This window comes from Bellilinea sp. (genome assembly GCF_053501535.1).
Genome location: NZ_JBRCOK010000025.1, coordinates 173,015 through 225,710 on the forward strand (window position 1 = coordinate 173,015; position 52,696 = coordinate 225,710).

The following is a 52,696-nucleotide window of genomic DNA, read 5'->3' on the forward strand; positions in this document are numbered from 1 at the left end:
GCCCTGCATTGCCGGGCAGGGACATTAACAGGTTTGAGATTTTGGGAGCTCGTGTTATCATCGGATTTGCTCACACCGCAAGTATATCCCCTTTTAGGAAGGATGGAAAAAGATGAAACATTTTTTGGTGGATATTCAATACACTGCACCAATTGAAACAATTGATGAAATTTTGCCCAGCCACCGGGCTTTCTTGCAGGTCGGTTATGAGCAAGGCTATCTTCTTTGCTCTGGCCCCAAAAACCCACGAGTTGGTGGAATCGTCATTGCCCGCGCTGAATCAGAAGAAGAGTTGCGCAATTTCTTCTCGAAAGATCCTTATCAACAGCAAAATGCGGCTCATTATTCATTTATTGAATTCAATCCGGTGAAATTCCAACCCTTTTTAGAAAAATGGGTAGCCGGTCAGTAGCAAGTTGTTGATTTTATTGGAGATGAGATATTCCCAGGCCCAATTTTTCTGCAATCCATTCGGCAATTTGTGCTGAGCCGTTAAGTCGCTCCCGTTCTATTCTGGCAAGGGATAAGATTGGGGGCAGCCGATCCAGCCAGCTGCCATTGTAAAAATCCTGCTCCTCCACTCTCAATCCATTTAATTCGCGTTCCACAAACGCCGCCAAAGGCGATGTTTCCCGGAAGTGATTACGGGGTATATAGAGGTAGGGAACTCCGCTATGATAAGCCTCCGCTATGGTGCTGTACCCCAGTTTTCCCACAACCACATCACTGGCATTGACCAGATCGGGATGATAATAGGGGTGATGATGCGGCAATAATAGCAGATTACCCCATTGCTCATATCGCTCACTTGCGCCGGGGATGACAAAAACAACCTCCGTGAAATTGTGCAGCGGCTGCAATTGTTTAAGCAAATGGGGAATTCCTCCCATTGTGATCAGAACCAGCGGCTGGTGCGGACTCACACTTAAGGATTGTCGCATTTCATCCCGCGGCGTTCTCGGCAGACGTGAGACCGGCTGGGTAACCAGGTGCGCAGGTTTGTATTCACATACCGGTTCGGTCTGGATATGAATGGACGCCATTTCAAACGCCTCTCGAAGCGGCGGAATGAAATCCGTCAAGCGTGGTTCTAAATCAAGGTAACCTTCATAGATCCAATCCCATGTAAAATTTTCTACCAGAATTGATGGGATGTTTGCCCGTTTTGCCGCAGTGATTCCGAGTGGGGAAATGTCACAAAGAATCAGATCGGTTTTTCGTTCTTTCATCAAATTTGCCAGATACTCAACTTTTTGATTCCCAAAAGGTACAAACCCTTTCAGGCGATCAACCGTGCCGGGCAGGTCTTCAACAAATGGCGAATGCTGTACCACGCCTACATCCGTTTCAAAGGCAATGTAATGATATTCCTCGACTTTTAAAGAGTCCTTGAAAAACCACTCCGGAACAGTGGTGATCACATCAAATTGACAATTGGGGATCGTTCGATGAAGCGATTGGATAACTGCAACTGCTCTGGAAGCATGCCCAAACCCATGAGGTGAAATCACTGCACTAATCTTCATATCCCATCCAATATTTGTGCTTTAATCATCAACAAGAATCATTTTACTATATTATTTCTTTATTTTTATAAGTTTATCTTTTTTGTAAAGTTTACCCCAACATCATTTCAAGGACGAACATCTGCCTATGCGCAACTCAAAACACTGGATTACCTCACTCCTCATTGGTTTAGTCCTTTTGTGGAATTTGCAGGCTGCCCTGGTTTTCATAATATATCCTTATCCTTACATTCCATCCTTTCAATTGGAGGGGAATTCCGGCAGGGTTATGGTTCAAGGGTTGGGAATCTTGTTCTTGATGTGGAACATTCCTTATTTCTTTGCCTGTTGGAACCCCTTCCGCTACCGAATTTCACTCATTGAAGCAAACCTCATGCAATTAATAGGTCTGATTGGTGAAACACTCCTCCGAAATTCGCTTCCCCCAAACGAAGTTGTTCTGCGTGCCACCGCCTCCCGCTTTATTCTTTTTGATGGCGCTGGCTTGCTGCTGCTTTTAATTGCCCTTTGGATAACCCGTCCCCTAAAATCTCATTCTTCATGATGCGGGGGCACCGGCAGGCGAACGCTCAACCTGCGGATCTGGTCTTTCCCAACCGGGAGGATACGTAAAACAGCGATAGTCATGTCATCCTTGGGTTCGCCCAAATCTAAACGAATGGCTTGCCCTAAAATTGAATCGGCAATTCGATCTGCGCTGGGATTTTCTTCATCCATGACCGCTTCCAGTGCAGTGCAAATATCCAACCCCAACCCGGAAGATTTCAGTCCAGCGTTGGCAATCCCGTCGGTGTACATGACCACTGTCGTTCCCGGCGTCAAAGTAATTTCAGAAATTAACGGGCGGATATTTCGGGCGGTGCCAATCGGTTGAGTTTCACCTGCCAGGCATTCAATGTGGTTATCCTGAGCGACAAAAATCGGGGTCGGATTATTCCGTGAGAGGACTATTGTCCCGCTTTGCAAATCGGCGCTCAAAATGTTCAAAAATACCGGGTATTGACCATTGCGTTCGGTGTAAAGCAAGTCAGAAGCCGCACGAGCTGCTGCCCCATCCCGAATGCCATCAGCAATCAGACCAATTACTTTGCGGACAACCATGCCTGAGATCATCTTCGCTTCCCGGCCTGAAGTTTGTCCATCGCACATGACCACCGATAAACCCCCATTGGGGCGCTCGATAATCTCCACCGAATCACCACTTTCTAATGATCCGAATTTGGTCGCTTTGGCCACTGCAATTTGTATTTCCATAGCATTGATTTTACAGGTATTTCAACCGTTCGCAAAGGGTGTTGTTCCTTTTTCTGCCAGCAGGAACCATAATTGATCCCCCTGACAGGGTATCCACACCTGCTCAACCTGAAATCCCTGCTGAAGATACCGTTCGGCCCATACGGATTGCATGATTGAATCCCCGGTCGTTTGACGAGTAATGCCAAAAAGCCATCGCAAGAAACGACTATACAAAGAGTTGCCGCCTTGCCTCATCCCCAGCAGGATCACAACCCTCCCTCCATCCTGAAGCACACGCCAGCATTCCTCTATGGTGCTGATATCCAAAGCGTAGGGGGTTGGAAAAGTAGCCACAATCGTTGAAAATGATTCACTTCTAAAGGGTAGATTTTGCGCTATTCCCCGGCATAAACCCAATTGTTGAATGGTGAAACCTGTTTTTTGCAAACGTTCTCTGGCCCGTTGATTCATGAAGCGGCTTTCATCCACCCCAAATATTTTCTTTTCCTGGCTGAGAAAAAATTCCTGTAAGTAGCCGGGGCCAAATCCCAATTCCAGGATCGGATCTCTAGAAATAAAATGAGCGCTATTCAAAACATAATCCTTCCACTTTCCACCGGAAACCAAAACTGCTACCCAATCATAGGCAAAAGCAAATTGATGATAGAGCAAATGGAAAAACCATACCAAAAGGCGGTTCCAGATTTTATACGCCAATCCAACCAGGCTCATTTTTTTCCTTATTTCCTGATTTTCTTTCGGTTCATTTCAATTTGATTTTCCAAAATTATACCGTTCCTACAAAATTCGACACAGGTTTTATTGATTATTATGAAATTATGTTCTATAATAAGGTTATGGACACAACCATCACCAACCTCCACCTTTTGACAGAACAGACCGAGTTTGAACTGGATGAACCTCCCGGCGCTCCACCTGCCTGCTATTCCCCCAAAACCCGCCCGAGAGAGATTCCAGAGATTTTTTGGGCGAAAAAATCTGGGGGTGGTCGCACACCAATCCTCAAAACCCTGTTGACTTCAGCTTGCGAGAAAAATTGCCTGTATTGCCCGTTTCGTGCTGGCCGCGATCTGCGCCGGGCCACTTTACAACCCATCGAAATGGCAAAAATTTTTTCTCAAATGTCTGCAGCCGGTCTGGTACAGGGATTGTTTCTCAGTTCCGGAATGGTGGGGGGTGGAATTCGAACCCAGGATAAGATTTTAGATACTGCAGAAATTCTAAGAACAAAATATCAACATCAAGGATATTTACATCTGAAATTAATGCCCGGCGCCGAAAAAGATCAGGTATTGCGCGCATTACAATTAGCCACACGGGTGTCGGTCAATCTGGAAGCCCCAAATCCAGAACGGTTGAAGGATCTTGCCCCACGAAAAAAATTCCAGGAAGAGTTGATGCAACTCCTGCAATGGGCGCAGGAACTTCGCCAAAGCGTGCAGCATTCAACCACAAATGACCGTTTTCCTTCCATTGTCACTCAACTGGTCGTCGGTGCAACAGCGGAAACAGATACAGAAATCCTGCAAACCTCTTTTTACTTATACACGCGCTTAAAGCTAAGCCGCATCTATTATTCGCGCTTTTCCCCCATTCCGGATACCCCTTTAGAAAACCTGCCTCCGGAAAATCCCCTGCGTCCGCTTCGTCTCTATCAGGCCTCCTTTTTAATTCGGGATTACGGCTTTTCCACAAGCGACTTTCAATATACCGAATCGGGTAATTTACCACTTGAACAGGATCCAAAAACGATTTGGGCACAAACTCATCTTCTTCACCAGCCTGTTGAGTTAAACAAAGCCGATTTCCTCCACCTGTTGCGAATACCCGGTATTGGGCCAAAAACAGCCCGCCGAATCGTCCAATTTCGCCGCAATTCAAAAATAAAATCTGAAGTGGAATTGCGACAATTGGGCATTCCCGTTGAGCGGGTTTCTCCCTTTATTCTGCTAAATGGAAGAAAAATAACCAACCAGCCCTCTTTCTGGTGAAATTTGTCCTCAAAAGGGTATATTTATCCACCCTTGTTTTTGGTATAATTTTTATCAGATAATCTGAATTCATTTCTTCCAGCATTCGGGGAAGAGACCAAAACCCAAATTGGCACCGAAGGGGCAAGGCATTATTGTAAATTGCCGAATCTCTCAGGTAAAAGGACCCCGAGTGAATTCTCCTCTGAAAAGCACAACGTGCACCCATGGAGCAAATCTCGAAATTCGGGATGAATCTCACAGGTTTATAACAGAGGACATACCTTTGTCTGGTATGTCCTCTGTGTTTTATCAAATCATCATCCAACAGGAGGTCTCCTATGAATGTTCCAACCAATTTGAAGTATGCCAAAACCGATGAATGGGTGAAAGTAGAGGGCAATATTGCCACCATTGGTGTTTCAGATTACGCCCAATCTCAACTTTCCGATATCGTTTATTTTGAATTCAAAGTGGATCCCGGTGATATGGTCAGCAAAGACCAATCGGTTGCCACACTTGAATCGGTCAAGGCAGCCGCGGATGTCAACGCTCCCGTTTCAGGGAAAGTGCTGGAATTGAACCAATCCCTCACCGACCAGTTTGAAGTCATCAACAACGACCCCTATGGCGCTGCATGGATGTTGAAAATTGAAATGTCCAACCCCGCCGAACTGGATACCTTGATGGATGCGGCCGCTTACGAAGCCTACTGTCAGGAACGAGGTCACTAATGTATACCCCACATACCGATTCCGAGCGGGAGGAGATGCTCAAAGCCATCGGCGTACCTTCCATCGAATCGCTCTTTGAAGATGTCCCTGCCGAGTACCGTTTTCCCAGGCTAAACCTCCCTGAACCATTGTCAGAAATGGAAGTTTCTGCCCAATTGCAGGAACTTGCCAGTATCAATGAAACAACCCATGATTTGATTTGCTTTCTCGGTGCCGGCGCATATAACCATTATGTTCCTGCAGCGGTGGATTCGATCCTCCGCCGAGGTGAATTCTACACTGCGTACACGCCCTATCAACCCGAAGTTTCTCAGGGCACTCTGCAGGCAATCTTTGAATACCAAAGTCTGATCGCCAACTTAACCGGCATGGATGCTTCCAACGCTTCACATTATGACGGCGCAACCGCCACGGCAGAGGCCGCTGTACTGGCATTTCATCACTTCCGCGGAAAACGCACCCGATTTGTCGTCTCCCCATCGGTCAACCCACAATACCGTGCGGTTGTACGCACCTACATGAACGGTTATGAAAACATTGAAGTCATCGGGGATGAGGCAGGCAATCCGTTTGTTTCACCCCAAGAATTACTACCGCTGATTGATACCAACACCGCCCTGGTTGTGGTTCAGTACCCCGATTTCTTTGGTCGAGTGCAGGACCTGACCGGTTTTGCCCAAAAGGTACACGAAGCCGGCGCCCTGCTGGCTGTGGTTGTCAATCCATTAGCCCTGGCGTTATTCAAAAGCCCCGGCGAAATGGGAGCAGACATTGCTTGCGGTGAAGGTCAGCCATTAGGCATCCCCCTTTCCTTCGGCGGGCCCTATCTGGGTATTTTTGCAACCAGAAAAGATTACGTCCGCAAGATGGCCGGCAGACTGATCGGTGAAACTACCGACAAAGAAGGCCGCCGCGGTTATGTGCTGACCCTTACTGCCCGTGAACAGCATATCCGCCGGGAAAAGGCCACTTCCAACATCTGTACCAATCAGGGCTTGATGGCGCTGGCAGCCACCCTCTTCATGAGCCTGCTGGGAAAAACCGGATTACGTCAGGTGGCTGAACTGTGTTATCACAAAGCCCATTACACAGCCCAGCAGATCAACCAGATTCCCGGTTTTGAAGTGGACCTCAAAGCGCCCTTCTTCCACGAATTTGTCGTGAAATGCCCCGATTCCGTGGAAGCGATTAACGAATATTTGCTGGATGATGGTATCCTCGGCGGATACGACCTCAGTAAAGACTACCCGGCTTTGAAAAATCATATGCTGCTGGCAGTCACCGAGATGAACACCCGAGAAGAAATCGAAATCCTGTGTGAGGCTTTGAAGGAGTATTCCCATGACTGAGCCCACAATTTACGAACTTTCATCCCCTGGTCGGGTGGGTGTCCGTTACCCGCAGCCCGATGTACCCCTGTCGGAACTGCCGCAAGAACTGGTGCGAGAGGATTTACCCCTGCCAGAACTTTCAGAATTGAATGTCATCCGTCACTTCATGCACCTTTCCCACCTCAACTACAGTATTGACAGCGGTTTCTACCCCTTGGGTTCCTGCACGATGAAGTACAACCCCAAAATCAATGAGGAAATGGCACGGTTGCCGGGCTTTGCTTTCACCCACCCCCTCCAACCTATTGAAACCGTGCAGGGAAATCTGGCGTTGATGTACGAACTGCAGGAATACTTGAAGGAAATTACCGGGTTTGATGCGGTAACTCTTCAACCGGCCGCCGGAGCGCAGGGAGAATTCACTGGCGTGATGATCATTCGCGCTTATCATAAATCGCGGGGAGATTCAAAACGCACCAAAATTTTGGTGCCCGATTCAGCCCACGGCACCAACCCGGCTACCTCCGCCATGAGCGGATATGAAGTTGTCCACATCCCTTCCGATTCCCGTGGAAACGTAGATATCGAAGCACTGCGAGCAGCCTGTGATGAAACCGTTGCCGGCCTCATGTTGACCAATCCCAATACACTTGGATTGTTCGAGGAACAGGTGGTCGAGGTCAATCGCATCGTTCATCAAGCCGGAGGACTGGTCTATGGCGATGGCGCAAATTTGAATGCCCTTTTGGGGATCGCCCGCCCGGCGGATTTGGGGTTTGACATCATGCACATCAACCTGCACAAAACATTTTCAACCCCGCACGGCGGCGGCGGCCCCGGTTCTGGCCCGGTTGCGGTCAAGGCAGCTTTCAAGGAATTTTTACCCGGCCCAATTGTTGAGGTGCTTGAAGAGGGAGATGAAGAAATGCCGCCCATGTTCGGTTTCTATCAACCCACCCAAAGCATCGGCAGGGTCAAAGCCTTCCACGGTCACTTTGGCATGATGGTACGGGCATATACCTACATTTCCATGCACGGAGCGGAAGGGCTGCGAAAAGTCTCAGAATACGCTGTTTTGAACGCCAACTACTTGCAGGCACGCTTGCGCGGCACATATAAAATCCCTTATGATCGCATCTGCAAGCACGAGTTCGTGGTTGAGGGTGTGTGGGATGATGCCCCGGGGGTTCATGCTTTGGATATTGCCAAGCGGCTGATGGATTACAACTTCCATCCCCCAACCAACTATTTCCCCCTCATTGTTCGGGAAGCCTTAATGATTGAACCGACCGAAACCGAGACCAAACAAACACTCGATCGCTTTGCAGATGTCATGCTCAAAATCGCTGAGGAAGCGCATCAACAACCCGAACTCTTGCATGAAGCACCACACTCCACACCGGTTGGCAGGCTGGATGAGGTTAAAGCTGCCAAAGAACTGGTGCTGTGTTGCTGGTTTCCCGAGCAGGTAAAAAACTAAGCAACGCCGTTTGTACAACTCTACCCCCGCTCCCACAACGAGCGGGGGTTTGTTATAATCATTCCATCCAGAGAATCAGGAGGCACACCATGAAACTCAAAGGATTGAAAATTATCTACCTGATTGGCGAAGGGTTTGAGGATCTCGAATTTTATGTTCCTCTCATGCGACTGCGCGAAGAAGGTGCCGAAGTTGTTGTTGCAGGTGCCAAAGCAAATCAAACTTATATTGGGAAGAACGGTTTACAAGGTAAATCCGAAGTGAGTTTTGAGGATCTTGACCCGGCGAACTATGATGCGATTGTGATTCCCGGTGGCTGGGCACCGGATAAACTGCGCCGCTATGATGCGGTTAAAAAGATGACCCGCTGGTTCTATGAGAATAACAAAATCGTGGCAATGATTTGCCACGCCGGCCTGGTTGGAATCAGTGCGGGTATTGTGCGTGGGCACGAAGCAACCGGCAGCGAAGGCATTAAAGATGATTTATTGAACGCCGGAGCAACCTGGCGGGACGAAGCAGCCTTTCGCAGCGGCAATATCGTTTGGGGCCGGGTGGTTGCCGATATTCCGGATTTCTGCCGCGAATTGGTCAATGCACTTGAGGAATATAGCCAGAAGGTCAACAAAAAGGGATGATCGAAGCGCGGGATTTTTCTGCTAGGCGCAATTTTCCCGGCGAAGTGGGAAACGATTTTGATGTCGTCCTGCGCCGTTATGATGCTATCCAAAAAATTCATCCTCTTTTCTTTGGGTTAATTCTATTCGGGTTGGCCTGGCTTCCAACCCGAATGGAGTGGGAATTCACGCTTGCCTTATGGGGCTTTTTCATGCTGGACTGGTTGATGCTGGCGCTCCTACCGGTCTTTCACCGGTCATTCGGCCCGCCTCAGCCCCCCGCATTTTTACTGGCTTTGATGCGATTGCCGTTTGCGCTTTTGCCTTATCCGGTAAATTTTCTCCTGCAGACTATTGGCAGCCTGCTGGTATTTTATGGCTTTTGGATTGAACCCCATCGCCTTACCCTTGCCCACCAGATTTTGCAAACACCCAAATTGAAGAGCGGCAGCCGACTTCGTGTTCTCCATTTGGGAGACCTGCATGTTGAACGCATTACCCGCCGCGAGAAAAAAATGCAAGAATGGATCAAGCAGCTGCGTCCCGATCTCATTTTATTCAGCGGCGACATTCTCAATTTATCCTACAATCGCGACCCTATTGCGCTGGAACATGCGCGCCAGCTCATGGCGGAATGGCAGGCGCCGCTTGGGGTTTATGCCGTCGCCGGCAGTCCGGCAGTGGATTTAGCCGAGATTTTACCGGGGTTTTATAATCAATTGCCCGTTCAATACCTCGCGGAAGAGCAGATTGAACTCAATGTTGACCAACAAAAAATTCACCTGATCGGACTTTCTTGCACACACCGTCCGTTTATTGACGCCCCTCGCCTGGAGAAGTTACTCCCTAAAAACAACCAGAATTTCACCATTCTGCTTTATCACACACCGGATCTGGCTCCCAATGCTGCCAAAACAGCGGTGGATCTACAGCTTTCAGGTCACACCCATGGCGGTCAGGTCAGGCTGCCGTTGATTGGTGCGCTGTTCACCGCCTCGTTATACGGCCGCGCCTTTTCATCCGGGCGCTACCAATTGAACGGCCTGACTCTCTATATTACTCGAGGTATTGGTATGGAGGGCGCAGGAGCGCCGCGTGTGCGCTTCCTTTGCCCTCCTGAAATTACCCTGTGGGAAATTCAAGGCAGCGGCGAGGGCTGATCTACGCCCCCAGTTTAGATTCAACCCAACTGAAAACCTTTTGCAAAGCCTGAGGCAGCAAAGCGGCGTCTTTGCCGCCCGCCTGGGCTAAGTTAGGCCGCCCGCCTCCACCTCCACCGACTACCGAAGCCACAGTTTTAATTAAATCACCGGCATGCCAGCCTTTCTTGACAAGGTCATCACTGATAGCGCCAATGATCAGGGGTTTATCATTTTCCACACTCGCCAAAACAATCACCCCGCTGGTGTATTTTTGACGAAAGCGGTCGCACATCTGCCTTAAGATTTCCGCATCCGCATGGGATAATTGCGCTGCCAGCACCTTGATCCCCTGAATATCCTTTATGGAATTCAGAGACTGCTCAAATTCAGCAGAAACCAGTTGCCGGCGCAATTGTGAAAGTTGATCACGGGCTTCATCAAGCTCCTTCAGCAAAGATTCTGCTTTGTTAGGAACATCTTCCACGGATGCAGATAAAATTTGCGCTGTTTGTTTCAGAGTCCGCATCCGCCGCTGTACCAGCGCATAAGCTTCCCGGCCGGTAACCGCTTCAATGCGGCGCACACCTGCCGCCGCACTGCCTTCACTGGTGATAAGGAAAATTCCAATATCACCGGTGTTTTCCACGTGCGTACCGCCGCACAATTCGTAAGACAGAATCTCTTCCTCATCTCCAATCGTTATGGTACGCACCGTTTCGGCATATTTTTCCCCAAATAAGGCCATAGCGCCTTCAGAGATTGCCTCATTGAGTGATTTAAATCGGATGTTAAGACGCATGTCCTCAAAAATGGCACGATTGACACCAGCCTCAATTTGTTCGATCTGTTCAGGGGTTAACGCCTCTGGATGTGTAAAATCAAACCGGAGGCGATCCGGCGCAACCAGAGAACCGGCCTGACGGGCATGTTTTCCCAGTACTGCCTGTAATTCCGCATGCAACAAATGGGTTGCGGTGTGATTGCGCATGATGTCACGCCGCCGCTGTGCATCTACTGCAGCAATTGCCAGATCACCCACTGCCGGCTTGCCGCGAACAACCTCCCCCACATGGGTGATCACTCCGGCGGCCGGTTTACGGGTGTCCTCAACGCGGATTTCCCAACGGGGTTCAGCCACAGAAACAATCGTTCCGGTGTCCGATACCTGCCCGCCGGCTTCCACATAAAAACACGTTGCAGGTAGAATCACTTCTACAACATCACCGGTCATCACTTCCTGCACGGGCTGCCCATCGCGTACCAGCGCCAGCACCTTACCTTCCACTTCCAGCGAGGAATACGGGTCATAATGCACACCTTCTGTTCCCAGTTCTCCGCTGGATTGCAAGGCTTCAAGAATTCCACGGTAAACATCCACATTTTCACCCCCCAAAGGACCAAACGATTTACCCGCACCCGAAGCCAGGCGGTGTTCTTCCATTGCGCGCGCAAAGCCAGCCTGATCCACCTCCAACCCTTCTTCTAATGCAATATCACGCACCAGTTCCAGCGGTAAACCGTGCGTGGCATACAATTCAAACGCCTTTTCACCATCTAAAACTTTGCCGCCGCTATTCCTGACCGCCTGAAGCAATTCTTCCAAATGCGCCAATCCCTGCTCTACGGTTCGTTTAAAGCGTTTTTCCTCACGGGTCAGTGCATCCAGAATCGCCTCTCGGTTACGCACCAGTTCGGGGTATGCTTTACCGTAATTTTCGATAACCACATCCGCAACCTGAGCAAGGAAGGGTTCGTCCAACCCGATTTTGCTTCCAAAGCGCGAAGCCCGCCGGATGATCATGCGACATACGTAATTTCTTCCGGTATTGCCCGGCACAACTCCGTCTGCAATCAGAAAAGCCGCCGCGCGTGCATGATCGGCAATCACGCGGTAAGGGGTAATATTGGCATCCCGTTCAGCCTCACTGTGACCGGTCAACTCCCGCACCTTTTCCATGAGCGGGAGAAGCAAATCTGTGCGGTAATTTGAGGGCTTATCTTGCAAAATTGAAACGATTCGCTCCAGGCCCATTCCTGTATCCACATGGCGGGCGGGCAACGGCTCCAGACGGGTGGGGCTTAGCCGGTTGTATTGAATAAACACCAGATTCCACAACTCAAGAAACCGTTTGCAGTTGCCGTTCACCCGGCAGACATGACCCTCTTCGTGCTGGCGGTCGCAATATTCCATGCCGCGATCGTAATGGATCTCGCTGCAGGGGCCGCAGGGACCGGTTTCTGCCATTTCCCAAAAGTTATCTTTACGCCCAAAATAAAGGATATGAGATGGGTCTATGCCGGGTTGCTGCGCCCAGAATTGTGCTGCTTCATCATCGGTTGGGATTTCACCTTTTTCATCTTTGAAACAGGTCGCCCACAGACGCTCTTTTTCAAGACCCCAAACTTCCGTCAGCAACTCCCACGCCCATGATATAGCTTCTTTTTTGTAGTAATCTCCAAACGACCAGTTCCCCAGCATCTCAAAAAAGGTGTGATGCGTATCATCCCGCCCAACATCATCAAGGTCATTATGCTTTCCGGCTACACGCATACACTTTTGAGAATTAACAGCGCGGCTGTAAGGCCTTTGATCCGTCCCAAGGAAAACATCCTTAAACTGCACCATCCCTGCGTTGGTAAACAGCAGAGTCTGGTCACCGCCGGGAACCAGCGATGAGGAAGGGACAAAGGTGTGACCTCGTTCAACAAAAAAGTCAATAAACATTTGTCGAATTTCCGCGCCGCTCCAGTATTTTTTCATAGTTTTGGCTCCAACCCAATGAAATAATTTGAAATGAGGAATGGCTTTGATTATACAGGAACACCGACAAGGAATCAACAATTCACCCGCTAGCCAAAAGCAAAGGGATGTATCCGAATGGATACACCCCCTGCCACAAAGATAGGAGCAATGGGAAAAATTAGCGGGAAACACTCATTTTCAGCAATTTTCCATCTCGGTTAAGGGTTACACGTGCATAATGAACGTGGGTGTGTCCGCCAAAGACAATTTTCTTTTGAAAAATAACCACCCGGCGATTGGTCAATGTATTTCCACGTTCAGTCTCCAATTTACCTTTCTCTCCAGTTCCATTCGGGTCGGCAGCAACCTTCTGCAAGCGATAACGCACTTCCGCCAGGTCCAAACCCGGCAAATAGGCTTCGACCGCAGCCTTGGCTTGTTGCACCAGATCTTCCTTGCTGATGTTCATTTCACCATCACCATTGGCATGGTCACTGACCGTTTTCACCGCCCAATGGGTGCGACTGCGAACAAATTTTTTGGCCTCAACCGGCTGGGAATCGGCATACGCCAGCGGATCACCATATAGAACAAATGAAATCAGGGTCTTTTGATCTTCGCCATCCAGAAAGCCCTGCCTTTTATTCATCTCACGCGCCATAGCAATTTTGGCCTGCACCAATGCATCACCGGCAGAATATCCTTCCGCTATTGCTTTCCAGAATAGGTTTGCCAGCAGGTCTGCACCGACCAGCGGAGGGCTAACTGCACCATAAGCAATGCCAGTCGAGCCAACCACTGCCCTCGTGCCAATTGAAAGAAATCGAAGAGCAAGCGAGGTATTTTCTTCTTTGTCCACAATATATCCGCCGTAACAGGCCTCGCTAAAAACGATGCGCGGCGAATGACCATTTTTGGGCAAGTCAGCCAGAGTCAGGGCAACGGGATATTCCGACCCGTTCCAACTTTCACGCGGATCACGCTGTCCATACCATTCAGCAGTTTCGGATAAACCGTGCAGGTTATAGAAGCCCAAATCGGAGCGCACCAGTTTTTCAGCGTCAAAGGTGCGCGTTTCATGCGGTGGAGAAACCAGAACAGCAGTTTCTGAACTGACCGGTTTAAAACTGGCTACCGAAGAACGTTTCCATACGGCTGCAGTGTAACCAAAACGATCCTTATTTGGCAGTGAGGGCTGCCCCCGCCGAAACAAGAAAATCCAGCGCAACAAATCCAGAATGAGCCGGTCCGGTTTGATGGTCTTTTTGTTTTTTTTGTTCTTCAGATGATATTGAACTGCATTGCGCAATTGCTGAAGAAGCAGACCCGCATCACTGCCCTTTTCACCGGGCAGCCGGCCGACCGGCCACTCAGGGATAAAGTAATTCGAATCCAGCGTGCTGTATGGATTATCAGAGAGCACCTCTTCATCCGAGTCGTCCGTCGGGTTTGGCAGACGGTGAAATGGAACGACATCCGGGCCGCCGACAATCAACAAAGCCCCGATCCGCCCGCCCTTTTTTGCCAACGCCTGATCCAAATCTGCCAGCGAAAGCTTCATTTTCCAGGGATCATTTCCGGAAATCGTGGACATCCCCAATTTACCGGTACACTCAAGATCGTCCGGGTAAAAGACAATCGCGCCCCACCCCGCCCGCTGACGAATGGCTTCCGCCAAACGATTCATCTCCTGATTCAGCACCTGTGCTGTCTGTTCACCATATTTTGCACGCAGACCGCTGCGGGAAGAAAAAATTACATAAATTGGGAAGCGTCCATCCGCTTTTACGATCCCCGGAGACTTGAGACTTTTGGCAAGTTTTTCAAATTCCTGTTCGGTTTCCTTCAACCATGCCGGTGTCTTTTTCTGCAGCCGTTCAAAGCGGGGAGAATCAATTTCCTGCCCATGTTCTGGTGATTTGCTTTCAGATTGATTTTCAGGGTTATGGCTATGCGCAGTTTCTTTTTCCTCTTCTAATTCAAATGTTTCTTTTTCTTCTTCCACAGGCTGCTTTTGCCCCACCTCCGGCAGTTCACCGCCCGCAGCGGCCAGGCGATTCCAGCCCAATTTACCGGCAATTCCTGCCGGAATTGGCACGCCGAATGAAATTTCATGTCGAACCGGCCACAACGGCAAATAGGGATGATTTTCACCCCACCAGCGTTTACTCACCTGTCCGGTAGAATCTTCTGCTGCACATTGATGCAGCAATTGCACAGCCTCAGTTTCGCTTCCGGCGATCAATTGCCCTTCTGCTAACCCCAGCCGAAAGACCAAACACTCCGGCCAGCGCTGATGATACAATTCGCAAAACCGCAGCACACCCGCAGAATCGCCGAACAGTCGCAGCAATTTTATATGGTAAATGGCTGCAAGTATCTCATCCTGGTTCAATGCAAGGGCCTGATAAATGTTTACCTCGGCCGTTGACAGGTCATTTTCCTGCAACGCCTTGTGAGCATTCCGTAAAATAATCGCCCAACCCGGCATGGATTGCGAAACATCCAGTCGTTCTCCCAGAATATATACCCGGATGGTGGTCGTTTTAGCCTGCTCATCATTGATCCGGGCATACCAGGCAGCAAGCAGTTTTTGTGCGCGCAAATCCTCCGGATCAAGACGGGCTATTTTCTCCAGTATGGTAATGGCTTGAGCAATTTTATTCTCGTGAAAAAACAATTCACCCAGAAGGGTGTTGACCTCCAGGTCGCCGGGATAAGCCGTTAACCAGGAAAGGATAAGCTGGCGGGCAAAACGCAATTCGCCGCTTTCAAAGGCACTTTCGATTAACAAAAGTGCCGTGCCGCGATTAAGTCTTCCTTTCGCAATAAGTGCTGCATCTCCAAGATCGTTTCGCTCTACAGGCATGATTTTGCCTCCTGTCCGTGATGAACCAGATTGAGTGCAATGATTGCGCCAAGTTGGCGGCGAATGTTGACATCCTCAGGAGCCAGTTCGGCTGCTTTTCGGAGCATGACTTCAGCCCCCGGATAGTCTTTCCCATCGCGCAAGACCAGCGCCGAATAGTAATAAGGACGATAATCTTGTGAATTGATCTGAATAGCCTGTTGATAGATCTCCAGCGCTTTACTGAATTCCCGTCGGCCACTGTACACCTCGGCCAGTTTCAGATAGGTTTCCAAATGGCTGGGCTGCAGCCGAACGGCTTCACTGAGGTGTAAGACTGCTCGATCCAGTTGCCCCTGATCCTTGAATACGTCAGCCAGCAGGCGGTGAATCTCCACATTTTGCGGATTGAGTTTCAATGCCTGCAAGGCGCTTTGTTCCGCCAGTTTAATTTTTCCCGTTTTCATACAGGTTTGAGCAAAGTACCACAAAATTTGCTCATTCTGGGGGTATTCAACAACCAGCTTTTGCAGCAAATCCTGCGCCGCTGATGCTCCCTGTAATTCCCCAATCAGGCGTGCACGCTCAAACTTTAATTCCCACTCTGAAGGGATCTCTTCAATCGCCCGGTTGAGTTCCGTCAGGGCATCTCGCAGTTGACCCTGTCGAATCAGGATTTTCACCGCCAGTAAGCGCGTACCCGCTTCAAATGGAGCGACTTTTTCAGCCTGCCGCGTAAAATACAAGGCTTTATTTTCATCACCCAATCGTAAAGCGATTTCTCCGGCGGTTATCCACGCTTTACCATTGGTTTCATCCAATTCAGTTGCTTTTTCGGCTGCCCTCAAGGCTGCTTTATCATCACCACACCCTTTTAGGCCCATCGCCAAAAGCAGCCACACTTCACTTCGTTCCGCATATGAACCGATTACACTCTGCAGCAACTGAACCGCCTGATCGGCATAACCATGTTCTAAATCATGCTGCACAAGGCGTATTAGCAATTCATAATCATTCGGATTCAACTGGAACGCTTTTTCAAGGTGCTGGCCACAGATTTCTGTTTCTCCACATCGCTCAGCGAGATCGGCAGCCCATATATGCCAATTGATTTCATTGCCCCAAATACCGAGCGCTACCTCAATCGCCTCAAATGCCTGTGCATAATCCTCGTTCTTCTGGGCAATTCTGGCCAAAACGGCTTGATAGACGGGATGGAAAGGCGCCTGTTCCACTGCGCTACGAGCAAAATCTAAGGCTCGCTGGCTGTCTTCCTCTTCCCAAACCAGCGCCGCCAGCACTTGCACCAGGGGATGTTGTCGCCAAATTTCAGCCATTTGCATCGCACCGGTGGGGTTATTACCACGTAAATGTGCCTCTACAAGCCACGCGAAATCCTCGTCTGTTAGGGCAAAAGAGCTCAAATCCCGAATGTGCTGATGATCAGCGTGGAGCAAAGCCTCTGCCCGCGCCATCCAGTGATCCAACGACCGTGCACGGGTCAGCAGGCCGGCCTTTTCGAGTAATTCTTTGGCCTGTTGCTGTACCGCGGCGAATTTGTTTGACTTGAGAGCATGGTTAACCACTCCCAAAACCTGCAACAGCCTTTGCCATTCCAGTCCACGAATCAAACCGCGCGCTAAGCTGAGGTAAGCAATGGGTTCATTTTCATGCTCTTGAAGGTATTTTTCGGCTAGTTGCAACCCCCGCTGCCAATCCAACAAGTCAAAAGCAGTTTCTGCCAGGGTAAGCAGCACACCGGCCAACCACTCCTTCCTTTCGGGGAGATTGGTTTCCGCCTCTACATCACTCCAGACCTGTTGGAATTCACTCATTGCATCCGCAAATTTACCCATTTTGGCTTTCAAACGGCTGCGGACGGCTTTCAAGTGAAGATGTTGTGGTTTATGCGCCAATCCCCTCTGGATAGTCTTCTCCGCTTCCCCAAAATTGCCAGCTTCAATATAGTTTTCCGCCTGAAATGCGTGTAAACTTGCCAGCCATTCTGCTTCTTCCTCGCTGGTAAAGCTGGTGAAGCACCCTGCAGAGTGATTTTGCTCAACCACATCTGTAATTCGACCCAACCGCTCGGGTTGAAGCAACCGGTGGGCCAGACTGGCAACCTGAAATGCCATTTCCAATGAGGTCGGGCAAAGTTGCAGGGCACTCTCGGCATGATAGAGCGCCAGATTTAATTCACCCGATTCAACACATAACGGAACAAAAAAGCGATGAACCGAGTATGCGGTTGGCTGTTCATACCCCCAGATTTGGCTGTCTGCTAATGCTTCATCGGTTAGTGACCCCTCTGGCTGGCTTTCACAAATCCGCAAAGCCTTTTCCAGAGAAGCAATCGCTGCCTGAGGGCGCTGCATCCATTTTTGTATTTCACTTTGCAATATATAAGCCTCGGCGGCGTTGGGATTGATCATGAGAGCCGTTTGTAATGCCTGGTTGGCTGCCTCAACCTCCCCGGCCCGCCAATGCAGCAGAGCCAGATGAAAATGCTGGAAATAATTCGGTGCAACCATCAAACGGATGGCCTTTTCTAAAGCCTCTCTGGTCAGTTCCAAATCCCCGATTTTAAGCGCAATCTCAGCAATGGTTTCCAATTGATCCGGCATAATACTTTCAATGCACAACAACCGCTTCAATTCTTCGCCCGCAGCCGCTTCTTTCCCAATTTTCATCCACAGTTTAGCCAGTTTCAAAGCATAGCCAACTTCCTGTGGATAGAGTTGTGTCAAGGTCTGAGCAGCTTCGATACTCTGCTCGGTTTCGTTCAATCGCTCCATTAAGTCCGCAAACCAAATCAAAGAATCCACATTGTTTGGTTGTAGCTTCCTGACCTGTTGTGCGACTTCATAAGCCGACTCAAGCAGGTTTAGCCGGCAGTACACTTCTGCCAACAGCTGCTTGACCTCCATATTTTCGGGACGAGCCTGACTGGCGTTTTGTAACGCAGCCAGAGCCATTTCATTCTCACCAGAATGAAATGCAATTAATCCAAGACCGGATTGAATTCTCCAATGCCATTCTGGTAAATTGGCCTGTTCACTTTCAATCAACCGTTGAAATCCAGCTAAGGCTTGATCCCACTCCTGTAAAACCAAATGAATTTCGGACTTCAGTAAAAGCGCTTCAAAATGATCGGGGACTTCTTTCAAGACGCGCTGCAGTGCCTTTTGGGCCTTTACCAATAACCCAACAGGCAAGTTTTGATGCGCCAGTTGCCGTTTTAACTCAATTCCATTCAACAGCACTTTTGCATATTCCACAAACCATGCTAAGTTTGCGCCTTCAAATTGCAGAGCCACTTCTAGTACAGAAAGACCTTCCTCCATTTCTCCGTCTCGAAGTAATATTCCGGCATGTTCATAAGCCAGCTGCGGATGAGCCGGCCATTTCAAACGAGCAGTTTCCGCAACTTCCAGCGCCTCTTTATCATGTCCAAGCGAGACCAGGGCTTGAATCAAAGCCAACGCCACCTCATCAGATTCGGGCGCTAAGCGGGCAGACTGTTTCAAATAGGGCAGCGCCTCAGCAGATAATCCGTTCGCCAGACAGGCCTTGCCCAATGCCAGATGCAATTCCGCGGAGTCGGGCACATTCAATAAAGCTGCCCGTAAGGTTTCCAATGCCCGTTGAGGTTCTCCGGTTTGGGTGTACAAATGAGCAAGTTCAAGCCATGGTCTGGCATCTTCCGGCGTGAGCAAGGTGGCTTTACTCAAGCTGGCATGGGCTTCTTCCAGTTTTCCCTGACCAAATTGAGCCAATCCCAGTAAGGTGTAAGCTCTACCCTGTTCATCATCTTTTTCAATGATTCTCTGGCAGGTCTGCACCGCAAGCTCAAAATTCTTTCCTCCAATGGCACAGGTGACCAGGTTCAACTGGTCTTCAATGGACGAATCACCAAAACGATCGAGGATTTCCCGACGGATATTCAGGGCTGATTCCCAATCATTGCGCTCCTCAAGAATTTTTGCATACGTCCGATAGTGTTCCGGGTTCATCTCTTCTAACAAAATGGCTTCCCGAATGAGCTGGATTGCAGTGTCATCCTGACCCAACCGGTGAGCAAGTTGGGCAGTCCATGTTAGCAGGGAAACATCCTTCACCCGCTGTTGAAGATAAATTTGAGCCACTTCAAGCGCTTCCTGATACAAACTCAGGTTTTCCAGAATTTCCAGCAATTCGAAGGGACTGTAGTCGAAAACAAACTGGCCGCCCGGTAATATCTCCTCATTTTGTTGCTGTTTCAACCACTCCCGGATCGCCTCTTTGACCACTCCTCGTTTCCCCTGTTTTTCTCCCAGCGAGGCATCTTTTCCCTTCATGAACACCTGAACAAGGAGGGGTAAATTAGAATCGCTCAACCGCCGTAAAAGAGAAAGCGGAGGTTTGAGCCACACGGCTTCCTCCATCAAAGTTTCTGGCAGGGGCTGAGAACTGAGCAAAGGCTCAATTTCATCCCACAACATCTCGGTTATTTTGGGATCAGGGTTTACAATCGAAATCAATTGGAGAGTTGTTCCACCCAACCAATGCTGCAACAAATTTTTTGAACGACTCAAGAACAATTCCGATTGAGCGGGATGACCGGCAATCTGATGCAGGGTGGCCGTCCATTGCAACTCCAAAGCCTCTCCAGCCAGCTCGACCCACGATTTTTGGTGGAGTGAATCCAAATCAAAACCGGACAAACTGCCCGTTTTCAAACGACCCTCCCGCAAAATCTGATTAGCCAACCACCCAGCCAGTTCAGATTCATCGTATCTCTTCAAAAATACCAGCCATTCAACCTGTAGAGGTAGCGGTATCTCTGCAATCATCATTGCAAACAAACGTTTGGTTTCTTCTTCCCCCAAAGGATTACCCAGCAGAATGTGAGTGATCCATGCTTTGGAAAGGGAAAAATCTTCTTTGCTCAGCAAGGCTTTCAGCAAGTCTTCCTGATCCGGCGTCATCCCAAACAGGCACAACAGCGGTGTCTTCCACAAATCAATCAAAGCATTTTTACTTTTTAGATTGAAGGACTTCATTTCATCCATCAACCCCACCCATGTTTGGGTCTTACGCCTTCGCTCGCGCAAAGCCAGCGCAATCAAACCCGCTTCTCGCAGATCATGAGGTTTTGAGGTATTGCGCAATAGGTTTTCAAAGGTTTCTAACGCCTTTTTTCGGATGGAGGGCTCCACAGAAGGAAAATGATCGCCTTGCAGCGCAGCCAGATCCATGCGGCTGTTCAAAATTCTCAAAGCAAGGTTTGCCGGCTGCCATAACTCTGCAGACCGAAGATTGCTGGCTAACCCACTTATTGTTGAGGGTTGCTGAAGGGCTTCCCAAACCAGAGGGTCTCTTTTTAATGCTGAAAACACAACCGGCACTTCCTCCAGCGGCAAACAGGTTCTCAATAATTCAAGAAGATCTGCTGATGGCATAGGGAGCTCCTTATAATCAATTTCGGAAAAGTTGGGGGTTGGTGAAAGGCTATTGGATTTGGAAGGCAAGCCCAAAGGCTGCCGCAATCATTAACATACCGGCAATGACCAGAAATACTCCAATGCCTGCAGATGTGCGAACCAGCTGGTTGAGTGATTCGACCAGACTGGAAGCGTTACCCACCAGTCCAGCAATTTCTTCAGCAATCCCTTTTTGCGCCAGTCGGGCAGTTTGTTCAGCGATTCGCTTGATTTCTCCGCCCAGAACCCGACTGACCAGCACAATCACGCCGATTAACCACATGATTACACCCAACGCAAGGGCTACCCCGGCTGTGGTCAGCAAGAAATCGTTTTTGGTCATTTCAAAAATCATCATACCCTTCCTCCCATGAATCTCTGCTGGAAGGGTATGATGCAAGAATTGTGCCAGACGCAATTTATCCGTTCAGGCGGGAGATGTCCGCCGGTAAATCCGGCAGGTCAATGGCTCGGCTTTCGCAAAATAGCATGGCGCGTTCAATCGCATGACTCAATTCACGGATATTTCCGGGCCAATCGTAAGCCATGAGCGCCTGCATCGCCCGCGGGGTAATATCATCCACGTTCACCCCCAGTTTTGCTTTGTATTGACGGATGAAAAACCCCACCAGTTCAGGAATATCCATTTTTCTATCGCGAAGGGGGGGCAAATGTAAATCAACCACTTTCAGGCGGTAATACAAATCCTGCCGGAAACTGCCCTCCTGAATCATTTCTTTCAAATTACGATTGGAGGCTGCCAATACCTGAACATCCACCTGAATCAAATTTGTGCCACCCACCCGCCGGAAAGCGTGCTCCTCAATTGCCCGCAGTAATTTAGCCTGAATATCCAGCGGCATAGAAGAAATCTCATCCAAAAATAAAATTCCGCCATCTGCCACTTCCATCAAACCATTTTTACGTCGTTCAGCGCTGGTAAATGCCCCCGCTTCGTAACCAAATAATTCTGACTCAAGCACGGTGGGTTGAATTGCAGCGCAATTAATGGCAATAAACGGTTTATTGGAACGCGGCCCTGTGCTGTGAATAAAACGAGCAAGCACCTCTTTGCCCGAACCAGTCTCTCCGGTAATTAAAACCGAAACCTGAGCCTGGGCAGCTTTCTGTGCCTGACTCAGCAGCGACTCCATGGATGGAGTCTTGCCAACCACAAAAGAAATACTTTGTTTTTGACTCTGGCGCAGGTGAGCCAGTTCCCTTCGCATCTGCACAATTTCACAGGCGCGGACGATGGAGTTTTCCAGCTGGGTTAATTGAATGGGTTTGGTCAGAAAATCATGGGCGCCGTTTTTCATCGCATCCACAGCCATATCAATATCCCCATGGGCTGTGATGATGATGATCGGCGGACGATAGGGCATATTCTGCATCTCGTACAGCAGGCTTGGCCCATAACCATCCGGGAGCGATACATCCAAAAGAACCACATCACCATTTCCCCGTTGCAGGCAGGTGCGGGCATCATTCAGCGTTGGTACCCCGATCACTTCATACCCCAGCGGAGTTAAGTAATCGGAGATATTTTTCCTTGCATTGGCTTCGTCATCAACAACAAGAATGGTTATCGACATGATTATGCTTCCTCGCAGGCAGGTAGAAAAATACGGAATACGGTACCACCGGGGTAGCTATTGAATGTAATGCTTCCTCGATGGGCAGTTACAATGCGTTTTGTAATGGATAATCCCAAGCCTGTACCGCTGGCTTTTGTGGTGACAAAAGGTTCAAAGATTTTTTCGCGAATATCATCCGGAATACCGGGGCCATTATCCGAGATAGCAACTTCAAGATGAGGATGACTGGATACAAGCGTTGAAAGGCTGACCCGCACGCTTAGAATGCCGCCATTATCCCTCATGGCGTCAATCGCATTGCTGATCAGGTTATTGAAAACCTGATCCAATGCCCGCCAGTCGCCCTTAACCGGTGGTAATTTTTCAGCCGGCTGATAGATATGCTTGATGTTCAATCGCTCCATGCGGGGACGCCAGCGATCCAGAATACGCTTGATTAATTGGGGAATGTCCACCAATTCTTGTTTGGGTTCATAAGGTTTTGCGTAGCTCTTCAAGGCTTCCATCTGGTGATGGAGCCGCTCACAATCGCTTTCCATCCGCTTGATCAGGTCCTGAAGGGAATTTTCACTCGCCAATCGGCGCGAAAGAATTTGTAAGCCGGTTGAAATATTGTTAATTGGGTTAAGCACTTCGTGGGCAAAAACGCCCATAAATTCCCCCAAAAATGCCCGTTGTTCTAACTGGCGAGACTGAGCCAGAATTTGCTCATGTTCGCTGATATCCCGCACCAGAATAGCAGCCCCCGTCAATTGACCCTTGTCTTGAATCGGAAGAATTTTCACATCTGCTGCGAAGGTTTGCCCATTTCGGCGATGCAGGGTAATATTTTCCAGCACAGAGGATACTTTGGTCGAGATTACATTCGCAAGTGCCGGTAAAAACCGGTCGGCCGTGATTAGAATGTTTTCTATGCGCTCTCCCTGAACCTCGCTGCGTGTGTAACCAAATAAAAATTCTGCAGCCGGGTTGATTTCGATAATCACCGATTCCGGGTCAACAACCATGACCCCTTCTTGAACTTCTTCATACACTGAAGAGTACAACTGAAGCGCAAATTCTCTCCGCGCTGATTCTCTTCTCAGGTTTTCCTCCAATACTGAACGACTGAACACTTGAGAAATATAAACTGCCAGAACTTCAATAGTTTCCAGTAAAAAGGGCGGGGGCTGAGGTTCCATTCCACCCACTACGATCAGCCCCTCCAAAGCATTTTCTCCTCCAATGGCAACACTGGCAACATAGCCAACACCGGCGATCCTTGCAGAACGATGTAAATGAGTGGTCATCCGCTTTCCCGGGGTCCATAACTGCGGTGTGGGTAATCGAATCAGGTCGGTGGAAGGTAAGGTATCGGGGAAGAGAGTTAATTCTTCGAGGCTGATTAACTTTCTTAACTCGGGAAACTCTGCACTGGCATGATAGATACAAATCAGATTGGTTTCAAACAAATTTCTCAAGATATCCAATAATTTTTGGATTGTAAGGAGCCAATCATCCGATGAATTTTCGACAATCCGGGGGATTTGCTGGAATGTCGTCAGTAATCTCTTTTGCCAGCTACCGCTCAGAAATTGAAGATCGCTCTGCGAGACTATCTTTAGAACCAGATATCCGGTTGGTTGATCCAAAACACTTTTTCGGATTTCCACCGGGATGTTCAACCGATTGCGGGTTTTTAATAAACCCATAGCACTTTCTGCCGTTAAAATCTCTTCCAAATCGGGATTTTCCAAAAGAGACTCTAATTTCTCGTTGATAATCTCTTGCATGGAGTAGGCCGAAAGCACCAGAAACGCACTGTTTGCCAGAAGGATACGGTTACCCTCCGGGTCATATACCAGCGCCGGTTCAGAGATCAATTCCAGTAAATTTTGAATTGCCCCGATAGTTTCAACCTTATTAATCTTGTTACCAAATAACGCCTGAATTGGACGACTGATTACATCTCTCATACCTAAACCTGATTGAGCCTGCGTAAATGGGCAGGGAGGATGCCTTCCATTGCCCGATACTTGGCAACTGTGCGGCGGGCAACTTCATAACCTTGTTGGGCAAGCATACAAGCCAGTTGAGAATCGCTCAATGGATTTTTTTCTTTCGAAATGATTTCTCGTAATGCCGTTCGCACATTTAGACTGCGGTCGAAGAAATTTGCCAGTGGAATGATTTTTTTATTGGGCAGTTGAACGGTTTTATTCGAAACCGCCCGTGAAATCGTAGATTCATGGACACCCAGTTCCTCAGCGAGCGAAGCGCGGGTCAGGGGTTTAATATAACGATCGCCGTAGATGATAAATTCCCGTTGAATACTGACCACCCTTTGCAATAATCGCTGCATGGTAAAGTTCCTCTGCTGCAAGCATTTTACAAACAATGCCGCGCGTTCCAGGTCATTCTTCATTCCCAAACGGGTTTCCTCATTGGCGAGGCGTGCAGCTTGACGAAAGAGAGGATTGACTCTCAAATACCCGCGAATCGGCAAAATAATCTCAACAACCAATGGATTCTCGGGTGAATTGTTCAAATAACTGATGATGATATCCGGGTGGTAGTACACCTCGCCGGCTTTGGGTGAAGGATTTCTGACATCCCCCCAATGTGCCCGCGCAGGAAATGGATTTAAGTTTTCCCCAATGAAACGTACTGTTTCGTGAACCTGATGCTGTGATACATTCAATTTTCGGGCAATTTCGGCATATTGACGATGGGTTAACATTTCCATCGCTTCTGCAATAATTCGGCGGGCTAATTGCGGAGTGGGTTTGCTTTCATCCAAAACATCCAGTTGAACCAATAGGGCTTCCTGCGGATTGGCAGAACCAACACCTACCGGCTCAGCCCGTTGGATGAGTTGCTTGATGCGCATCACCCTGGATAGTGGAACGTGAAAATATTGTGCAATTTCGACCGGTGCGATGGTTAAGAAACCATCCTCATCTAAGTGGGTTAAGAAAAATGCCGCAATGCGGCGTTCCTCTCCTTCCAACTCAACCGCAATCTGACGCAAAATATAAACAGGTAACTCTTCTACAATGGGAGAAACTGGTTCATCGGCAATCAAATCTGCACTTGACCCGCCAGAGGAGTAAAACTCTTCACGTGGCGAAACAAAAACTACCGGCTCATCCGCCTGCATACTCATCGGACGACTGCAAACCGGGCATTCACCCTGCCCGGGCAGCACCCGATGACAGGTTGGACAGCGGCGTTCTTCCACCAGTTCCAACGCCGGGTTGGTCAATTCCTGCTGAATTTGCTGGTAAAGTTCCCCCACCGTCTGGTTCAGGAGGGTCATTGTTTGCGTCAGATGTGCGGTGGTTACCGTTCGGATACTGGGACTCTGGATTTGAAACATGATTTCTCCCTGCTCCATTAGAAGAGTATACTGATCAAGTGCAAATGGTGCAAGTTTTATGCCAGAGCAATTTGCTTCAAGCGTGGTAGAATTTGCTTTTGGAAGCGTAGAATGAAACAGATTACCGTTATTGGTGGTGGATTGGCTGGCAGTGAAGCTGCCTGGCAGGCAGCCGAATTGGGCTGCGAGGTCTTTCTCTATGAAATGAGGCCGGAAATCCCGACGGGGGCACATGTCACCGGTTTTCTGGCAGAACTGGTCTGTTCCAATTCGCTGGGTTCCAATCTGGTTGACCGCGCTTCCGGCTTGCTGAAAGAAGAGATTCGTCAGTTTGGCTCCTTACTGCTCCGATGTGCCGAAGCAACCGCCTTGCCGGCTGGCGGAGCATTGGCGGTTGACCGCGAAGCCTTTGCCCGATTGGTTACCGAGCGCATCACCAGCCATCCGCGTATTCATCTCATCCGTCAGGAAGTAACCACCATTCCAGAAGGTATTGTGATCATTGCCAGCGGCCCTCTTACATCCCCTGCTCTGGCTGATGCCATCCAGAGTCTTAGCGGTGAAAATCGCCTTTATTTTTACGATGCTATTGCCCCTATCATCCACGTCGACTCGATTGATTTTTCGATTGCTTTTAAAGCCTCACGTTATGGGATTGGTGAAGAAGACGAAGGAGATTATATTAATTGCCCTCTAACCCGAGACGAATATTTTGCCTTTCTGGATGCCCTGCGTGCTGCCCAACGGATTCCCCTGCGCGAGTTCGAAAAGGATATCGAAACCGGCGTCCGCGCTGGAATGGACCGCTTCTTTGAAGGCTGTCTGCCTGTTGAAATTCTTGCCCAACGCGGTGATCTGGCGCTGGCTTACGGCCCCATGCGGCCGGTAGGTCTGAAAGACCCGCGCACTGGCAAACGCCCATTTGCTGTTGTACAACTTAGACAGGATAACCTGACAGCCACCCTCTACAATATGGTAGGGTTTCAAACCAACCTCACTTTTCCAGAACAGAAACGGGTTTTCCGCATGATTCCCGGCCTGCAAAACGCCGAATTTGTTCGCTACGGGCAAATGCACCGAAATACTTTCATCGCATCGCCATTATTGCTCCATCCCACCTTGCAAACCCGTCAGCGGGAAACGCTTTTCTTTGCCGGACAAATTACAGGAGTGGAAGGTTACATGGGCAATATCGCTACTGGCCTGCTGGCTGGCATCAACGCGGCCCGACTGGCTGAAGGACAACCGCCCTTCACTCTGCCCCGCACCACCATGCTGGGTGCACTGTGTCATTATGTTACCCACGCATCCATGAAAGATTTTCAGCCAATGAAAGCCAATTTTGGCATACTGCCCGAACTGTCAGAATCAGTCAAAGGTAAGCGTGCCCGCGCCCAGGCGCATGTTGAGCGCTCGCTGCGGGATTTAGGAATCTTTTTTGAAGAATGTGGGGTTAAAACACCAATAAACCCATGAAAAAATCTCCCCTCTTCTCTCTCGGCTTATTGATACTATTGTTAACTTTGGGGTTGTTCATCAGCACCCACTTTGGGGGTAATCCTTCAACGGTTTACCGCTTCAATAAAAACCGCGCCTTCAAAGATGTGGAAGTGCAATTGTCCTTTGGACCGCGTACTCCCGGCAGCACGGCCCATCAACAGACCATCGAATATATTGCTGAACAAACCCAAAATGCCGGCTGGCAGGTAGAATTACACCAAACCCAACGCCTGGGACACCCCATTACAAATGTGATTGCCAGGCGTCCCAATCCTGGTGGGAAACAGATCATCATTGGGGCTCACTTCGATTCGCGTTTCTACAGTGATCAGGATGAGGATTCTTCTCAGCGCTCTCAACCCGTTCCCGGTGCAAACGATGGCGCTTCGGGTGTTGCCGTCCTCCTGGAACTTGCCCGCAGTCTGCCAAGCAATCTTCCGGTGGAAATCTGGCTGGTATTTTTTGATGCTGAGGACCAGGGTAACATTAGCGGCTGGGATTGGATTCTGGGTTCAAGTGCTTTTGTCGAAGAAATTCCTATCAACCCCGCTGCTGTGGTGATTCTGGATATGATCGGAGATGCCGATTTAAACATATATCTCGAAAGGAACTCAAATCCTCAACTCTCCGGTCAAATTTGGGAAACTGCCCGTGAATTGGGCTTTGAAAAGTATTTTATCCCGCAGTATAAATACAGTATTCTCGATGATCACACACCTTTTTTGGAGAGAGGGTTTCCGGCAGTTGATGTCATTGACTTTGATTATCCCTACTGGCATACCCGTCAGGATACCCTTGACAAAGTTTCGGCAGAAAGTTTAGGAATCGTTGGAGAAACGATTCACCGCTGGTTAACCACTTACGAATAACACTTGGATAAAAATCAGAAAATAGCATAAACTTAACCTAATGAGCGAAGTCGAACTTTTGAGAACCATTCAACCCATCTGGGTTAACCGCGTTGTTCAATCCATGGCCCGCGGAGCGGGTTTGCGCGAAGACCTGCGGATACAGGCTGAGTCTTTTTTCACCAAACTTGAGCAGGCTCTTGAAACCGGCGATCCCGCATGGCTGGACCCCATCCTCACCGATTGGTCGCTCTCATTAACCCTCACCGATTTAGAAGTGAGTGCCAGCAGCGTATTGAAATTCACGATCTTGCTCCAGCAAATTACCATCGAAACCTGTCAGGAAGTCCTCGACGATCATCAAGCGCTGTTGATGATCACCACCTTGCTGCCGATTTTTCATTACATCATTGAAAAAAGCGCGCAACTGGAGATGGAAGCCAAAGTCAGTCACCTGACCGCTCAGCTGGAGCAAACCCGTCAGAATCTGGAAAAACTGGACAAGAGCAAATCCGACTTCATTGCGGTTGCCGCGCATGAATTAAAAACTCCTCTTACGCTGATCGAGGGTTATACCGCCATGCTTCGCGAAATGCTTGAGCAGCAAAACGGCATAAACCACTACCTCACCATGGTAGATGGCATTTCCAATGGCGCACGCCGGCTGCGTACAATCATTGATGACATGATTGATGTTTCTTTGATTGATAACCGCTTGCTGAGCTTAAACATCCAACCCGTATGGATCAATCGGCTGCTGCAACTGCTTCAAGCCGAATTACAATCCGCTCTGCAAGAACGCCATCAAACCCTCATCATCCAATCCTTTCCCGGCGTTGATGAATTAACCTTTGCAGATCCCGAAAGACTTTTACAGGTTTTTCGGAATGTGTTGGTTAATGCCATAAAATTTACTCCCGATCACGGCAAAATTACCATCAATGGACGAAAATTACCGGGATTTATTGAAGTATCCATTACCGATGAAGGAATCGGGATTGATGCAGAAGATCAGTTAATCATTTTTGAAAAATTTTCCCGCATTGGCAATGTTGCACTCCATTCCAGCGGAAAAACCAAATTTAAAGGCGGTGGACCCGGCTTGGGATTACATATTGCCAAAGGAATTATTGAAGCGCACGGTGGTGCGATTTGGGTTGAATCCAATGGCTATGATGAAGAAAAATGCCCGGGTTCAACCTTCCACATACTCGTACCACATCACCTTGAACCACCGGATATGAAAACCGCGCGTTTATTTGCCTCTTTATTAACCCCCTCAACCAAGACTGGTGCCTATGAATCAGAATAAGTCCATTTCCCGCCCGGCAGAGCGAATTGCATCGTTCAAGCCCTATTATTTCGCCAGCCTGAGCCAAAAAATCACGGAGCTTAAAGCGCTTGGCATGGACGTGATCCGGATTGATATGGGATCACCCGATCTCCCCCCAGCAGATTTTATTACAGATGCTTTAATCTCAACCGCCCGCCGCCCGGATGCTCACGGCTATACTCCCAACGGAGGCACGCTTGCCTTCCGCAGAGCGATTGCGGCCTACTATGCCAACCGTTTTCAAGTAGATTTGGACCCGCAAAAAGAAACCATAGCTCTCCTTGGGTCAAAAGAAGGGATTTTCAACCTCAGCCAGGTATGTATCAACCCGGGCGAGATTGTACTGGTGCCCAACCCTGGCTATCCGGTCTATCAGTCCAGCACATTGATCGCCGGAGGGCAGATTTATCCCATGCCTCTGCTCCATGAAAACCATTATCTCCCTGATCTGGATGCCATCCCCGAATGGGTGTTGGAACAAGCCCGATTGATGTGGCTGAACTACCCCAACAACCCCACCGGTGCCGTTGCGCCGCTTGCTTTCTTTGAAAAAGCCGTTGAAATCGCTAAAAAGTATCAGATATTAATCGCCCACGATGCGCCCTATGTGGATATCTGCTACGATGGCTATAAAGCGCCCAGTATCTTGCAGGTAGCGGGTGCCAAAGAGGTCGCTATTGAGTTCAATTCGTTATCAAAAACCTACAACATGGCAGGCTGGCGATTAGGCATGGCTGTTGGTAACTCAGAGGTAATCCGCTACTTGCACACCTACAAAAGTCAGGTGGATTCATCTCACTTTGAGGCGATTTTACAGGCCGGCATCCTTGCCCTCACCGGAGATCAGTCCTGGCTGGAGGAACGCAATCAAATCTACCAACACCGGCGGGATATTGCCCTGCATGGCTTACGCGAAGCCGGTTTCCGCGTAGAGACGCCTCCCGCAGCAATCTATATTTGGGCTCACCTTCCTCAAGGTTATACCGATAGCACTGCCTTTTGTTCTCAGTTATTAGAAGAAGTCGGTGTTAGCGTTACACCGGGTGTCGTTTACGGTAAATACGGCGAGGGATACATCCGCATATCTCTGGGTGTTTCCACCGATCGCTTGAAAGAAGCCGTTGAACGGATCAAAAACTGGTTAAGAAAGTAGAAAGAGAAAAAACTACCTGAATGTCAAAAAAAATTGCTGAGCCAACCCAACCGCCGCGTGAACGCGCCATCCTTGTCGGAGTTGATTTGACCGGCGAACCGGGCTTACTTCCATTAGAAGACTCCCTGGCAGAGCTGGCTTTGCTGGCTCAGACCGCCGATGTGGAAATCCTGGGTGAAATTACCCAACGGTTGGAAAAACCGAATCCGGATACTTTTATTGGTTCGGGTAAAGTTGAAGAAATCAAAATGCTGGTGGAGGAAACTCAAGCCGACCTGGTCATCTTCGACATTGAACTTTCTCCCCGCCACCAGCGAGAACTGGAAGAGCGTTTTGGTGATCAGGTGCGAGTTATTGACCGAACAGCGTTGATACTGGATATTTTCGCACGTCACGCTAACACCCGTGAGGGTATCTTACAGGTCGAACTGGCTTATTATGAATACCGTCTGCCGCGCCTGACCAGAGCGTGGACACACCTTGCCCGTCAGGCCGGCGGTGGTGGGGGCCGAACCGGCTCAAGCGGCGGAGTTGGTCTGCGTGGCCCCGGTGAAACCCAGCTGGAAGTTGACCGACGCGAAATCCGCCGACGCATTGCCCGCCTCAAGGAAGAATTGGAAAAAGTACGCGCTCACCGCCAGCGGTATCGCGAGCAGCGCCGCCGCTCCAATATTCCCATTGTAGCCCTGGTGGGCTACACCAATGCCGGCAAGTCCACCCTGCTGAACACGCTCGCCGGGGCGGATGTATATGTTGCCGATCAGTTGTTCGCCACACTCGACCCGACCACCCGGCGTGTGGAATTGCCTGGCGGACACACTGTGCTTTTCACGGATACGGTTGGTTTCATCCAAAAATTACCCACCCAGTTAATTGCCGCTTTCCGTGCAACGCTGGAAGAAATTACCGAAGCCGATCTGTTGGTTCATGTTCTGGATGTTACTCATCCCAATGCGTGGGAACAATGGAAAGCTGTTCAACAGACTCTTTTAGAGATTGGCTGCGAGGATATCCCCACCATTACAGCCCTCAATAAAGTAGACCGCCTGTCAGATACCGAATTAATTCGGAACGCATTGAGTCGATTCACCAGCTCGGTAGCAATCTCCGCAAAAACCGGGGAAGGTCTCCCCAATTTACTTCGTGAAGTTGAGAATATCCTGTTTGAAAACTTTGCTGCCGTCACAGTGTACATCCCCTATCGGGAAGGTCAACTGATTGCCCAGTTCCATGAGTTCGGAAAAGTGGAAGAGAGTCAGCCTTTTGGGGAGTATATTAAAATCAAAGGCTCTTTACCGGGTCGTTTACTGACTGCCTACCGTCCATATATGAAGCGCCCCACCCCGGCAAAAAACGAGGTTTAATATTCAGCATGCTAGAAAGTCTCTCGCATTTTCTGGATAAGGTTTCTTCTTTCCTTGCTAACCGTAAAGGGTTGCTGCCGTTGATTGGCCTGGTCTTGATTCTGGTCAATTTTATTTTGCAATTTGTCGCGGCTGGCTGGCTGGTGGAGAGTAACTTGTTCCTGCATCTTGGTTTGCTGTTGGCTATCATCGGGTTTATGCTTGCCTGGGCGCTCTAATAAGCAGAAAAAGGCTGCCCGTTTCGGCAGCCTTTTCTCATATTCGTTAATCAGGCTTCGACTTACTTCTTTTTCTCGGCCTTTTCCATACTGATAATTTCACGACCCTGATAATAACCGCAATTGGGGCAAACTGTATGCGGCAGGCGCATCTCACCACACTGGCTGCATTGCACCAGATTGGCGTTTTGCAGAGCGTCGTGCGCTCGCCGCCGGTCCCGCCGTCCTTTTGAAAGTTTCCGCTTTGGAAGTGGTACCATTCCGTTACTCCTATCTTCACTAGCCAGTTTTCGGCAAATTTCCAATTCAAAAAGCCGCCCTATTGTACCTTCACCCATTAAGAACTGTCAAGTAAAAATTCCAAAATCGCTCATTGAAGTAAGCCGTGTCCCTACCAAACCTGCACCAATGGGAGTATAATCTCCCCCATCGCCAGCGGAGCGCTGGCATTTGCATGAATCGGAGGCCTGGCATTAATGAATCGTCGTCTTGTCAATTTGATCCTCATCATTCTAATTTTTGCTCTGGCGGTCTGGGTAGATTTACCAAACAACCCGGGAATTAAAATCGGTTCTTTCGAGAAAAAACTGGAAGCGGTGCTTGGCTTGGACCTGCGCGGTGGAATGCAGGTAATTTTGAGCGTCCCCCCGGAAATCGCCGTGACCCAGCAAAACCTGCAGGATGCAGCCACTATTCTGGAAAATCGCTCCAATGCGCTGGGTGTCAGTGAAGTGGTTTTCCAGACAGCTGGTGAGCGAATCATCGTTGGTGAATTTCCCGGCGCTACGGACGCCGAAGAGGTCATCAATCCCATTCGTCAGGTTGGGCAGCTGGAATTTGTGGACACGGGGAATACCCCATTACCACCCGGCACCGAGATTTTAACAGACTTTGGGCTGGCAGAACCGGTCACCGAACCCACCGAGGAAAATGGCAAAATTCGCTACCATACCATCCTTACCGGCAAGGACTTAAAATCGGTTGGTGTTGTCCGCGGTCAGCTCAATGAGTATGAAGTTGCCATTGAATTCAATCCGGATGCCGGTAAAATTTTTGAAGAATGGACAACCCAAAATGTTGGCAAATATCTGACCATTGTTCTGGACAAAAAGGTTATCTCTTCACCGGTTATTGAACAACCGATCAAGGATGGTCAGGGCGTCATTCGGGGTGGTTTCACTGCCGAAAGCGCCAATTCGCTGGCGGTTCAATTGCGCTATGGTTCGCTGCCAATTCCGCTGAATATCGAACAGATTCGTGTCATCGGGCCTACCCTGGGTCAGGATTCACTGGAAAAATCCCTGATCGCCGGTCTAATCGGCTTCTCCATAGTCATGTTATTCATGGCAATTTACTACCGCGTGCCCGGTTTGGTGGCTGATTTGGCGCTGGTTTTCTACGCCCTGGTAACCTTTGCAATTTTCAAAATCATCCCGGTTACACTTACCCTGCCGGGCATTGCCGGTTTCCTGCTCAGCACCGGTGCGGCCCTGGATGCCAATATTCTCATCTTTGAACGCTTGAAAGAAGAACTGCGTAACGGACGAACTATTCGACAGGCCATTGATCTCGGCTGGCGGCGCGCCTGGCCCTCCATCCGCGATTCAAACATTGCTGCGCTCATCACCAGTGGTATCCTGTTCTGGTTCGGCTCGGCCTTCGGCGCCAGTTTTGTCAAGGGTTTCGCCCTCACACTGGCGCTGGGAGTAGCAGTCAGCCTTTTCACGGCTTTGTTTGTCACTCGCACATTGTTGGGCTTGTTCCTTGAATCCATCAAGGAACCTGAAAAACGCCCCGAATTATTCGGAATATAGAGGCAACCACGATGTTAGACATTCTTGGAAAACGCTACTACTTCTTTGCTCTTTCTCTGCTGGTGATTTTGCCCGGCTTGATCATTTTAGCCATCAATGGCTTGCCGCTGGCGATTGACTTCAGCGGCGGCACCATTCTTGAGCTCCAGTTCCCGACAACCAACTTGCCTCCTACCGAGGAAGTGGTACAAATTTATAATGAATTGGGTTTTCGCGAAGTTCAGGTTCAAACCGCAGCCGGTCCGTCCGGTCAGCGTGATATTCTGGTCATCCGCTCTCCTTTCATGGATGAAGAGGCCAAGAACAAAGTTGTCAATACAATGGAAGAAAGATTTGGGGTTGAGCAAATTAACGTAAACCGCTTTGACAGCGTTGGGCCGGTCATTGCTGCTCAGGTTACCAACCGGGCTGCCCTTGCCGTCGCCGTGGCTGCACTGGCAGTAGTCCTTTATATCACCTACGCCTTCCGCGGCATTCCTCATGCCTTTCGCTATGGGGTGTGCGCGATCATCGCCATGATTCATGATATCCTGGTGGTTTTCAGCATTACCGGCATCGGATCGGTTTTGTGGGGTTGGCAGATGGACTCTTTATTCCTGACCGCCCTGCTGACCGTTATTGGTTTTTCTACACAGGACAAAATCGTGGTGTTTGACCGCATCCGTGAAAACAGTTCATTCTTACGCAAACTACCCTTTGAAAAACTGGCCAACCACTCCATTATTCAAACTCTGCAGCGCTCAATCAATACCCAGTTAATGACGGTGGAGTTTATGCTGCTTGCACTGGCATTGTTTGGTGGTGTAACCCTGCGGGAATTTGCGATCATCTTGCTGGTCGGTCTGTTCAGCGGGACGTACTCTTCGATCTTTGTGGCTGCGCCTATTTTGGTTGTGTGGGAAAACAAAGAATGGCGCACGTGGTTCCGCAAGCAAAATGCCAGCGCCTGATTTCCTGACGGGGAGTCTTGAAATTCCTTGAAAGAGTCTAGACAGGGTTTCGGAAATTCTTCGAAACCCTGTTTTTTTTCAAACTCAACATCAGATCGAACGGAGTCACTGGATGGAAACCACAACCATTGAAGAACGAATCCCATGGAAAAGTCGCATTTGGATTTCGTTGGCCGATTCATCCGTTGCAATGATGCAAACCATTGTTGGCGGAGGCGCTTTAACCTATTACTTTACACGTGTTCGTGGTCTGGACCCGAATCTTGCCGGCCTTGTCTGGTTGCTTTTCGGCATCTGGAACGCCGTGAATGACCCTTTGTTCGGGTTTATCAGCGATCGTACCAAATCTAAACTGGGGCGGCGGCGACCTTACATCCGCTACGGCGCACCTATACTGACCCTCGGATTCATCTTCCTGTGGCTGGATCTACCCACCTCGCAGGGAGTCATGTTTTTTCAATTGCTGATCGGCTTGTTTGTTTACGATATTCTTTACACCGCCATTGCCACCAGCATTTATATCATGCCCTATGAAATGGCGGTTTCCAACAAAGCCCGCAGCAGTATTTTTATCTGGAAGATTATCTTCATGATCTTTCCAAATGTTCTGCCTTTTGTCATTGCTGCAATTCAACCCGGACCGGGAGATGACCCCACCAACTATCGTATTCTTCTGATGGGCATGGCCATTTTCCTTGGGTTGATTGTATTCCTCAGTACCTTCTTTTATGAAGAAAAAGTGTTTACACAACAGGAAGAGCAGTTTCCCTTCCTGAAATCTCTCAAAGAGAGTTTTTTGAATTTCGCTTTCGTTATCTTTCTGGTCGTCAGTTTTACGGTCATTTACATTCAAACCAGCCTGATGCAGGGGGTTGCCTATTACTTCGATGAAATCATGATGACACCCTTGCCGCTTTATCTCGGACTGGCAGCCGGGATTGTGTTTGGCATTTGGTTCTGGATCCGCAAGCGCGATCCGTGGGGAGTGAAAACCTGTGTGAGAGTTTGGCTGGCAGCATTTGCGGCAGGTTGCTTAATCATGCTGCTTGGCGGTAAGTTGCTGATTCCAGCCGTAATCGGATTTTTCCTGATCGGTGTCGGTTTTGCCGGTGGAATGTACCTCATCCCGATTATGAATGGGGATGTCATTGATTATGACGAACAGCGCACCGGACTGCGCCGCGAAGGAATGTATGCCGGCATTAATAGTCTGGTCACCAAACCGGCCATCAGCCTTGCTCAGGCAGCATTCTTGTGGATTTTGCAGGCAAATGGCTATGACCCTCTCTTAACCAAAGGGCTGCAATCTCCACAGGCGGAAAACGGCATATTACTGGCATGGATGCTGATTCCGGCAATCCTGTTGACCATCAGCTGGCTGACGATGCGTTGGTATCCCCTGGCCGGAAAACAGTGGGACGAAATCAAACAACAGCTTTCCGTGATACACGAAGAAAAAGAACGACTGGCATTGCAAAAATTACATGCCAAAACAGCTGACTAACCCCTTGCAGTTGAAAATGATGACGTTTGTAAGGTGACAGGTTGAACTTAACCGATACAATTAAGATGTGACTGAAGAATAACCTTTCAGTCTTTTGATCAATTTGCCAGTTTCTATCCCATCCAATCCCTTCCCGGAGAAAGCGAGAATCCCATGCGCAAAGAAGTGGTTTTAATCACCGGCGCGAACGGTGAAATCGGTCATGGCTTGATCACTCATCTTGGCAGAGAAGGCAAAGTGGATATTGTTGCTTTGGATGTTCAGCCGCTGGATGAATCCCTGCGACCTTACTGCCTGCGTGCTATTCAGGGTGATATTCTGGACGGCATGTTGCTCGGCAGACTGGTGGCTGAGTTCGAAATCCGCACCATTTATCATTTGGCTTCCATCCTATCCACCAAAGCAGAATACAATCCTGAAGCTGCTCACCGCGTCAATGTGGAAGGCACGCTTAATCTCTTACGACTGGCAGTAGAACAGTCGGCATGGCAGGGCAGACCGGTCAAATTTCTGTACCCATCTTCCATCGCCGCCTACGGTTTACCCGATTTAGAAACCAAACACAGCGCCGGAAAAATTAAAGAGTGGATGTGGCTTGAACCGACCACAATGTACGGCTGCAACAAACTGTATTGCGAACATCTTGGCCGGTACTACACCCGTTATTACCGCCAGCTGGCAGCCGATCATACCCCCAACACCATTGATTTTCGCTGTATTCGTTTTCCCGGCTTAATCAGTGCAGATACAATTCCAACCGGCGGCACTAGCGATTATGGCCCGGAGATGCTCCACCATGCTGCTCAGGGAATTCCATATACCTGTTTTGTTCGCCCGGACACCTGTTTACCATTCATGGCAATGCCCGATGCGGTTCGTTCGCTGTTAATGCTGGAAAGCGCCCCCAAAGAAAATCTGAAGCATCTGGTATACAATGTAACCAGTTTCAGCCTCACCGCTCAGGAAATTTATGAGATTGTGATCAAGGCTTTTCCAAAAGCCCAGGTTACCTTCAATCCACACCCCAGCCGGCAGGCTATTGTGGATTCATGGCCGGCGGATGTGGATGACAATGCCGCCCGAAAGGACTGGAACTGGTCTCCAGAATATGATAAGGAACGGGCTTTCAACGAATATCTCATCCCGGCCATCAAAGAGCGCTATTCAGTCAGGGTTTAGATCTGCCGGAGGACCTGATGAACGCCTCAGAAAAAATCACCCTTACTCCTGCAGCCGATGAAAAAGTCATTCCATTGATGGTGTATATCCCCGGCAGATTGATCTGGGGAGAGGCAGTCGTCAAAGAAGCCATTCGGGTCAGCACTTGGTTGAGAACGAATGTTGCTCCTGAAGTTTTGACACTTTTCAATGCAAAAATATTAATTCCCACTGCAGGGGCGAAACTGAAACCGATTTCCCATCCCGAATTGAGTATCTTTGTCACTCAGATCCTTGCCTATCATCTCATACCTCCCCATCAGGAACCACCCGACTTCGACCCCACCGAGCCAAATCGGGTCATGGAACCGGTCACTCTTTGGGTGGACACTTTTCGATTTGAAGGACATCTGCGCCTTTCAGCGCTTTCGTCGGTGAGAAAATATCTGGACGTTACCCGCGAGGCATTTACCTCGCTATACGATGTAGAGATTTCCAATCCTCTCCTTCCGGAGATGGGAAGCTTGAAAGTGCCTTACTTGATTGTCAGGCAAAATATGGTGTTATACGGTAAAAAAGCCGGTTAGCAGGTAAATTTTTTTTGCACTTCTCGCAAACTCGAATTTTGATAAAAATCTAACAAAATTCGATTAATATGGTGTCGTCAAATTCGGAATATTTTACGGAGGACGAAAGATGTCTCAACCGCTTTCAGAAGTTCATGGACAACCGATACCTTTCAAAGCCGAAACTCGTCAGTTATTGAACATCCTCATCCACTCGCTTTATACCGACAGGGAAGTTTTTTTGCGGGAGCTGATTTCCAACGCTTCGGATGCTCTGACCCGCTTACATTTCGAATCGCTGACCAACCGCGAAATCATTGACCCCGAAACTGAGTTAGCCATCTGGATCGAAACCACCCCCCAGCAAAGAGAGCTGATCATCCGCGATAGCGGAATTGGCATGAATGCAGATGAACTGGCACAAAACCTCGGTACGATTGCTCATTCTGGCGCAAAAGCCTTTTTAGAAGCGCTTCAAAAAGAAGAGGCTAAAATAAACGACATCATCGGTCAATTTGGGGTTGGTTTTTATTCCGCCTTCATGGTAGCAGAGAAAATTGAAGTCAACTCTCGCTCCTACCGCCCTGAGGATACCCCGGCGCGCTGGGTTTCTTATGGTGAGGACACCTTCACGATTGAACCTTCCGAAAAGAAAGAACGAGGAACAACCGTAAAAATTTACCTGAAAGAAGATGCCGCTGAGTTTTGTGACGAACACCGTATCCGCCAGATCATTAAGAAACACTCGGATTACATCCCTTTTCCCATTTATATTGGCAGCGATAAAGAACCCGCCAACCGCCGCACTTCTTTATGGAGGCAGCCGCCTCATCAGGTTAGCGAAGAAGAATATCGGGACTTTTACCGCCAGTTCACCCTCGATTTTCAGCAACCGTTGCATAAAATTCATCTCTCCATTGACGCGCCAGTGCAGCTGTATGCCCTGCTCTACATTGCCGCCAGCGCAGAGCGCAACCCGTTTGGTCTGAGGAAAGAAGAGGGATTGAAACTCTATGCCAGAAAAGTGCTGATCCAGGAATACTCCAAGGACCTCTTACCGCCTGCCTTCCTTCACTTTGTAGATGGGGTGGTGGACTCGGAGGATTTACCCCTCAACGTATCCCGCGAGTCGATCCAATCCAACCGGGTCATGGCGCAAATCAAGCGAATTTTGACGAACAAAATAATAGATACCCTCAAGACTCTGGCAAAGGATAAGCCGGAAGAATATAGCCGCTTTTGGCTCACCCACGGACGCAGCATCCGCGAAGCAATCGCCACCGATGACGAACTGGCTATCGCCTTACAACCGCTGCTGCGCTACCACTCCCTCAATCACCCCGAGGAGTGGATTTCACTGGAGGATTATCTGCTTAAATCGCCAGCCAGTCAGACCTGCATCTATTATCTAATCGGCGATCATCAAAAAAGTCTCGAAACCAGCCCGCATCTGGAAATCTTCCGCAGCCGTGGATTGGATGTCCTGTTCATGACCGATCCTCTCGATCCATTTGTCCTCCTGCGCATCCCGCGCTATAACGGGCATGAGCTGGTCAACGCAGCTGGCGAAGATTTGAAATTGCCCAAGGAAAGCCCTGGCGAATCTCCAACATCATCTGCAACCGACCAAAATGGCGAGGAGATTGTTCAACGCTTTAAGAATGTACTGGGTGAACGAGTTAGCGCTGTGCGCCTTTCAACTCACCCGTTGCAGGCCCCGCTCCGCCTGGTTATCCCGCAGGGTGCCATGCAACCTGAAATGCAAAAGGTTTTCCGGCTGCTCAATCAAAGCTTTGAGCCTCCCAAACCAATCATCGAACTCAACCTTCAACACCCGATTATAAAGTCCTTACTCCAATTACCAGTTGCTGCGCCGCTTCTCAATACAACCATTGAATTACTCTATGAAAACGCTTTGTTGATGGAAGGACTACACCCTGATCCATCTGAAATTGCACCACACATTCAAACTCTAATACAACTGGCCCTGGAGAAACAGGCTGATGAATAAACCACGTGTATGGCTAACCCGTTCGATTTATGAACCTGCTGTAAAAAAATTATCTGAGTATGCGGAAGTGGAAATCTGGCCGGCGGAGAATCCACCTCCGCCGGAGGTCATTGTGGAAAAAGTTGAAGGTATAGAGGGACTGTTGACCATGTTGACCGATCCAATCACCGCAGCTGTGATTAATCATGCTTCCCGCCTCAAAGTAATCAGTCAAATGGCAGTGGGATTTGATAACATTGACATTGAGGCAGCCACTCGACAAGGGATTCCGGTGGGTCACACCCCCGGTGTTTTGACAGAGACCACCGCCGATTTTGCCTGGGCTCTGCTGATGGCCGCTGCACGGCGTGTGGTCGAAGCTGACCGGGAAGTTCATCAAGGAATTTGGCGGGCATGGGGACCGGATGTACTCACCGGTGTGGATGTATATGGCGCCACATTGGGTATTATCGGTTTTGGTCGAATTGGAAAAGCGCTTGCCCGCCGTGCCCTCGGCTTTTCAATGAGAGTCCTCTACAATGATCCAAAACGAGATGAGCAGGCTGAGAAAGATCTTGGAGTGGAATACCGCGATCTGGATACGCTGCTTCAGGAATCGGATTTCATCAGTCTGCACACCTACTACACCGCTGAATTGCATCACCTCATCAACCGTCAGCGATTTGCCCGGATGAAAGATGGCAGCATCTTCATTAACACCGCGCGCGGTGGTTTGGTGGATCATGAGGCACTTCTTTGGGCGCTTGAGTCGAAAAAACTTGCCGCCGCAGCATTGGATGTCTTTGACCCCGAACCCATTCCAGGTGATCATCCTCTGTTGAAATTTCCAAACCTGATCCTTACCCCTCACATTGCCAGCGCAAGCGCCCATACCCGGCAAAAAATGGCGATGATCGCAGTGGATAATCTCATTGCCGGCTTGCGCGGGGAGCGTCTCGCTTTTTGTGCCAACCCACAGGTTTACAATGCTTAATCACCCAACAAATAATGATGAAAATACTTCAAAAAAGGGATTTTTGTTAACTCAAAATTCGTGACAAATGCGGTATCCTTATAACAGTTTGACAGACAACCTTGCAATATTCTGACCTTTGCCATTTTATCCTTTTAGCGAAGGCGACAGAATTCGAATCTATCATCATATTCTTTCAGGAGGCACACTCGTGGATCAAAAAGCTCTGGACGGCCTGCTCAGGCCAGATAAAATTGCGGTGGTGGGTGCATCTGCAACCCCCGGTAAAATTGGATACACAGTTTTGAAAAATTTGCTCGAAGGCGGCTATCAGGGGAAAATTTATCCTGTTAATCCATCCGCAACCGAAATTCTGGGCTTAAAAGTATATCCCACCATTCGTGATATCCCTGAAAATATTGACGCTGCCATTATCACCATCCCGGCAAAGGCGGTCATTTCCACCATTGATGAGCTGGGCGCTAAAGGTGCAAAGGGCATGATTGTGATCACCTCCGGCTTCAGCGAAGTGGGTTTAAAAGAACTGGAGCGGGAACTGGTTGAAAAAGCCCACAGTTATGGCATTCGCGTTCTCGGGCCGAACATTGTTGGTGTGCTCTCAAATTCCGATAAGATGAACGGCTCGTTTGCTCCCTTCCTGCCGCTGGAAGGCAAGGCTTCGCTGGTTTCTCAGTCTGGCGCGTTGTTAATTGCTATTGATGCAGCCAGTTACATTCGCCGGGTTGGCTTTGATAAGCTCATTTCCATCGGTAATATGTCCGATGTGGACTTTGCGGACCTGATCACGTGGTTGAACGGCGACCCGAACACCTCCTGTATTTCTCTGTATATTGAAGGGTTCAAAGATGGACGACGGTTCATCGAAGCAGCTCGCAACGCCAGCAAACCCATCATCGCTCTCAAAGCAGGTGTTTCGGCTCATGGCGCTGCTGCCGCCGCTTCTCATACCGGTTCGCTCGCCGGTGCCGCTAAAGTTTATGGCGCGGCTTTCCAGCAAGCCGGTGTAGTACAGGCAACCGACCTGAACGACCTGTTCAACCGCACTCTGTCTCTTTCTCTTCAGCCGCCCATGAAAGGCGACAACTTATTGGTGATCACCAATGGCGGCGGTGTAGGCGTTTTGGCAACCGATGCGGCCGAAAAATCGGGCGTGCCGCTGAAATTCGCACCGGCAGATGTGCAGGCTGAATTAAAGAAACACATGCCTGAATTTGGTTCTGCTAAAAATCCGGTTGACCTGACCGGTATGGCTGGCACAGAATGGTATCAGGCTTCTATCCGCTTTGCTTTTGCCCATCCATGGGTGGATGGTCTGGTGGTGCTCTATTGTGAAACCGCCATGACCGATCCGCTGGAGATTGCCAAGGGCATCAAGAAAGCGATTGTCGATTCTGGCGTGACCGATAAACCGGTCACAGTTTCCTTTGTTGGCGGGGAAAAATCGGAAGAAGCCATGCGCTGGCTGGTTGAAAATGGGATTCCAGCTTATGGCGCACCGGATCTGGCAGTCAACGCCATTGCTGCTCTGCGGGAATATGCGCGCATGAAAGAAATCGTAAGAGAAGAAGCCATGCCCTGTCTGGCTCAGGATCGTGAACGTGCCTTGAAAATCATCAACAAAGCCCGCAGCGAAGGGCGCGACTCACTGACCGAGATCGAGGCCAAAGAAGTATTCGAATGCTACGGCCTGCCCGTAACACCCACCCGGCTGGCGCGCAACGAAGATGAAGCCGTGGCACTGGCTCGCGAAATCGGTTACCCGGTTGTTATGAAAATCGTCTCCCCTGACATCCTGCATAAATCCGATGCGGGTGGTGTACGGGTCAATATCAAAGACGATGCCGGCGTTCGCGAAGCCTTCAAAGTCATCATGAAAAATGCCAAAGAATACAAGGCAACCGCCAACATTCATGGAATCGCCGTGCAGGAGATGGCACCCTGGGGAACAGAGGTCATCCTTGGGTCAGTGAACGATCCCACCTTCGGCCCAACCATGATGTTTGGTCTGGGCGGTATTTTTGTGGAAGTGCTCAAGGATGTTACGTTCCGCGTTGCACCGGTAACTTCCAGTCAGGCATTACGCATGTTGGACGAGATTCGCGGCGCGCCTATCATTGCTGGTGTGCGCGGCGAAGCTCCGCGTGACCGGCATGCGCTGGCGGATGTAATCTGCCAGTACTCCACCATGATCCTCGATCTGGCAGATGAGGTCAGTGAATCGGACGCTAACCCCGTGCTGGTCTATGAGATGGGTAAGGGATTGAAAGTTGTGGATGCCCGTATCATCCTCAAGAAAAAGTAAATCAGATTGATCGGAACAATAAAGGGCTGGGCATGGTAATCTACTGCCCGGTCCTTTTTGTTTATTTCTGATTTTGCAGTAATCGCTGCCAGGCGCCAACCCACGGTTGACCGATTCGATTGCGTTCGGCAACTTGAACTTTTTGCAGTTTTTGGGCAATCCGCACCGAAAACATCGCAACTTGATTCCAATCCTCTGTCCTTAATGCCTCCAGCATTCCCCGCCCAAGCTGATTAACCCACTCCCATTCCATGCGAAACCGCTCAGCTTTGACCCAATAGCCCCGCTTTTCCCAGGCCTGTACCGAAACATCAATGGTTTCGCCAATTTCAATCAAAGCCAGGCCAATAAACGCCGCCAAATCCCGCGTATTTTCATCAGCCTGTTCCTGTTTCATCAATTCCCGGATCGCTAAAACAACCCCTTTGGTTAACTGAGTTCGTTGCTTTCCGGCGCTCTCCGGGTTTATTAATCGGCTCATAGCGCTCCTCGATGATAGAAAGATTGGCGCTATTATACCAGCCCGGTTTTGGAGATAGAATAAAAATTCAAATTCAAAATTTTTGATAAGCTAACCCGGCGTTATACTCCTGTGACGTGTTAGGTGGTATAATTGGGCGCGCAAACCCGTGGGGAAGTGCTGGAACTGGCAGACAGGCATGACTTAGGATCATGTGCCGAAAGGCGTGCGGGTTCAAGTCCCGCCTTCCCCACTCAAATTAAATCATTTCTATAAAGGATGATCAAGTTGAAACTCGAAATCCAACCCCGAGATGACCATCAGGTCAATGTGATTGCTGAATTTGAGAGCGAACTTTTAGAACAGTATAAACGACGTTCAGCCCGCAAAATTGCCGAAAAAACCCGCATTCCGGGTTTCCGTCCCGGTAAAGCGCCGTATGATGTGGTGCGGCGTGTGGTGGGTGATGAGGCATTAATCGAACAAGCCATTGAAGACTTGATTGATGAATATTACCCAAAAATTTTAGAAGAAGCACAACTCAAACCCGGTGCAGCTGGAAATTTGGAGAAAATTCTCAGCCTCGATCCGCCCAAATTTTCCTTCCTTGTCCCGCTCGAGCCGGAAGTTGATTTAGGCAATTACAAAGAGATTCGTTTGGAATATACACCAGAAGTCGTCGAAGAACAGGAAATAACCGACTTCCTGAAACGCTTGCAAACCAATTATTCTACAGCGGAACCGGTTGACCGACCCGCTCAAGAAGGCGACCTGGTTTATGTCAAATTCTCCGGAAAACTCACCCATCCCGCCGATGAGCAGGATGAGGTTGTTTTTCCCGAACGACCGGCTCAATTCATTCTGGGGAGCGATTTGTTGGAAAATCGCACTTTCCCATTCCCGGGTTTTTCAGAACACCTGCTTGGGAAAAAGGAAGGAGAATCTTTCACCTTAACGCACACCTACCCGCAGGAGGAAGAAGATCCGGCTCTGCAGGGTAAAGAAGTTGAGTTTCAGGTAACGGTGCAGAGTGTAAAGTCCCTCATTTTGCCGGAATTGAACGATGAGTTTGCTCAGAACGTTGGCCAATTTGAAACCCTTGAAGACCTGAAAAAAGCCATACGCGAACAGCTGGAAAACGCAAAAAAAGAAAAAGCCGACGAAACATTTTTCAATCAGCTGTTTGAACAATTCCAATCTCAGGCAACCATCAAATATCCTCCTCAAGTCCTCGAACACGAAATCGAACATTTATTAGAGGACTTCCAACACGATTTGAGCCGACAGGGAATGGAATTGGATACTTATCTCAAAATGGTCAACAAAGACCGCGAAACCTTTATTCGCGAAGAATTGCAACCCGTTGCCCGTCGGCGGTTGGAACGTTCGTTGATCATGGAAAAATTTGCTGATGTGGAGCAAATCAAATTGGACGAAGCCAATTACCAGCAAGCCGTTCAAGACTCGCTGCGCGATTTACAATCCATTCCCATGGATAAAAAACCCACAAAGGCTGAACAAAATCAACTCACCCAAGAAGTATTGATTTACAATATCAATCGCAGGTTGAATCAAATGATTCTTGACCGCATGAAGGCTATTGCTACCGGACAGACGATTGAAGAACAACCAACCAACGAGGTGACCCCCACTGAAATCAATGCGGAAACCGAAACCGCGTCTGAGCCAGTCACCGGAGAAAACCAGACCCCGCCTGCCGAAGAGCAAAACTGAACATTACAAGATCAGCCAAAGGAGAAACTATGACCATTCCGGCATTTCAAAACATTATCCCTATGGTCATCGAAAGTACCGGCCGCGGTGAGCGCGCATACGATATTTATTCACTGCTCCTCAAAGAACGCATCGTATTCGTCGGTACCCCTATCGATGACCAGATTGCCAATCTGATTGTTGCTCAATTGCTCTATCTGAGTAAAGAAGATCCCGAAAAAGGAATTCAGATGTATATCAATTCCCCCGGTGGAATGATTTACGCAGGTATGGCAATTTACGATACGATGATGATGATTCCGAACAAAATCAGCACGGTTGCGGTTGGGGTAACCGCCTCGTTCGGTACAGTTTTACTGGCGGCCGGTACAAAAGGACAGCGCTATGCCCTGCCCCATGCCACCATTCACATGCATCAACCGCTGGGTGGCGCTTCCGGACAGGCTTCGGATATTGAAATTCAAGCCAAAGAAATCCTGCGTCTCAAATCCCGCTTGAATGAAATTCTTGCACACTGTACCGGACAGCCTCTGGAAGTCATCGAAAGAGATACGGAACGAGATTTCTACATGGACGCCCAGCAGGCAGTCGAATATGGTTTAGTGGATCAGGTTTTGATTCCACCCAAAAAGTAAATTATGTTTCTCTCCGGCAGGGTATCCATCCTGCCGGAGACACTTCTAACTATTCGACATGCTCCTCGATCACTTTCCACAACTGAAAGCCGTTATTCTGGATATGGATGGTGTCCTCTGGCGGGGTAAACAACCTATTGGGAACCTTGCTGCCATTTTCACCAAGTTTCAGGATTTAGGCATTCAGTATACGTTTGCAACCAACAACGCCACCGGTAGTATTGGACAATATGTCGAAAAATTGCGTTCCTTCGGTGTTGAGGTAAACCCAAACCAGATTATCAACTCACCGATGGCGGTTGCGTATTACCTCAAAAAGTTATACCCCCAGGGTGGGGCTGTATACCTGATTGGTGAAACCGGACTGATCGAAGCGCTCCAGGAGGCCGGCTTTTATCACTCCGAAGACGGTGTGCTGGCTGTGGTAGCCGGGCTGGATCGCCAGTTCACTTATGAGAAATTACGCAAAGCCTCCCTCCTGATTCAGAAGGGTATTCCTTTCATCGGCACAAACCCCGATAAAACTTTCCCCTCACCAGAAGGTCTTACCCCAGGCGCTGGTTCAATCCTGGCAGCTATTGAAACTGCCAGCGGAGTTGCGCCGCAAATTATGGGCAAACCTTACCCGCATTTATTTCAACTGGCCCTCCAGCAAATGGGGACACAACCGGAAGAAACCCTTGTAATTGGTGACCGCCTGGATACGGATATTTTGGGAGGAAAAAATGCCGGTTGTAAAACAGCACTGGTGCTGACCGGCGTCACCACTCTTGCTGAAGCAGAACAATGGCAGCCCAGACCGGATCTCATCGCCAACTCACTCAGCGAATTAGTCGGTGTTGATTCCTGAATGACTGAAGCAGATTTCTCTTCCCACAAACGCCTCATTTACGATCTCGATTATGCTGAACTTGAGGTCCTGATCAAAGATTGGCAGCAACCTTCGTTTCGCGCCCGTCAAATTTGGGAAGGTGTGTATAAAAATTTTTGGCGGAAAGCGGAGGAATTTACCACCCTGCCGGCAAGTCTACGTCATCAGATGGCACAGACCTTCAGGTTTTCCGCCTTAGAACCCGTTCAGGTGCTCCAATCCTCAGACCGGGAAACAACGAAAACCCTCTTTCAATTGGCAGATGGCAAAGCCATTGAAGCAGTACTCATGAAGTACGAAAAGCGTCGTACTCTGTGCATCTCCACACAGGCCGGTTGTGCCATGGGATGTGTTTTTTGTGCCACCGGTCAAATGGGTTTCAAGCGCAATTTGAGCAGCGGAGAAATTGTAGAACAGGTCATTTACTACGCCCGCCTGCTCCACGAAGAGGGCGAAATGGTTACAAACGTCGTCTTGATGGGCATGGGCGAGCCCTTCCACAACTACGAAGCCACCATGGCGGCCATTGACAGGCTCAACCATCCTCTGGGGATGAATCTGGGAGCACGCCGCTTCACCATTTCCACCGTGGGTTTAGTCCCAATGATCCGCCGTTTTGCCGCCGAACAAAGGCAGGTGAATCTGGCCATCAGCCTGCATGCTGCCGATGACGAATTGCGTACCTCCATGCTGCCAATCAATAAAAAATACCCCCTGAACGAATTGATGCAAGCCTGTCGTGACTATGTTGCTCAAACTCACCGCCGCCTGACGTTTGAATGGGCATTAATACAGAATGTAAATGACTCGGTAGAAACTGCCCGCAAACTTGCTCATCTTTTAGAAGGGCTATTGTGTCACGTCAATGTGATTCCACTCAACCCCACCCGGAAGTATGCCGGTAAAGGCAGCACCCGGGAACGTGCATTGGCCTTCAAAGCCGAACTGGAACGTCACGGAATTCCCTGTACCATCCGCATCCGGCGCGGCATTGATATTCAGGCAGGTTGTGGTCAACTGGCAATTCTTCAACCCACCAATTCATCATCCAATGCCCTTATGATATAATCATCCCGCTATGGCAGAATTATTCACCAAATGGAAAGAAGCTCTCAATCGCACCAGTAAAGCCGCGTTTGGCAGACTGGCAACTGTTTTCGGCGCAACCGAAATTGACGAATACACATGGGAAGAACTGGAAGCCTTGCTCCTTCAGGCTGATTTGGGTATTCAGACCACACAGGAAGTCATTAGCACACTTCAAAAAAAGGCGGCTCAACAAGGTGTCATTCGAGCAGCCGAATTGCGCAATCTGCTGCGAAGTGAGCTGATTCAACGCCTTGACCCAGCCCCACCTGTTGATCTCGACCACCATAAACCGGCAGTGGTTTTGATTGTTGGAGTGAACGGCTCCGGCAAGACCACAACCATTGCCAAGCTGGGTAAAAAGTTCTCCCAACAGGGGAAAAAAGTACTGCTCGGCGCTGCCGATACTTTCCGCGCCGCTGCCGTAGATCAACTGGAAATTTGGGCGGAACGGCTCAATTTACCGGTAATCAGCGGTCAACCCAGCGCCGATCCGGGGGCAGTTGCATACGATACCATTCAAGCCGCTATTTCCCGCAACATGGACATCGTCTTTATTGATACTGCCGGCAGACTGCACACCCGCTACAACTTAATGGAAGAATTGAAAAAAGTCTATCGCGTGAGCGGGAAAGCCCTGCCGGGAGCACCTCATGCCACCTGGCTGGTACTGGATGCCACCACCGGCCAAAACGCTCTGCAACAAGCCAAAGCATTCAAAGATGCCGTGCAGATCACAGGCATCATTCTCGCCAAGCTGGATTCATCCGCCCGCGGGGGGATGGCTTTTGCCATTCAGAAAGAATTGGGCATCCCCATCCTGTTTGCTGGATTGGGAGAACAACCGGATGACCTTCAACTCTTTGACCGTGAAGCTTTTGTAGATGGCATTCTTGCCTGAAGCATTGTACTGGAGGAAGTATGCAAGAACTAATAGATCAGCTGACGGATTATACCCGTCAAATCCATGATCTAATGGAGCATCTTTGACTTCGCCAAAAAGAAGTCAGAATTAGATCAACTGGAAAAACAGGCAGAAGATCCAACCCTGTGGGATAACCCCGCTCGTGCACAACAACTGATGAAAAAACTTTCTTCCTTGCGGGAAGAGGTGCACGACTGGGAAAAACTTCAGCAAAGAATTGCCGATTTGCTCGATCTGGCAAAAATGGAAGATGCGAGTCTGCTGCCAGAAATCGAACAAGAGGTGGACGACCTTCGGAAAATTCTGGAACAAAAGGAACTAAACACCCTTTTATCTGGACCGTATGATCAGGGGAATGCCCTATTGGCCATTCATGCCGGAGCCGGCGGAACCGATTCGCAGGATTGGGCTGCCATGCTTCAGCGCATGTATCTGCGCTGGGCAGAGCGTTCCGGTTACGCAACCGAAATTTTGGACATGACCGAAGGCGAAGAAGCAGGCATCAAGAGCGTTACCATCGCCGTGAATGGAAAATACGCATACGGTTACTTGAAATCGGAAAAAGGGGTACATCGGCTCGTCCGCCTTTCTCCTTTTGATGCAGCCCATCGCCGTCATACTTCCTTTGCCCTGGTTGAAGTCCTCCCAGAAATCGAGGATGATGAAGAAATCGTCATCAATCCGGACGACGTGCGCATTGACATTTTCAAATCGTCAGGAGCGGGTGGTCAAAATGTACAAAAGAATGCCACCGCGGTGCGCCTCTTGCACCTTCCCACCGGCATCATCGTCACCTGTCAGAACGAGCGTTCCCAAATCCAGAATCGCGAAAATGCCTTCCGCGTTCTAAGGGCTCGCCTGGCAGCATTAAAGCAGGAACAGCAGGAAAAAGAACTGGAAGCGCTGCGTGGTGAATACCAAAAAGCCGAGTGGGGCAGTCAGATTCGTTCTTATGTGCTGCACCCTTATCAATTGGTCAAAGATCACCGCACCGATTACGAAACCGGCAACACACAAGCCGTGCTGGACGGCGAATTGGACGGCTTTATCGAGGCTTATTTGCGCTGGAAACGTTGAGGTCTTAATCCAGCATTTTTGCCAGTTCAAACAATTTCAGGTCGATTTGTTTCTTGTTGGCGACCACTTCTTCCAGCGGGGTGGTCGCTACCTGACTTTTAATCATCCCAACCAGCACGCCGTACTCGCCTCTTTCCAAGGCTTCAACAGCACCGGCTCCTAGCCGGCTGGCCAGAATTCGGTCATACGCGCCGGGATCACCACCTCGCTGAACATGCCCCAGAATGGTCACCCGCAGGTCAAAGCCCAACCGCTCACGATGCTTTTCAAAATACGCTTCCAGTTTGGTGGCGTTATATTGAGCACCTTCTGCAACCACTACAATTGCATGGGCTTTGCCGCGTTCATAGGCTCGCACCAATCGCTGAGCAATTTCTTCCGGGTCAACCTGCACCTCAGGTATGACCACCGCCTCTGCCCCACCGGCAATGGATGCCATCAAAGCCAGATAACCGCAATCGCGCCCCATGACTTCCACAAGAAAAGCACGCTGATGAGAGGAAGCCGTAATTTTCAACCGATCAATGGCTTCTAAAGCGATATTCAGGGCTGTATCTACCCCAATGGTAATATCCGATCCGTATAAGTCGTTGTCAATGGTTGAAGCCACCCCCACAACGGGAAAACCATGTCTGTGTAATGCAAGAGAACCGGTCTGAGAGCCGTTTCCACCAATCACAACCAACCCTTCAATTCCAAACTGGTTTAAGGATCGAATTGCCTTCAACTGACCGGCTTCGGTCTTAAATTCCGGTGAACGGGCACTCCCCAGGATGGTACCACCCTTCTGTAAAATTCCGCCGACATCTCTTGCCCCCAGCGGAAAAATTTTGCCATCAATTAATCCCTCATATCCGTTACGCACTCCGTACACTTCCCAACCGCGTACTGCTGCTGTGCGAACAACAGCCCGAATGGCGGCATTCATGCCGGGTGCATCTCCCCCGCTGGTCAATACAGCAATTCTACGCATGACTATACCCTCCAATGAAACTTCTTCACGATGAAAGATGTCTGTACGATTTTAACACAGTTTTTCTGTTCTGCCGGTTTCACAATTTGGCGGGATTGTAATCTGTTTAAGGAAAAATAGATGACACTCGTGAGTAAAAAAGCGGCAATATTTCAGTAGAAAGGTAAATCCGGTTTTGTTACAATCAGCGTGGTATCGGCAGGCAAATCCTTAAACCCAGAAAAGGATTATCCATGTCATCACGCAGAGTACAAAAACACCCCATCCTGCCAGCAATTGAAAAACAATCCATCACTTTTTACTGGCAGGATAAACCCCTTTTAGCACTCGCCGGGGAAACAATAGCATCAGCCTTGATTGCCAACGACATCCATATTTTTGGTCATCATCCCAGAGACGGCTCCCCTCTGGGAATTTTTTGTGCCAACGGGCAGTGCGCTCAATGTATGGTGATCATGGATGGTAAACCGGTCAAGTCCTGCATGGAACTGGTGAAAGAGGGTTGCCATGTTTCTCCCGCAAATGGATTACCGGCTTTACCCCAGGATGATCAGATCCCACCCATGAGAGAAATTAAAACGCTTCCCATTCCGGTGTTGATCATTGGTGGCGGCCCGGCTGGATTATCCGCTGCCATTGAATTGGGCAAACACAACATTCCGGTAATCCTGGTGGATGACAAACATCGCTTGGGGGGCAAGCTGGTTCTGCAAACACACCGCTTTTTTGGTTCCACGGAAGCAGTTTATGCCGGCACAAGAGGGATTGACATCGCCACCCGTCTTGAAGAAGAAGTAAGGTGTTTACCTTCCGTTGAAATCTGGATGAACAGCACTGCTCTGGCAGTATTCGAAGACCAAAAAGTGGGTATTTTAAAAAATAATCGGGAGTACACGCTGGTTCAACCGCAGGTACTGCTGGTTGCCTGTGGCGCCCGCGAAAAATTTCTCGCTTTCGATGGAAATGCCCTGCCGGGAGTAATCGGTGCTGGGGCATTCCAAACCCTGGTTAACCGTGATCTGGTCAAACCTTGTGAAAGATTATTTATTGTCGGCGGGGGGAACGTCGGCCTGATTGCCGGTTATCATGCCCTCCAAGCCGGAATTCAGGTTGTCGGTCTGGTTGAAGCCCTGCCGGAATGCGGTGGTTACAAAGTTCATAAAGATAAACTGGCA

Annotated in this window: 42 protein-coding genes, 1 tRNA gene and 1 riboswitch (1 of these 44 only partly in view); of the genes, 29 read left to right on the forward strand and 14 right to left on the reverse strand. The window is 49.2% G+C overall.

All coding sequences use genetic code 11. The features are described from left to right. A protein-coding gene (locus ACWIZX_RS02655) for an IMPACT family protein (protein WP_448334723.1) crosses the window boundary here: on the reverse strand, positions 1–74 show its 5' portion. Its footprint begins 598 nt before the window's first position; 74 of the gene's 672 nt are visible here — the first part of the coding sequence; its start codon is at positions 72–74; its stop codon lies beyond the left edge, outside the window. Between the two features lie 38 nt (positions 75–112). Here ACWIZX_RS02655 and ACWIZX_RS02660 point away from each other — a divergent pair, with 38 nt between their 5' ends. Continuing rightward, positions 113–412, forward strand: a complete 300-nt coding sequence (locus ACWIZX_RS02660; RefSeq protein ID WP_322792631.1) for a YciI family protein — start codon at positions 113–115, stop codon at positions 410–412. Between the two features lie 13 nt (positions 413–425). Here the strand turns inward: ACWIZX_RS02660 and ACWIZX_RS02665 are convergent, their stop codons facing one another. The 3 genes from ACWIZX_RS02665 to ACWIZX_RS02675 all read right to left on the reverse strand — a co-directional run bounded on the left by ACWIZX_RS02665 (position 426) and on the right by ACWIZX_RS02675 (position 3,494). Continuing rightward, complete coding sequence (locus tag ACWIZX_RS02665; protein WP_322792632.1) at positions 426–1,526, reverse strand: glycosyltransferase family protein; 1,101 nt, start codon at positions 1,524–1,526, stop codon at positions 426–428. A gap of 531 nt (positions 1,527–2,057) precedes the next feature. After that, on the reverse strand, positions 2,058–2,780 hold the full coding sequence (locus tag ACWIZX_RS02670) for a SpoIIE family protein phosphatase (RefSeq protein ID WP_448334724.1): 723 nt from the start codon (positions 2,778–2,780) through the stop codon (positions 2,058–2,060). Positions 2,781–2,801: 21 nt separating this feature from the next. After that, the gene (locus tag ACWIZX_RS02675; protein WP_322792635.1) at positions 2,802–3,494 is read right to left on the reverse strand and encodes a class I SAM-dependent methyltransferase; all 693 of its coding nucleotides are present in this window, start codon (positions 3,492–3,494) and stop codon (positions 2,802–2,804) included. A gap of 125 nt (positions 3,495–3,619) precedes the next feature. Here ACWIZX_RS02675 and ACWIZX_RS02680 point away from each other — a divergent pair, with 125 nt between their 5' ends. The 6 genes from ACWIZX_RS02680 (at position 3,620) to ACWIZX_RS02705 (ending at position 10,075) form a co-directional block, all read left to right on the forward strand. Beyond that, positions 3,620–4,774 carry a radical SAM protein gene (locus tag ACWIZX_RS02680; RefSeq protein ID WP_448334725.1) on the forward strand — a complete coding sequence of 385 codons (1,155 nt, stop codon included), beginning with the start codon at positions 3,620–3,622 and terminating at the stop codon, positions 4,772–4,774. A 78-nt stretch (positions 4,775–4,852) separates the two neighbouring features. After that, a riboswitch (glycine riboswitch) is annotated at positions 4,853–4,953 on the forward strand. Positions 4,954–5,094: 141 nt separating this feature from the next. Further along, the gene (gene gcvH, locus ACWIZX_RS02685) at positions 5,095–5,487 is read left to right on the forward strand and encodes a glycine cleavage system protein GcvH (protein WP_448334726.1); all 393 of its coding nucleotides are present in this window, start codon (positions 5,095–5,097) and stop codon (positions 5,485–5,487) included. Then, complete coding sequence (gcvPA, locus tag ACWIZX_RS02690) at positions 5,487–6,836, forward strand: aminomethyl-transferring glycine dehydrogenase subunit GcvPA (protein WP_448334727.1); 1,350 nt, start codon at positions 5,487–5,489, stop codon at positions 6,834–6,836. The genes gcvH and gcvPA overlap by 1 nt, the downstream gene beginning before the upstream one ends. Further along, positions 6,829–8,298: an aminomethyl-transferring glycine dehydrogenase subunit GcvPB gene (gene gcvPB, locus ACWIZX_RS02695; protein ID WP_322792639.1), complete on the forward strand. Its 1,470-nt coding sequence runs from the start codon at positions 6,829–6,831 to the stop codon at positions 8,296–8,298. Before gcvPA ends, gcvPB begins: the two co-directional genes overlap by 8 nt. 89 nt (positions 8,299–8,387) lie before the next feature. Further along, positions 8,388–8,936, forward strand: coding sequence for a type 1 glutamine amidotransferase domain-containing protein (locus tag ACWIZX_RS02700; RefSeq protein ID WP_322792640.1), 549 nt, complete (start codon positions 8,388–8,390; stop codon positions 8,934–8,936). After that, positions 8,933–10,075 (forward strand): metallophosphoesterase, encoded by a 1,143-nt coding sequence (locus tag ACWIZX_RS02705; protein ID WP_322792641.1) that lies wholly within the window; start codon positions 8,933–8,935, stop codon positions 10,073–10,075. The genes ACWIZX_RS02700 and ACWIZX_RS02705 overlap by 4 nt, the downstream gene beginning before the upstream one ends. 1 nt (position 10,076) lies before the next feature. Here ACWIZX_RS02705 and alaS read toward each other — a convergent pair whose 3' ends face one another. From alaS to ACWIZX_RS02740, 7 genes are all read right to left on the reverse strand, one after another. Then, entirely contained in the window at positions 10,077–12,818 is a 2,742-nt protein-coding gene (gene alaS / locus ACWIZX_RS02710) for an alanine--tRNA ligase (protein WP_448334728.1), read from the reverse strand. A gap of 160 nt (positions 12,819–12,978) precedes the next feature. After that, on the reverse strand, positions 12,979–15,669 hold the full coding sequence (locus tag ACWIZX_RS02715; RefSeq protein ID WP_448334729.1) for a tetratricopeptide repeat protein: 2,691 nt from the start codon (positions 15,667–15,669) through the stop codon (positions 12,979–12,981). Beyond that, positions 15,660–21,089 (reverse strand): tetratricopeptide repeat protein, encoded by a 5,430-nt coding sequence (locus tag ACWIZX_RS02720; RefSeq protein ID WP_448334730.1) that lies wholly within the window; start codon positions 21,087–21,089, stop codon positions 15,660–15,662. Before ACWIZX_RS02720 ends, ACWIZX_RS02715 begins: the two co-directional genes overlap by 10 nt. 49 nt (positions 21,090–21,138) lie before the next feature. Then, positions 21,139–21,468: a hypothetical protein gene (locus tag ACWIZX_RS02725; RefSeq protein ID WP_448334731.1), complete on the reverse strand. Its 330-nt coding sequence runs from the start codon at positions 21,466–21,468 to the stop codon at positions 21,139–21,141. Positions 21,469–21,529: 61 nt separating this feature from the next. Further along, on the reverse strand, positions 21,530–22,705 hold the full coding sequence (locus tag ACWIZX_RS02730; protein WP_448334732.1) for a sigma-54-dependent transcriptional regulator: 1,176 nt from the start codon (positions 22,703–22,705) through the stop codon (positions 21,530–21,532). A 2-nt stretch (positions 22,706–22,707) separates the two neighbouring features. Then, the gene (locus tag ACWIZX_RS02735; RefSeq protein ID WP_448334733.1) at positions 22,708–24,663 is read right to left on the reverse strand and encodes an ATP-binding protein; all 1,956 of its coding nucleotides are present in this window, start codon (positions 24,661–24,663) and stop codon (positions 22,708–22,710) included. A gap of 2 nt (positions 24,664–24,665) precedes the next feature. Next, entirely contained in the window at positions 24,666–26,066 is a 1,401-nt protein-coding gene (locus ACWIZX_RS02740) for an RNA polymerase factor sigma-54 (protein ID WP_322793230.1), read from the reverse strand. 111 nt (positions 26,067–26,177) lie between these two features. On the opposite strand from ACWIZX_RS02740, the gene trmFO reads away from it, so the two are divergent. The 6 genes from trmFO to ACWIZX_RS02770 are packed head-to-tail and all read left to right on the forward strand — an operon-like array spanning position 26,178 to position 32,482. Next, positions 26,178–27,542: a methylenetetrahydrofolate--tRNA-(uracil(54)-C(5))-methyltransferase (FADH(2)-oxidizing) TrmFO gene (gene trmFO, locus ACWIZX_RS02745; protein ID WP_448334734.1), complete on the forward strand. Its 1,365-nt coding sequence runs from the start codon at positions 26,178–26,180 to the stop codon at positions 27,540–27,542. Next, on the forward strand, positions 27,539–28,435 hold the full coding sequence (locus ACWIZX_RS02750) for a M28 family peptidase (RefSeq protein ID WP_322793232.1): 897 nt from the start codon (positions 27,539–27,541) through the stop codon (positions 28,433–28,435). The genes trmFO and ACWIZX_RS02750 overlap by 4 nt, the downstream gene beginning before the upstream one ends. A 40-nt stretch (positions 28,436–28,475) precedes the next feature. Then, on the forward strand, positions 28,476–29,726 hold the full coding sequence (locus tag ACWIZX_RS02755) for a sensor histidine kinase (RefSeq protein ID WP_448334735.1): 1,251 nt from the start codon (positions 28,476–28,478) through the stop codon (positions 29,724–29,726). Next, a complete protein-coding gene (locus ACWIZX_RS02760; RefSeq protein WP_322793234.1) occupies positions 29,713–30,900 on the forward strand; it encodes an LL-diaminopimelate aminotransferase in 1,188 nt (395 codons plus the stop codon). Before ACWIZX_RS02755 ends, ACWIZX_RS02760 begins: the two co-directional genes overlap by 14 nt. Before the next feature lie 20 nt (positions 30,901–30,920). Beyond that, positions 30,921–32,264 (forward strand): GTPase HflX, encoded by a 1,344-nt coding sequence (hflX, locus tag ACWIZX_RS02765; RefSeq protein WP_448334736.1) that lies wholly within the window; start codon positions 30,921–30,923, stop codon positions 32,262–32,264. An 8-nt stretch (positions 32,265–32,272) separates the two neighbouring features. Beyond that, complete coding sequence (locus ACWIZX_RS02770) at positions 32,273–32,482, forward strand: hypothetical protein (RefSeq protein WP_322793236.1); 210 nt, start codon at positions 32,273–32,275, stop codon at positions 32,480–32,482. Between the two features lie 62 nt (positions 32,483–32,544). Here the strand turns inward: ACWIZX_RS02770 and rpmF are convergent, their stop codons facing one another. Then, positions 32,545–32,742, reverse strand: a complete 198-nt coding sequence (gene rpmF / locus ACWIZX_RS02775; protein WP_322793237.1) for a 50S ribosomal protein L32 — start codon at positions 32,740–32,742, stop codon at positions 32,545–32,547. A gap of 216 nt (positions 32,743–32,958) precedes the next feature. Here rpmF and secD point away from each other — a divergent pair, with 216 nt between their 5' ends. The 8 genes from secD (at position 32,959) to ACWIZX_RS02815 (ending at position 43,760) form a co-directional block, all read left to right on the forward strand. Beyond that, entirely contained in the window at positions 32,959–34,296 is a 1,338-nt protein-coding gene (secD, locus tag ACWIZX_RS02780) for a protein translocase subunit SecD (protein WP_322793238.1), read from the forward strand. 11 nt (positions 34,297–34,307) lie between these two features. Then, positions 34,308–35,246 (forward strand): protein translocase subunit SecF, encoded by a 939-nt coding sequence (secF, locus tag ACWIZX_RS02785; protein WP_448334737.1) that lies wholly within the window; start codon positions 34,308–34,310, stop codon positions 35,244–35,246. A gap of 112 nt (positions 35,247–35,358) precedes the next feature. Further along, complete coding sequence (locus ACWIZX_RS02790) at positions 35,359–36,750, forward strand: MFS transporter (protein WP_448334738.1); 1,392 nt, start codon at positions 35,359–35,361, stop codon at positions 36,748–36,750. A gap of 153 nt (positions 36,751–36,903) precedes the next feature. Next, positions 36,904–37,929, forward strand: coding sequence for an NAD-dependent epimerase/dehydratase family protein (locus ACWIZX_RS02795; RefSeq protein WP_322793241.1), 1,026 nt, complete (start codon positions 36,904–36,906; stop codon positions 37,927–37,929). A 17-nt stretch (positions 37,930–37,946) separates the two neighbouring features. Further along, entirely contained in the window at positions 37,947–38,495 is a 549-nt protein-coding gene (locus ACWIZX_RS02800; RefSeq protein WP_322793242.1) for a hypothetical protein, read from the forward strand. Positions 38,496–38,604: 109 nt separating this feature from the next. After that, a complete protein-coding gene (htpG, locus tag ACWIZX_RS02805; RefSeq protein WP_322793243.1) occupies positions 38,605–40,485 on the forward strand; it encodes a molecular chaperone HtpG in 1,881 nt (626 codons plus the stop codon). After that, positions 40,478–41,458, forward strand: a complete 981-nt coding sequence (locus ACWIZX_RS02810; RefSeq protein WP_322793244.1) for a 2-hydroxyacid dehydrogenase — start codon at positions 40,478–40,480, stop codon at positions 41,456–41,458. The genes htpG and ACWIZX_RS02810 overlap by 8 nt, the downstream gene beginning before the upstream one ends. Before the next feature lie 190 nt (positions 41,459–41,648). Continuing rightward, positions 41,649–43,760: an acetate--CoA ligase family protein gene (locus ACWIZX_RS02815; protein WP_448334739.1), complete on the forward strand. Its 2,112-nt coding sequence runs from the start codon at positions 41,649–41,651 to the stop codon at positions 43,758–43,760. Positions 43,761–43,821: 61 nt separating this feature from the next. On the opposite strand, the gene ACWIZX_RS02820 is transcribed toward ACWIZX_RS02815, so the two are convergent. Beyond that, on the reverse strand, positions 43,822–44,241 hold the full coding sequence (locus tag ACWIZX_RS02820; protein WP_322793246.1) for a hypothetical protein: 420 nt from the start codon (positions 44,239–44,241) through the stop codon (positions 43,822–43,824). Positions 44,242–44,391: 150 nt separating this feature from the next. Here ACWIZX_RS02820 and ACWIZX_RS02825 point away from each other — a divergent pair. The 7 genes from ACWIZX_RS02825 to prfB all read left to right on the forward strand — a co-directional run bounded on the left by ACWIZX_RS02825 (position 44,392) and on the right by prfB (position 50,548). Then, positions 44,392–44,473 (forward strand) — tRNA-Leu (locus tag ACWIZX_RS02825). Positions 44,474–44,508: 35 nt separating this feature from the next. Further along, positions 44,509–45,954, forward strand: coding sequence for a trigger factor (tig, locus tag ACWIZX_RS02830; RefSeq protein WP_322793545.1), 1,446 nt, complete (start codon positions 44,509–44,511; stop codon positions 45,952–45,954). Positions 45,955–45,983: 29 nt separating this feature from the next. Next, positions 45,984–46,589, forward strand: coding sequence for an ATP-dependent Clp protease proteolytic subunit (locus ACWIZX_RS02835; protein ID WP_322793546.1), 606 nt, complete (start codon positions 45,984–45,986; stop codon positions 46,587–46,589). A gap of 58 nt (positions 46,590–46,647) precedes the next feature. Beyond that, on the forward strand, positions 46,648–47,439 hold the full coding sequence (locus ACWIZX_RS02840) for an HAD-IIA family hydrolase (protein ID WP_322793547.1): 792 nt from the start codon (positions 46,648–46,650) through the stop codon (positions 47,437–47,439). Then, positions 47,440–48,528, forward strand: a complete 1,089-nt coding sequence (gene rlmN / locus ACWIZX_RS02845; RefSeq protein WP_448334740.1) for a 23S rRNA (adenine(2503)-C(2))-methyltransferase RlmN — start codon at positions 47,440–47,442, stop codon at positions 48,526–48,528. It abuts the gene before it with no gap. 10 nt (positions 48,529–48,538) lie between these two features. Then, positions 48,539–49,447 (forward strand): signal recognition particle-docking protein FtsY, encoded by a 909-nt coding sequence (gene ftsY / locus ACWIZX_RS02850; protein WP_448334741.1) that lies wholly within the window; start codon positions 48,539–48,541, stop codon positions 49,445–49,447. Between the two features lie 20 nt (positions 49,448–49,467). Further along, positions 49,468–50,548, forward strand: a protein-coding gene (gene prfB, locus ACWIZX_RS02855; RefSeq protein WP_416181043.1) for a peptide chain release factor 2 whose coding sequence is annotated in 2 segments (ribosomal slippage) — positions 49,468–49,533 and positions 49,535–50,548 — 1,080 coding nt in all. Because the reading frame shifts where the segments join, the coding sequence is not laid out codon by codon here. 4 nt (positions 50,549–50,552) lie between these two features. On the opposite strand, the gene pfkA is transcribed toward prfB, so the two are convergent. Next, a complete protein-coding gene (gene pfkA, locus ACWIZX_RS02860; RefSeq protein ID WP_322793550.1) occupies positions 50,553–51,521 on the reverse strand; it encodes a 6-phosphofructokinase in 969 nt (322 codons plus the stop codon). A 233-nt stretch (positions 51,522–51,754) separates the two neighbouring features. On the opposite strand from pfkA, the gene ACWIZX_RS02865 reads away from it, so the two are divergent. Then, positions 51,755–52,696: 2Fe-2S iron-sulfur cluster-binding protein (locus tag ACWIZX_RS02865; protein ID WP_448334742.1), on the forward strand; the 942-nt coding region annotated here is incomplete at its 3' end.

Bases quoted from the DNA above. Each gene is read 5' to 3' on its own strand.
- ACWIZX_RS02660 (WP_322792631.1), top strand. From the start codon at position 113: ATGAAACATTTTTTGGTGGATATTCAATACACTGCACCAATTGAAACA.
- ACWIZX_RS02665 (WP_322792632.1), bottom strand. From the start codon at position 1,526: ATGAAGATTAGTGCAGTGATTTCACCTCATGGGTTTGGGCATGCTTCC.
- ACWIZX_RS02670 (WP_448334724.1), bottom strand. From the start codon at position 2,780: ATGGAAATACAAATTGCAGTGGCCAAAGCGACCAAATTCGGATCATTA.
- ACWIZX_RS02675 (WP_322792635.1), bottom strand. From the start codon at position 3,494: ATGAGCCTGGTTGGATTGGCGTATAAAATCTGGAACCGCCTTTTGGTA.
- ACWIZX_RS02680 (WP_448334725.1), top strand. From the start codon at position 3,620: ATGGACACAACCATCACCAACCTCCACCTTTTGACAGAACAGACCGAG.
- gcvH (WP_448334726.1), top strand. From the start codon at position 5,095: ATGAATGTTCCAACCAATTTGAAGTATGCCAAAACCGATGAATGGGTG.
- gcvPA (WP_448334727.1), top strand. From the start codon at position 5,487: ATGTATACCCCACATACCGATTCCGAGCGGGAGGAGATGCTCAAAGCC.
- gcvPB (WP_322792639.1), top strand. From the start codon at position 6,829: ATGACTGAGCCCACAATTTACGAACTTTCATCCCCTGGTCGGGTGGGT.
- ACWIZX_RS02700 (WP_322792640.1), top strand. From the start codon at position 8,388: ATGAAACTCAAAGGATTGAAAATTATCTACCTGATTGGCGAAGGGTTT.
- ACWIZX_RS02705 (WP_322792641.1), top strand. From the start codon at position 8,933: ATGATCGAAGCGCGGGATTTTTCTGCTAGGCGCAATTTTCCCGGCGAA.
- alaS (WP_448334728.1), bottom strand. From the start codon at position 12,818: ATGAAAAAATACTGGAGCGGCGCGGAAATTCGACAAATGTTTATTGAC.
- ACWIZX_RS02715 (WP_448334729.1), bottom strand. From the start codon at position 15,669: ATGCCTGTAGAGCGAAACGATCTTGGAGATGCAGCACTTATTGCGAAA.
- ACWIZX_RS02720 (WP_448334730.1), bottom strand. From the start codon at position 21,089: ATGCCATCAGCAGATCTTCTTGAATTATTGAGAACCTGTTTGCCGCTG.
- ACWIZX_RS02725 (WP_448334731.1), bottom strand. From the start codon at position 21,468: ATGATGATTTTTGAAATGACCAAAAACGATTTCTTGCTGACCACAGCC.
- ACWIZX_RS02730 (WP_448334732.1), bottom strand. From the start codon at position 22,705: ATGTCGATAACCATTCTTGTTGTTGATGACGAAGCCAATGCAAGGAAA.
- ACWIZX_RS02735 (WP_448334733.1), bottom strand. From the start codon at position 24,663: ATGAGAGATGTAATCAGTCGTCCAATTCAGGCGTTATTTGGTAACAAG.
- ACWIZX_RS02740 (WP_322793230.1), bottom strand. From the start codon at position 26,066: ATGTTTCAAATCCAGAGTCCCAGTATCCGAACGGTAACCACCGCACAT.
- trmFO (WP_448334734.1), top strand. From the start codon at position 26,178: ATGAAACAGATTACCGTTATTGGTGGTGGATTGGCTGGCAGTGAAGCT.
- ACWIZX_RS02750 (WP_322793232.1), top strand. From the start codon at position 27,539: ATGAAAAAATCTCCCCTCTTCTCTCTCGGCTTATTGATACTATTGTTA.
- ACWIZX_RS02755 (WP_448334735.1), top strand. From the start codon at position 28,476: ATGAGCGAAGTCGAACTTTTGAGAACCATTCAACCCATCTGGGTTAAC.
- ACWIZX_RS02760 (WP_322793234.1), top strand. From the start codon at position 29,713: ATGAATCAGAATAAGTCCATTTCCCGCCCGGCAGAGCGAATTGCATCG.
- hflX (WP_448334736.1), top strand. From the start codon at position 30,921: ATGTCAAAAAAAATTGCTGAGCCAACCCAACCGCCGCGTGAACGCGCC.
- ACWIZX_RS02770 (WP_322793236.1), top strand. From the start codon at position 32,273: ATGCTAGAAAGTCTCTCGCATTTTCTGGATAAGGTTTCTTCTTTCCTT.
- rpmF (WP_322793237.1), bottom strand. From the start codon at position 32,742: ATGGTACCACTTCCAAAGCGGAAACTTTCAAAAGGACGGCGGGACCGG.
- secD (WP_322793238.1), top strand. From the start codon at position 32,959: ATGAATCGTCGTCTTGTCAATTTGATCCTCATCATTCTAATTTTTGCT.
- secF (WP_448334737.1), top strand. From the start codon at position 34,308: ATGTTAGACATTCTTGGAAAACGCTACTACTTCTTTGCTCTTTCTCTG.
- ACWIZX_RS02790 (WP_448334738.1), top strand. From the start codon at position 35,359: ATGGAAACCACAACCATTGAAGAACGAATCCCATGGAAAAGTCGCATT.
- ACWIZX_RS02795 (WP_322793241.1), top strand. From the start codon at position 36,904: ATGCGCAAAGAAGTGGTTTTAATCACCGGCGCGAACGGTGAAATCGGT.
- ACWIZX_RS02800 (WP_322793242.1), top strand. From the start codon at position 37,947: ATGAACGCCTCAGAAAAAATCACCCTTACTCCTGCAGCCGATGAAAAA.
- htpG (WP_322793243.1), top strand. From the start codon at position 38,605: ATGTCTCAACCGCTTTCAGAAGTTCATGGACAACCGATACCTTTCAAA.
- ACWIZX_RS02810 (WP_322793244.1), top strand. From the start codon at position 40,478: ATGAATAAACCACGTGTATGGCTAACCCGTTCGATTTATGAACCTGCT.
- ACWIZX_RS02820 (WP_322793246.1), bottom strand. From the start codon at position 44,241: ATGAGCCGATTAATAAACCCGGAGAGCGCCGGAAAGCAACGAACTCAG.
- ACWIZX_RS02835 (WP_322793546.1), top strand. From the start codon at position 45,984: ATGACCATTCCGGCATTTCAAAACATTATCCCTATGGTCATCGAAAGT.
- ACWIZX_RS02840 (WP_322793547.1), top strand. From the start codon at position 46,648: ATGCTCCTCGATCACTTTCCACAACTGAAAGCCGTTATTCTGGATATG.
- rlmN (WP_448334740.1), top strand. From the start codon at position 47,440: ATGACTGAAGCAGATTTCTCTTCCCACAAACGCCTCATTTACGATCTC.
- ftsY (WP_448334741.1), top strand. From the start codon at position 48,539: ATGGCAGAATTATTCACCAAATGGAAAGAAGCTCTCAATCGCACCAGT.
- pfkA (WP_322793550.1), bottom strand. From the start codon at position 51,521: ATGCGTAGAATTGCTGTATTGACCAGCGGGGGAGATGCACCCGGCATG.